We start from the raw sequence: 55,642 nt of genomic DNA, 5'->3' as shown, positions 1-55,642 counted from the left end.
CCCAAGGTGCGCGAGCATGCCGACCTGCTGCGCCATACCGATGGCATCGTGGTGATCCACCCCAACTGGTGGGCGCAGGCACCGGCCATCCTCAAGGGCTGGCTGGACCGCGTGCTGCGCCCGGGTGAAGCCTACCGCTTTGGCACCAACGACAAGGGCGAGGGGGTCATCATCGGCCTGCTCAAGGCGCAGGCCGCGCTGGTGCTGACCACCTCCAACACGCCACGCGAAGCCGAGCTGGCGCTTTACGGTGACCCGCTGGACAACTTCTGGAAGCGCTGTGTGTGGGGCTTCTGCGGCGTGCCGCGCGTGGAGCGCCGCAACTTCGAACCCGTCATCGCCAGCACGCCGGAACAGCGTGCGCAGTGGTTGCAGGAGGCGGCGCAACTCGCGCGCAGCCTGTTCGCCTGAACGCCATCATCGGAATCCCTCGACATGTGTAACGGAACCCCCAGCGCCAAGGACCAGCCGCCCGCCACCCTACATGAGAAAGTCTGCCATGCGACGCACGGCATCCCCTGCCGCGTGGCCCACACCGTCGGTGACTTCATCAAACGATTGCTGGGTCGTCAGCGTGCGGCCGGCAGTTGTGGCTGCGCAGGCCACGCGGAAAGCGCGCCGCAGGCTGCGCCGGCGAGGCTGAAGCCGGTGTCGGGCTGCGGCGGCCACGGCGCTAACGGAAAAAGTACCTGCGGCTGCGGGGGCAAGACGCAATAGCCTGCCCACGCTTGCCGGGCTCAGTGCCCGGCGGGCCGGGGCGCGTCATCCAGATGCGCGCGCGCCCAGGTCAGGGCCTCGTCCAAGGTCTCGAATATCTCGAAGGGCATCACCCCGGCGTAGATGCTGCGCCAGACGCCATCGGTCACTCCGGCGCCTTCCACCTCGGGCGCGATGACATAGGCGGTACACACGCGCCCTCTCGCGGCATGCGACAGCACGCCTTGGCGAATGGCTTCGACCGCCTCCGGGGGGCACAGGCTGGCGCCGCGGATTTCCACGATCACCGCCCAGGGGCCACGCGCGCTGAGGGTGTCGACTGAAGGCGCGAGTTGCGCGACGTATTGCTGGATCAGTTCAATGTTCCAGGGCCCGTCAACCACCGCATGGATGAGGCTTCCCAGCAACTCGTGGCGTATCGTGCCGTGCGGCCGAAACATGTGTACTCCAGTCAAGCTACGCGGAAGCACTGGATTCTAGCCGCGAAGGCAGACACCCGGCGCGCCGCATCAAACAGCAGCGCGCCGGGCGACACACTCAGGTGGCGGTGCTGCCACCCTCTCGCGTCTTCCAGAGCGAGACAAGAATGCCACCGAGGATCAGGCCGAAGGTCACCGTCAGGCTCACCGCGGCGGGAATCTTGCCGATGAAGCCCACCAGGAAGATCTTCGTTCCGATGAACACCAGGACCAGCGCGAGCGCGTACTTCAGGTAAATGAAGCGATGCACCATCGCTGCGAGTGCGAAGTAGAGCGCACGCAGACCCAGTATCGCGAAGATGTTGCTGGTGTAGACGATGAACGGGTCCTGGGTGATGGCGAACACGGCCGGCACGCTATCCACGGCGAAGATCAGATCTACGCATTCAACCATGATCAGCGCCAGGAACAGCGGGGTCACCCACTGCACGGGCTTGCCCGAGGGATCTTCAGGCGAAGGCAGGCGCACGAAGAAGCGCTCGCCGTGCAGATTCGGCGTGACGCGCAGCCGCCCACGCAGGAACCGCAGCACGGGGTTGTTCGCGATGTCCGGCACGTGGTCGATCATCATCCACATCTTGACCCCCGAGGCGACCAGGAAGGCACCGAAGAGGTAGAGCACCCAACTGAACTCGCTGACCAGGGCCGCACCGAGACCGATCATGATCGCGCGCAGCACGATCACCCCGAGGATGCCCCAGAACAACACACGGTGCTGGTAAATGCGCGGCACGGCAAAGAAGGTGAAGATCATCGAGATGACAAACACATTGTCGAGCGACAGGCTCTTCTCCACCAGGAATGCGGTGTAGTAAGCCACCCCGGACTCGGCACCGATCTGCCACCAGACCCCGGCGCCGAACAGCATGGCGATGGCGAAGTAGCCGGCGGAGAGCCACAGGCTCTCCCCGACGCCGATCTCGCGCTGCTCCTTGTGGAGCACACCAAGGTCGAAGGCCAGCAGGGCGACCACGATGACGGCAAAGCTCAGCCAAAGCCAGAGAGCGTGCCCCAGGAAGGGGCTGTTCAGTGAAACGGGCAGGATGTCCATGATTTCAGTTTGTGGATAGGTGTGAGGCGCGGATTCAAGTGAGCGCGGTCTGAGTGGGCAAGGGTCGTACCGGCATGGCCGCGGGGATGCTCATGCAGTCGGCCAGGGTCAGGTCCCAGGCGTCCAGAACCGCCCACAACAGCACCGACTCGCCGCGCAGCACGCGGCGGTCGGCGCCGATGATGTCCAGCGCCAGGCGGCACAGGCGGCGCTGCAGGGCCGGATCGTCGATGTCGGCGAGCAGTTGGGTCACCAGTTCGTGACGCAACTGGCACTGCCCCTCCGCATCGACCGGTGCAAAGCGCAGCAGATCGCGGCAGAAGTCCTGCATCACCTGCGCCAGGCGATCCGAGTCGAGCCCCAGCTCGGCGAGGTCGGGCATGCGATCCAGCCGGCGCAACTCAACCACCTCCAGCAGCCCGTCCGACAGCAGGGTCATGGCAACGAAGCGGGCGATCGCTTCGGGGCTGTTCTTCGCATAGGTACGCATGATGGTGTTCCTTATCCTTGAGGGTGCGCGTTACTCGTCATTGCCGCCGATGCCGAACAAGGCCAGCAGACTGGTGAAGAGGTTGTAGATCGACACATAGAGACCGACCGTGGCCATGATGTAATTCGTCTCACCGCCATGGACGATGTTGCTCGTCTCATAGAGGATCAGGCCGGCGGCCAGCAGGGCGACCGCCGCCGACACCGCCAGGGCGAGCCCGGGCATCGCCAGGAAGTACGCCGCCAGGCCGGCCAGGATGGCGACGATCATGCCGGCGAAGAGGAAGCCCCCCAGGAACCGGAAATCCTTGCGGGTCGTCAGCACCCAGGCGGACAGCGCGAGAAACACCGCTGCCGTACTGCCCAGCGCCATGGCCACGATCATGCCGCCGCCTTCCATGGCCAGCGTGCGGTTGAGGACCGGCCCCAGGGTGTAGCCCATGAAGCCGGTCAGCGCGAACACCGACAGGAGGCCCCAGGCGCTGTTGGCCAGGCGGGCGGTCAGGAAGAACAGACCGAAGAAGCCCGCCAGCGTGAGCAGCAGGCCAGGCGCGGGCCAGTTCATCAGCGTGCTCAGTGTCGCCACGCCGGCACTGAACAGCAGGGTCATGCCGAGCAGGGCATAGGTATTGCGCAGCACGCGCTGGGTATTGCCGGCCAGGCCCAGGCCAACCGGCACACGGCTGAGGTCACGGGTTTGCAACGAGTTTTCCATGATGCGATCTCCTGTTGGATGCGCCCCGGGCGCTCAGGCCTGGGGGTCGAGACGGGCGATGTAGATGATGCGGCGCGACAGGTGACGCGGGCGGGCCAGCCGCGACAGCCGACGCAACACGCTGCGGCTGGCACGCGCCAGGCAGCGGTCGAGCAGACTGCGTACATCCTGCCCGCGGTCCTCGACCACCACCAAGCCCCCGCTCTGCGCGAGGAGCACCTGGACCATGCAGCGCTTGTCTTCGCCACCGCGCGGGCCGTTGATGTCGTCGAGACTGATTGCGACCCGGCTGATGCGATAGCCGTGCCGGCCGAGGTTCATGCGGACACGCGTGTCCGCGAGCAATCTGAAGTCGGGGCCGGGATCGAATCCACGGCATTGAACGTCGATGTGCATGCATGCCTCCAGAAGAGTTGTCGCCAACTGCGACAGTTCCAATGTAGTGGCCGCACTCAATCTTGAAAATTCGAATTATCTAAGTCTATATTTCGAAAAAACCGAAGTGTCAGGCAGATGAACTACAAGCACCTCCACTACTTCTGGATCGTGGCCAAAGCGGGTGGGATACAGCGCGCGGCCGATCAGCTCCACACCACGCCACAGACCCTTAGCGGCCAGATCAAGCTGCTTGAATCGCGCCTGGGCAAGCCCCTGTTCGCCAAGCGCGGGCGCAATCTTGAACTCACCGAGCTGGGACACATGGCACTGGCCTACGCCGACGAGATCTTCTCCCTCGGCGCAGAGCTGGAGCAGGCCATCCGCGCCGACAACCCGGCCGGGCGCGGTATCGAATTCCGCATTGGAGTGTCGGACGCGCTGCCGAAGTCGATTGCCTACAAGCTGGTCGAACCCGCGCTGCACCTTAGCGAGCCTGTGCGCCTGGTGTGCCGTGAGGGCAAGCTGGACCCCCTGCTCACCGAGCTGGCAGCCCACCGACTCGATCTGGTGCTGGCCGACACCACCGTTCCGCCTCACTTGTCGATCAAAGCGTTCAGCCACAAGCTCGGCCGCTCGGGCCAAAGCTTCTTCGCCAGCCCAGCGCTTGCCCGGCGGATCAGCAAACCGGGGACGGGCTTCCCGGCCAGCCTGGATGGCGTCCCTCTCCTGCTGCAAGGCGAGGACTCCGGCGTCAAGCTACGCATGGAAAACTGGCTGATCAATGAGGGGGTCACGCCACGGATCGTCGGCGTATTCGATGACAGTGCCTTGATGAAAGCTTTCGGCCGCGAGGGCACAGGGGTCTTCCCGTCCCCCACGGTGATCGAAACAGAGGTCGCCGCACAGTTCGGCGTCGAACCCATCGGACGCACGGAAGCGGTATGGCAAGACTTCTACGCCATCTCGGTCGAGCGCCGCATCACCCACCCCTGCGTCCGCGCCATCAGCGACTCCGCGCGCGGCGAGCTGTTCGCCCCGGCGGCGCCCACGCGCAGCGATTCGCGCAAACCCGCCCGCAAACGGCCCTGACCTGCCCTCTGCGTCCCCCTGGGCGGGAGGCCCTAACGCGGCATCTGCTCCGCGAAGGTGAAGAAGGCCCGCGACGCGCTGCAGTCCTCGCCCTTGAAGACCTGGCGCAACACCAGCCAGCGGCCGTCGAAGAGGCGCCAGGCAATCAGGTGCTCGCTGTAGACCGGGACGACCTGCCAGTTGTCGTCCTCGTCACTGCGCAGCTCGGTGATCACGGCGCGCACATTGCAGTAGCAGGGCTCGTCTTCCACCTCGTAGCCGATCAGGCGCTCGGCCTCGATCTCATACTCCTTGTGGCGCACGAAGAACACCGGGCGCACGACCTCCGAGCGCCAGGCCTCCGGCAGGCCTTCCTTCCACAGGGATTCGTCGGCGCGGTCCGCGCGCCAGGCGGCGGTCTTCTGCGTGCGCTCGCGTGCAGCGAGATGCGGTATGTCCATGGCGTACTCCTTCGGGCGCATTGATATGCCCGGCATTCGCCAGTTCCGTGCCAGCCGCACCTGTCTCGTCAATCGAGCCACTGGAATGCCGCTCGCTGACGGCGCGCCGCACTTTCGTGCCCGGTCGCGCCAGCCGCTGGCGTGCCGCAGCGAAAGCTGTGTCCTTGATGACATTTTGTCGGGTTCATCACAGCCAGCCGCGCTGCCTGCGCACATGAAATCAAGGACTTCGCGTCCATTCGCTGGTCGGCACATGGCTTGCGACCTGCAGCCCTGAGCATGTTGTCGCATGCATCACGAGAGCAGCCACGATGAGAGCGTCCGAGATTGCCGCCCTGCAGAACGAACCGGCCTGCGCCCACAACAAGTCGGCGGAGAAGACGGGCTGCGCGCGCCCCAAGCCGGGCGCGACCGCCGGCGGCTGCCCCTTCGACGGCGCGCAGATCGCGCTGCTGCCGATCGCCGACGTCGCGCATATCGTGCACGGTCCGATCGGCTGCTCCGGCAACTCCTGGGACAACCGCGGCACCCGCTCCTCCGGCCCACGTCTCTACCGCACGGGGCTCACGACTGACCTGTCGGAGCAGGACGTGATCATGGGGCGCGGCGAGAAGAAGCTGTTCCATGCAATCAAGCAGGCCATCGAGGATCTCTCGCCGGCCGCCGTGTTCGTCTATGCCACCTGCGTGACGGCGGTGATCGGCGATGACCTCGACGCGGTGTGCCAGGCCGCCCAGGCACGCTGGGGCGTGCCGGTGGTGCCGGTCGACTGCGCCGGCTTCTACGGCAACAAGAACATCGGCAACCGCATCGCCGGCGAAGCCATGCTCAAGCATGTGATCGGCACGCGCGAGCCCGCGCCCGCACCGGCCCTGCCGGGCATCGCGCGGGTGCATGACATCAGCCTGATCGGCGAGTACAACATCGCCGGCGAATTCTGGAACGTCGCACCGCTGTTCGACGAGCTGGGTCTGCGCATCCTCGGCAGCCTGTCGGGCGACGCGCGCTTCCATGAAGTGCAGACCCTGCATCGCGCCGAGGCGAGCATGGTGGTGTGCGCCCGCGCCCTGGTGAACGTCGCGCGCAAGCTGCAGGAGCGCTACGCCATCCCGTACTTCGAGGGCAGCTTCTACGGAGTGGAGGACACCTCCGCCGCGCTGCGCGAGTTCGCCCGCCTGCTCGGCGACGCCGATCTCAGCGCGCGCACCGAGGCACTGATCGCGCGCGAGGAGGCCGCCGCCCATGCCACGCTGACGCCCTGGCGGCAGCGCCTCAAGGGGCGCCGTGTGCTGCTCTACACCGGCGGCGTGAAGTCCTGGTCCATCATCTCCGCGCTGCGCGACCTGGGCATGGAGGTCGTCGCCACTGGAACGCGCAAATCCACCGCCGAGGACAAGGCGCGCATCCGCGAGCTAATGGGGGATGACGCGATCATGCTCGACGAGGGCAGCCCCAAGACCCTGCTCGGCGTATTCAAGGAGCAGCGCGCAGACATCCTGATCGCGGGTGGCCGCAACCTCTACACCGCGCTGAAGGCACGCATTCCCTTCCTCGACATCAACCAGGAACGCGAGTTCGGCTACGCCGGCTATCGCGGCATGCCGGAGCTGGCGCGCCAGCTCGCGCTGTCGATGGAGAGCCCGGTGTGGGAGGCGGTACGCAAGCCGGCGCCGTGGAACCCCTCCCCATCCCTCCCCTTGTCAGGGGAGGGCGTCACGCCCGCCAGCGCGATGTTCTCCTCCCCTGACAAGGGGAGGTCAGGAGGGGGTCACGGCGACACGCACACCGACACAGCAGTCCCATCCGTTCTGGAGCGCCGCCATGGCTGAGATCATCAAGCGTGCCAAGCCGCTGGCGGTCAATCCGCTCAAGAGCAGTGCCCCGCTGGGTGCCGCGCTGGCCTTCCTGGGGCTGCGCCGGACCATCCCGATGCTGCACGGCGCGCAAGGCTGCACCGCCTTCGGCAAGGTCTTCTTTGTGCGCCACTTCCGCGAACCCATCCCGCTGCAGAGCAGTGGCATGGACCATGTGACGACCGTGATGGGGGCCGACGAGAACGTGCTGGAAGGCCTGCGCACGCTGTGCGAGAAGAACGACCCGGAGCTCATCGGCTTGCCCACCACCGGGCTGTCGGAAACGCAGGGCGCCGACATCCATCGCCTGGTGCGCGACTTCCGCGCGCGCTACCCGCAGTTCGCCCATGTCGCCGTGGTGGCGGTCAATGCACCGGACTTCAACGGCAGCCTCGAATCCGGCTTCGCGCTGGCGGTCGAGGCCATCATCCGCGAGCTGGTGCCGCCGACGCAGTGCGCCGGGCGTCGTTGCCAACAGGTCAATGTGCTCGCCAATGCCTCGCTGACGCCGGGCGATCTGGAGGCGATCCGCGAGTGGTGCGAGGCCTTCGGGCTGCAGCCGGTGATCCTGCCCGACCTCGGCGACTCGCTCGACGGCCATCTGGTCGAGGCCCAGCACAGCGCACTGACCCTGGGCGGCACGCCGCGCGCCGAGATCGCCGCGATGGGCGAATCCATCGCCACCCTGGTGATCGGCCACTCCATGCTGAACGCCGCCCAACTGCTGTACGCCCGCAGCGGCGTGCCGCTGATCCACCTCCCGCATCTGCAAGGCCTGGACGCCTGCGACAGCTTCACCGCCATGCTCGCCGAGCTGTCGGGCCAGCCAGTGCCGGCGCGCCTGGAACGCCAGCGCGCGCAACTGCAGGACGCCATGGTGGACAGCCATTTCCACACCGGTTTCCTGCGCGTAGCCCTGGCCGGCGAGCCGGACCTGCTGGCCGGCATGGCTGCACTGTTCGCCGGCATGGGTGCGCAGATCGTCAGCGCCGTGTCCCCCATCAAGCAACCGGCCTTGGCCGCCCTGCCCTGCGCCGAGGTGCGCATCGGCGACCTGCAGGATCTGGAGCAAGCCGCACGCGCGGCCGACGCACAACTCCTGGTCGGCAGCTCACATGCGCAGCAAGCCGCCGAGCGCCTGGGCCTCCCGCTGCTGCGCGCAGGCTTTCCGCAATACGACCGGGCCGGCGCGCAAGCCCGCGCCTGGGTGGGCTACCGCGGCACGCGGCAGGCCCTGTTCGACATCGCCAACCTTGTCCTGGAGCATCACCATGACATTGCAGCTTACCGATCCGTCTTCTGGGCTGGCGGCCCACGCGACGCCGAACGCGCCGCAGAAACCCGGCCTGCGCCGGGTGAGCCTGCCCTGGTCCGCCACTGAGGCGGCGGCCGGCACGCTGCGCCTGGCTTTCGCCAGTCGCGGGCGCAGCCATATCGACCAGCACTTCGGCGCGGCCGAGGGCTTCGTGCTCTACACGCTGGACGCCGAGCGCGCACGCCTGGCCGGCGTGCTGTCCTTCCCGCCGGAGAACATGGACGGCAACGAGAACAAGCTGGCCGAGCGCATCGCCGCGCTGGCCGGTGCCGACGCGGTCTATTGCCTGGCCGCCGGCGGCTCGGCGATCCGCCAGTTGCTGGCCATGGGCATCCAGCCGATGCGGGTGGACGAGCCCAAGCAGATCGACGAAGTGCTGCACTCCCTGCGCAACGCGATCCGCCATGGCGGGCTGTCCTGGGTGGACCGCTGCCTGCGTCGTGCCGACCACACGCGTTTCGATCGCATGATCGAGGAAGGCTGGCAGGACTGATGGACTGCCAGGCCCGCATCCTCGCGCTGCATGCTCATCGCATGGACGTGGCCGTCCAGCCGGCAGCGGCCTGCTGCGCCTGCGGCGCGCGCCGCGCATGCCAGGGCGACGACGACAAGCAAGGTGGCCGCGTGTTCTCACTGGCACTGGAACCAGGCCTGCCGGTGGGCAGTACGGTCACCCTGCGCCTGCCCGATGAACGCGTGGCACAGGGTGCGCTGCTGGCCTACCTGTTGCCGGTGCTGTGCCTGCTCGCCGGCGCGCTGCTGGGTGAGGCCCTGGGTGGCGACGGCGCCGCGCTGGGTGGCTGCGGCGCGGGCCTGCTGCTGGGTCTGGCCGCCTCGCGCGGCATCCTGCGGCGGCGTGGCGAGAGCTGGTTCGCACCGCAACTGCTGCCCACGCCGGCCCTGCAGAGTCCTGCCCATTTTCACCCACACCCCACCTCTTCCATAGACCGGAGCACGGCATGAGTACCCCCACGTCCGAACTCAAACCCGCCCTCGACCCACTGTTCGAGACCGACTTCATGCGCGAGATGCTGCGTCAGATGCGCGCGCTGGACACCTACGGCGTCAACGACGGCAAGCAACCCGAACAACTGCTGGCGCCTTTTGTGCTGACGCGCGAAGCGCGCGCCGCGATCCCGCTGACCGGCGACCCGGATGCGCGTGTCATTGCGCGCGTCAAGGCCTTCTACAACGCGATCGCCATCCTGATCGAACAGGAATGCGGACAGATGGCCTCGCCCTTGGTGCACCTGTCGCACGAAGGCTTCGGCCGCGTGCTGATCACGGTCGGCAAGCTGGTGGTGCTGGACCGCACGCTGCGCGATGCGCACCGCTTCGGCTTCGAGAGCTTCTCGAAGATGAAGACCGAGGCCGACAAGCAACTCTCCGTTGCCGTCGGCCTGGCCGGGCGCTACCCCGAAGTGGCCGGCCTGTGAATGCAATCCACATAACGAGCCGCCACGACGAGGGCGGGCCCCTGGTGAGAGAACCCTTGTCCAACCTTCACACCTGGAGTCAGAAATGGCAGACATGATTACCGGCGTCACCCGTGGCGGGGATGCCTGGACCCCCGAGTTCGCGGTGGCGCTCGACGCCAAGAAATGCATCGGCTGCGGCCGCTGCTACAAGGTCTGCACGCGCGACGTGCTGGAACTGATCGACCGCAGCGAGGAAGACATCTCCGAGGACGATGACGACGACAGCGACAGCATCTCGTCCGTGATGTCACTCGCCGACCCGATGGATTGCACCGGCTGCGCCGCCTGCAGCCGCGTGTGCCCGAAGGCCTGCTTCACCCACCAGGCTTTGCCGCTGGGCGCCTGAGCGGGGGGCGGCTGCCCCCTTCCAAAGTCTCCTCGTGACGGGCACGACACGCATCGTGCCCGCCTCCCCCGACGCCGTCCGCGACCCAGATTGCCGACGGCGTCACCTCTTTGAGGGCATGCTCACGCGGGCCTGTCGTAAACCTCACAAGCGTGCGCTCAGCCCGCGCGAAAAGTCCCGGCTGGCAAGGGCTCTCGTCCCTTCCGCCGGGATGGCACGGCCTTTGCGAAACCTCCGCATGCGCCATGCGCGCGACCCTCACCCCGAAGGAGCATCGCCATGTGGGACTACACGGACAAGGTCAAGGACCACTTCTTCAATCCGCGCAACGCCGGACCGCTGCCCGATGCCAATGCCATCGGCGACGTCGGCTCGATCCAGTGCGGCGACGCGCTGCGTCTGATGCTCAAGGTGGAGGCGGAGAGCGAGCGAATTATCGACGCGCGCTTCCAGACCTTCGGCTGCGGCTCGGCCATCGCCTCCAGCTCGGCGCTAACCGAACTGGTCAAGGGCAAGACGCTGGACGAAGCGCTGGCGATCAGCAACCAGGACATCGCGGCCTACCTCGACGGCCTGCCGCCGGAGAAGATGCACTGCTCGGTCATGGGCCGCGAAGCGCTGCAGGCCGCCATCGCCCACTATCGCGGCGAGGAGTGGAAGGATGAGCACGAGGAAGGCGAGCTGATCTGCAAGTGCTACGCGGTGGATGCCGCGCTGATCGAGCGCGTGGTGCGCGAGAACCAGTTGTCGACGCTGGAGCAGGTCACGCACTACACCAAGGCCGGCGGCGCCTGCGCCTCGTGCCACGAGAAGATCGAGGACGTGCTTCATCAGGTGCTGGTCGCCGAAGGACGCGCGCCGGCCGTGAGCGCGGAAACACGCGCCCACCCCGCCACGCCAGCGGTCGCGGCAGAGCCCGATGCCGCCTCCGCCCGTCCCCGCCTGACCAATCTGCAACGCATGCGCAGGATCGAAGAGATCATCGAATCGGTGCGCCCGATGCTGCAGCGTGATCGCGGTGACATCGAGATCGTCGATATCGTGGGCAAGAACGTCTACGTCAATCTCAAGGGTGCCTGCATGGGCTGCACGATGGAGGCTGCGACCCTCGGCGGCATCCAGCAGAAGCTGTTCGAGGACCTCGGTGAATACGTACGCCTGCTGCCGGCAAGCCAGATGGAGGAAGTGCGATGAGCCAGCGCCCCGTCATGCCTGCGCAGGCAGGCATCCAGCGTCTTTGACGCTCGACGCCCCACGCCCGCCCACGCGGGCCCGCCACTGAACGCCACTTGCCCGAACCGACGGAGTTGCCCCCCATGAATCCGATCTACTTCGACAACAACGCCACCACTGCCTGCGACCCGGAAGTGGTGGCCGCCATGCTGCCCTTCTTCACCGAGCAGTTCGGCAACGCCTCCTCGATCCACAGCTTCGGCGACCGCGTGGGCCGCGCGATCCACCAGGCGCGCGGCCAGGTGCAGGCACTGCTCGGCGCTGCGCTGGACTCCGAGATCATCTTCACCTCGGGTGGTACCGAGTCGGACAACACCGCGATCCTGTCCGCGCTGAAGGCCTTTCCCGAGCGCAACCAGATCATCACCACGGTGGTCGAGCATCCGGCCGTGCTGGCGCTGTGCGAGCGCCTGGAGAAGGAGGGCTACGTGGTGCATCGCCTGCGCGTGGACAAGCGTGGCCGGCTCGACATCGACGAGTACCGCAGCCTGCTCAACGAGCGCGTGGCCCTGGTCTCGGTGATGTGGGCCAACAACGAGACCGGCACGATCTTCCCGGTCGAGGAGATGGCCGAGTACGCGCATGCCATGGGCATCCAGTTCCACACCGACGCGGTGCAGGCCGTGGGCAAGATCCCCATCGACCTCAAGCGCACGCAGATCGACATGCTGTCGCTGTCCGGCCACAAGCTGCACGCACCCAAGGGCATCGGCGTGCTGTACCTGCAGCGTGGCGCGCGCTTCCGCCCGCTGCTGCGCGGCGGCCAGCAGGAACGCGGACGCCGCCCCGGCACCGAGAACGCACCGGCCATCGTCGGCCTGGGCAAGGCGGCCGAGCTGTGCCTGGCCAACATGCGGGTCGAGAACGAAGAGGTGCGCGACCTGCGCGACAGGCTGGAGCGCGGCATCCTCGCCAAGGTGCCGCGCGCCTTCCCGACCGGCGACCTCAACAACCGCCTGCCCAACACCAGCAACATCGCCTTCGAGTTCGTCGAGGGCGAAGCCATCCTGCTGCTGCTCAACAAGCTGGGCATCGCGGCTTCCAGCGGCTCGGCCTGCACCTCGGGCTCGCTGGAGCCCTCGCATGTGATGCGCGCGATGGGCCTGCCCTATACCGCCGCGCACGGCTCGATCCGCTTCTCGCTGTCGCGCTACAACACGCGCGAAGAGGTGGAGCACGCGATCGAGGTGGTGCCGGGCATCATCGCGCAACTGCGCAGCATCTCGCCCTACTGGGCCGAGCAGACAGAGCGCGCAAACACCAGCTTTCAGCCTGCCTACTCCTGAGCCCGCACGCCCGGCAAGCACGAGACGGCTGCCGGGAAGCGCTGAAGATGCCGTCACGCAAAAGCGGGCAGCAATCGCCTTTTGTTCCAAATTCGGAACAGTCATTGACGCCCATCCATCTTTTGTTGCACCAGCGCCGCTCATAAACTGCAACTCATGCACTGGCGCCCCCGCCAGCCCCCAGACAGGAGAGCAGATCATGATCGAACGCCGCCCCTTCGCCACCCTTGGTGCCGCCGACCACGGCTGGCTCAAGGCCCGCCACCACTTCTCCTTTGCCGACTACTACGACCCGCAACGCCGCGGCTTTGGCGACCTGCTGGTGTGGAACGACGACGAGATCGCACCGGGCACCGGCTTCCCGCCGCACGGCCATGCGAGCATGGAGATCATCACCTACGTGCGGGATGGCGCGATCACCCACCGCGACAGCCTGGGCAACGAAGGTCGCACCGAGGCCGGTGACGTGCAGGTCATGAGCGCGGGCAGCGGCATCCGCCATTCCGAGTACAACCTGGAGGCCACGCCCACGCGCATCTTCCAGATCTGGATCGAGCCCACCCAACGCGGCGGCGAGCCCACCTGGGGCAGCCAGCCCTTCCCGCGCGGCGAGCGCAGCGGCCGCTTCGCCGTGCTGGCCAGCGGCCTGCCGGAGGATGGGGACGCCTTGCGCATCCGGGCCGATGCACGCGTGCTGGGCGCCACGCTGAAGGCGGGCGAGAGCGTCGAATACACGCTGGCCGAGGGGCGCCACGCCTACCTCGTGCCGGCCGTGGGCGAGGTGGAGGTCAACGGCGTGGCGGTCGAGGCGCGCGATGGCCTCGCCATCTCGCAGGAGAGCGTGCTGCGCATCACCGCGCGCAGCGAGGCCGAAGTGGTGATGGTCGACGTGCCTTGATCGTGGGCACATCGCCCTCACCTATGACGACTGGAACGGAAAGGACAGGTAAGATCATGGACAGGATCACTCTCTACGGCACCACCTGGTGCCCCTGGTGTGACCGCGCCGAAAAGCTGTTGCAGGCCAAGGGCGTGGCCGACCGCCTCGACAAGATCAACATCGAGCAGGACGCGGAGGCCGGGGCGCGCATGATGGCGCAGACCGGTCGCCGCACCGTGCCGCAGATCTTCATCGGCGAGCGCCACATCGGCGGCTTCGACGATCTCGCCGCGCTCGACCGTAAGGGAGAACTGGACACACTGCTGGGCCGCTGAGGCGGTCCGGTGGCGCAGCACGACACATGAGCACGCACATCACCAAGATCGGGCAGGCCCGCCTGCCCACCCGCCACGGCGAGTTTGACTCGCACGCTTTCCGCAACGAGGAAACCGGCATCGAGCACCTGGCGCTGACCCTCGGCGACTTCGGCGGCGAAGACGTGCTGATGCGCGTGCATTCCGAATGCCTGACCGGCGACGTCTTCGGCTCCCTGCGCTGCGACTGTGGCGAACAGCTCGATCTCGCCCTGCAGCGCATCGCCACCGCCGGTCGCGGCGCCCTGGTCTACCTGCGCGGGCAGGAAGGACGCGGCATCGGCCTGGCCAACAAGATCCGCGCCTACGAACTGCAGGACGATGGCCTGGACACGGTGGACGCCAACCTCGCGCTGTCGCTGCCGGTGGATGCGCGCCGCTACGAGGACGCGGTAGCCATCCTCCACGCCCTGGGCATCGCCAGCGTGCGCCTCATGAGCAACAACCCGCTCAAGCAGCAGGCCTTGGAGGCGGGGGGCATCACCGTCAGCGAATGCGTCCCCCACTACGTGCCCGCGACGCAGGAAAACCGCCGCTACATCGAGACCAAGCGCACCCGCATGGGCCACGCCATCGCGCCGGGCGGCATCAAACAAACGGTATGAAACGCCGGGGAACTTCTCCCGCCCTGCGCGTCCAAACGCAGGCCTGATTGTTTCGTACTACACTGCCCGCATGCGCGCCCTGTTCCGCCTGATCCTGGTCAGCCTGTTGAGCCTGAGCATCCCGCTCCAGGGCGTGACGGCGCTCGCCATGAGCATGCAGCCGGCCATGCCGGAGCATGCAGGCACCCAGTTGGATGCGGACATGAGCACCTGCCACGGCCAGGCGGTGGGCGCGGGCGATTCGCAAGACCACGCCCAGAGCCGCCCAACCCAACCCTTGCCGGCCAAAGCCAAGGCCTGCGGCGGCTGTTGCGGCGCCATGCTGGACACCCTCGCCTTACCCGTTCTGCCCATGCCACCGGGCCAGCCGCCGTACCTGGCCCGCGACCTGCAGACCCCGGCCGACCACATCCCGCCCGGGCTGGAGCGCCCCCCTCGAAGCCTTTCCTGATCCGTCCGCCCGACCGGTGCACGCGCGCCGGCGCTTTCAACGACATTTCAGGAATGCCTCCCATGAAGACCCGTTTCGCACTTGCGAGCCTCGCGCTCGCCACCTCGACCCTCGTCCTGCCGATCCACGCCGCCCTGGCACAGACCAGCCACAACCACGCCAGCATGAACCACGGCGAGGCCATGACGCCGGCCGAAATCCGCGCCCTGGACCTCAAGGCCGGCAAGCTCACCCTCAAGCATGGTGAGCTGAAAGACCTCGGCATGCCGCCGATGACCATGGTGTTCACGATCAAGAAGGGGCTCACCCTGCCGACCGACCTCAAGGTCGGCGACAAGGTGCAGGTGCGCGTCGAAGACCTCGGCGGCACGCTGACGGTCACCCAGCTCAAGCGCTGAGGAGACGCCCATGTTCCGCAGACCATGTCTCATGGTCTGGCTGGCGGCCGCCCTGTTCGGGGCGACCGGGGCTGCGCTCGCCCATGGCGACGCTACCCATGCCACGCCCGACCTCCCGCCCGAGCAAACCGCCTGGGGCATCGCCGGCACGCCCGGCAAGCCCGCCCGCCGCATCGAAATCCGCATGACGGACGACATGCGTTTCACACCCTCGCACATCGTTGTGCGTCAGGGCGAAACCATCCAGTTCGTGATCCGCAATGCGGGCAAGGTGCTGCACGAGATGGTGATCGGCACCCCGCAGACCATCACCGAGCACGCCGCCCTGATGAAGAAGTTTCCCAATATGGAACACGCCGACCCGTGGATGGCGCATGTGAAGCCTGCCCAGCAGGGGCGCCTCCTGTGGCATTTCAATCGCCGTGGCCGCTTCGAATTCGCCTGCCTCGTCGGCGGCCACTTCGAAGCCGGCATGCGCGGAACCATCGAGGTCACGCCATGAACGCCCGCCCTCTCCTCTGTTTCCTATTGTTCGGCGCGGGTCTCGCCAGCGCCACCGAGCCCCTGCAACTGAGCGAAGCACAGCGCGTGGCGGAGCAGCGCGCGCCCCAGCTCGCCGCCGCGCAGGCGCAGGAAAGCGCCGCGCGCGACATGGCGATTGCCGCCGGCCAGCTCCCCGACCCGGTGCTCAAGCTGGGCGTGGCCAACGTGCCGATCAGCGGCGAGATGGCCTGGAGCCTGGTGCAGGACAGCATGACCATGCGCCAGCTCGCCCTGATGCAGGAGTTCACCCGCGGCGACAAACGCCAGGCCCGTGCCGAGCGCGCCTTGAGCGAAGCCGGCCTGGCCGTCGCTGCGCGCCGCCAGGCGCTGGCCTCCACCCGGCGCGACACCGCGCTGGCCTGGCTGGACCTCGCTTACCAGGACAGCATGCGCCAGCTCATCGAAGCCCAGCTTGGCGAGCTGCGTCTGCAGCAGCAGGCCGCCGAGGCCGCCTTCCGCGCCGGGCGCGGCCCGCAGGCCGACATCCTGGCCAACGGGCTGGCCATCGCCCGCACCCAGGACCAGCTCGCCCAGATGCAGCGCGACATCGCGATGGCACGCGCGCGGCTGGCACGCTGGGTCGGCGAAGACGCCCAGCGCCCGCTCGGTACCCTGCCCGATCACGACCACCTGAGCTGGCAGGCCGACCCAGGAGACGCGGCACTGGCCAGTCACCCGACCCTGGCCGCCCAGCAAGGCATGGTCAGCGTGGCGGAAGCCGAGGCAAGGCTGGCACGCGAGAACCGCACACCGGACATCGCGGTGGAGCTGATGTACAGCCAGCGCGGACCGTCCTACCCCAACATGGTGTCGCTGAACTTCTCCATGCCCCTGCCCTGGGACCGTGGCAACCGCCAGGATCGCGAGCTCTCCGCCAGCCTCGCGCGTGCCGACGCCGCCCGCGCCGCGCAGGAAGACATGCAGCGCGCCTACCGCACCGAGCTGGCCGAGCGCCTCGCCGCCTGGCAGGCCGACCGTGCGCGCCTGATCCGCTATGACAAGGAGTTGCTGCCACTCGCGGCGGGCCAGGTCGACGCCGCGCTGGCCGCCTACCGCGCCGGCAGCGGCATGCTCGACCGCGTGCTGGAAGCGCGCCGCATGCTGCTCGACACCCGCATGGAGCGCCAGCGCGTGGCCCTGGAAGCCGCGCGCAGCTGGGCCCAGCTCAATTTCCTGAATCCACAGGACGGTGAGGACCGCACCGTTCAGGGAGCACAACCATGAACCACAAACCCCTGATTCTCAGCGTCGCACTGGCGCTGGCCTTTGCCACCGTCGGCTTCGGCGCCTATCAACTCGGCAACCGTCAGGCCGGATCGCATGCCAGCGCCGCCGATAGCGGAGACAGCAAGATCGACCCGGCCACCGGCCGCCGCGTACTCTATTGGCACGACCCGATGGTGCCGGGGCAGAAGTTCGACAAACCCGGCAAATCGCCCTTCATGGACATGCAACTGGTGCCGGTGTACGCCGACGAGGCTGCCGATGCCGGTGGCATCAGCGTGAGCCCGCGCCAGACGCAGAACCTCGGCCTGCGCACTGCCGCTGCCGCCATGGGGCGCCTCGCGCCGCAGGTGGAAGCCGGCGGCAACGTGGCCTGGAACGAGCGCGGGCTGGCCGTGGTGCAGGCCCGCAACACCGGCTTCGTCGAGAAGCTCTACGTGCGCGCCACGCTGGATCGCGTCGCCAAGGGCCAGGCCCTGGCCGACATCTATGTGCCGGACTGGGTCGCGGCACAGGAGGAGTTTCTCGCCGTCAAACGCATGCAGGGCGACAACACCGCCGCACTGGTCGATGCCGCGCGTGCGCGCATGCGTCAGGCCGGCATGTCGGACGCCTTGATCGCCGAAGTGGAACGGGAGGGCAAGGTGCGTGCGCGCACCACCCTCACCGCGCCGCAGGCCGGCAGCGTGGTCGAACTGGCGGTGCGCGAGGGCATGACGGTGATGGCCGGCGCCACGCTGTTCCGCCTCAATGCGCTGGACAGCGTGTGGGTCATCGCCGAACTGCCCGAAACGCAGGCCGCGCGGCTAAGCCCCGGCACTCCGGTGGAGGCACAGGCAGCCGGCTTCCCGGGTGAAGTGTTCAAAGGCCGCGTGCAGGCCATGCTGCCCGAGGTGGAAGCCGCCACGCGCACCCTGCGCGTGCGCATCGAACTGGCCAATCCCGGCGCGCGGCTCGCACCGGGCATGTATGTACGGCTCGCCTTCGCCAGCGCGGCGCGCGAAGCGCTGCTGATCCCGCAGGAAGCGCTGATCCGCACCGGCCAGCGCAGCGTGGTGATGCTCGCCGAGGGCGAAGGCAAGTATCGCCCGGTAGACGTGCAGACCGGGCAGGAGGCGAATGGCCAGGTGGAGATCACCGCCGGCCTCACCGCCGGCCAGCAGGTGGTGGTGTCGGGCCAGTTCCTGCTCGATTCGGAAGCCAGCCTGCGCGCAGTGACGCCGCGCTTGGCCGACGCACAGGCTGCGGCAAGCAAGGAATACCAGGTCGAAGCGGTGTTCGAGTCGGTGGTCGATGACATGGCCATGCTGTCGCACCCGCCCATCCCCGAGCTGAAATGGGGCGCGATGACCATGGGCTTCAAGCTGCCCAAGGAAGGCATGCCGAAAGACCTCAAGCCCGGGCAGAAGCTGCATATCGCCTTCACCGTACCGGAGAGCGGCGAACCGCAGCTCACGCATGTGATGACGATGGGGGGAAAAAAATGACTACGACACTCCTCAAGCGTAGCCCGGATGCAGGCCAGCGGCCGGAATCCGGGGCATGCGAGCCCCTGCAACGCTCCCCCGGATTCCGCTACGCTGCATCCGGGCTACAAGTGAGGGTCACGCCATGATCGCCGCCCTCATCCGCTGGTCCATCAGCAACCGCTTTCTGGTGCTGCTGGCGACTGTCGCGCTGACCGTGTGGGGCGTGATCGCCACGCTGCGCACGCCACTCGACGCACTGCCCGATCTCTCGGACGTGCAGGTGATCATCCGCACCAGTTACCCGGGGCAGGCGCCTCAGATCGTCGAGAACCAGGTCACCTATCCGCTCACCACCACCATGCTGTCGGTGCCGGGCGCGAAGACGGTGCGCGGCTTCTCCTTCTTCGGCGACTCCTTCGTCTACATCCTGTTCGAGGACGGCACCGACCTCTACTGGGCACGTTCGCGCGTGCTGGAGTACCTCAACCAGGTGCAGTCGCGCCTGCCGGCGGCAGCCAAGCCGGCGCTGGGGCCGGACGCCACCGGCGTAGGCTGGATCTACAGCTACGCGCTGGTCGACAAGAGCGGCAAGCACGACCTGTCGCAACTGCGCAGCCTGCAAGACTGGTTCCTCCGCTTCGAGCTGAAGACCGTGCCTGCGGTGGCCGAGGTCGCCTCCATCGGCGGCATGGTACGCCAGTACCAGGTGCAGCTGAATCCGGAACGCCTGCGCGCCTACAACCTGAACCAGGACATGGTCATGGAGGCCATCGGCCGCGCCAACCAGGAAACCGGCGGCTCGGTGCTCGAGCTGGGCGAAGCCGAGTACATGGTGCGCGCCTCAGGCTACCTGAAGACCCTGGACGACTTCCGCAAGATCCCCTTGATGACCCAGGCTTCGGGCATCGCGGTGCGCCTGGGCGACGTCGCCACGGTGCAGGTCGGCCCCGAGATGCGACGCGGCATCTACGAGCTGGATGGCGAAGGCGAGGTGGCCGGCGGCGTGATCGTGATGCGCTCGGGCAAGAACGCGCTGGAGACCATCGATGCGGTGAAAGCCAAGCTCACGGAACTTCAGCGCAGCCTGCCCGAGGGCGTGGAGATCGTCCCCACCTACGACCGTAGCGGGCTCATCGAGCGCGCGGTGGAGAACCTGGGCTGGAAGCTGGTCGAGGAGTTCATCGTAGTGGCACTGGTGTGCTTCGCCTTCCTGTTCCATCTGCGCTCCTCGCTGGTCGCCATCATCTCGCTGCCACTGGGCATCCTGATGGCCTTCATCGTGATGCACTGGCAGGGCGTCAATGCGAACATCATGTCGCTGGGCGGCATCGCGATCGCCATCGGCGCGATGGTGGATGCGGCCGTGGTGATGATCGAGAACGCGCACAAGCATCTGGAGAAGTGGAGGCATGCGCACACCGACTCGTCCCTCACGGCAACGCATGCCCCCTTGCTTCGTCATCCCCGCGAAAGCGGGGATCCACTTGCAAGCAAAGCAGCTTCGTCCGGGGACGTGGATTCCCGCTTTCGCGGGAATGACGACATCCAGCCCAGCCCCGCCGAACACTGGCAGATCATCGCCAACGCCGCTGCCGAAGTCGGCCCGGCGCTGTTCTTCTCGCTGCTGATCATCACGCTCTCCTTCATCCCGGTGTTCACGCTGGAAGCGCAGGAAGGTCGGCTGTTCTCGCCGCTGGCCTTCACCAAGACCTACGCGATGGCGGCAGCCGCCGCGCTGGCGGTGACGCTGATCCCGGTGCTGATGGGCTACCTGATCCGTGGCCGCATCCCGGACGAGCAGAAGAACCCGCTCAACCGTGTGCTGATCCGCCTCTACCGGCCGCTGCTGGACCGCGTGCTGGCCTGGCCCAAGACCACGCTGGGGGCGGCCTTCGTCTTGCTGCTGGTGAGTCTGTGGCCGCTGCAGCACATCGGCGGCGAGTTCCTGCCGCCGCTGGACGAGGGTGACCTGCTCTACATGCCCACGGCATTGCCGATGCTGTCGGCCGGCAAGGCCAGCGAGCTGCTGCAGCAGACAGACCGCCTGATCAAGTCAGTCCCCGAAGTCGCGCGCGTGTCCGGCAAGGCTGGGCGTGCCGAAAGTGCCACCGACCCGGCGCCGCTGGAGATGTTCGAGACCACCATCCAGTTCAAGCCGAGGAGCGAGTGGCGCCCTGGCATGACGCCGGAAAAGCTGGTCGAGGAGCTGGACCGCGTGGTCAAGGTGCCGGGCCTGGCCAACATCTGGGTACCGCCGATCCGCAACCGCATCGACATGCTGGCCACCGGCATCAAGAGCCCGGTGGGCATCAAGGTCAATGGCACGGATCTCAAGCAGATCGAACAGCTCACCACCCAGATCGAGCGCATCGTGAAGGATGTACCCGGGGTCAGCTCTGCGCTCGCCGAGCGCCTCACCGGCGGTCGCTACATCGACGTGGACATCGACCGCGATGCGGCCGCGCGCTATGGCATGAACATCGCGGACGTGCAGAGCGTGGTGGCCTCCGCCATCGGCGGCATGAACATCGGCGAGACGGTGGAAGGCCTCGCGCGCTACCCGATCAATGTGCGCTACCCGCGCGAGCTGCGCGACTCGGTGCAGAAGCTGCGCGAACTGCCCATCGTCGGCCCCAGCGGGCAGCGCCTGAACCTCGGCGACGTGGCGCAACTGCGCATCAGCGATGGCCCGCCGATGCTGCGCAGCGAGAACGCGCGGCTCTCCGGCTGGATCTACGTGGACATCCGCGGGCGCGATCTGGCCGGCACGGTGCATGACATGCAGGCCGCCGTGCGCGAGCAGTTGAAGCTGCCCTCCGGTTACTCGCTCGCCTGGTCCGGCCAGTTCGAATACCTGGAACGCGCCAGCGCGAAGATGAAGATCGTGGTGCCAGCCACGCTGCTGATCATCTTCGTGCTGCTCTATCTCACCTTCCGCCGCGTGGACGAAGCCGTGCTGATCATGGCCACCCTGCCCTTCGCGCTGGTCGGCGGCATCTGGCTGCTGTGGCTCTTGGGCTACAACCTGTCGGTGGCCGGCGCGGTGGGCTTCATCGCGCTCGCCGGCGTGGCTGCCGAGTTCGGCGTGATCATGCTGCTCTACCTCAAGCACGCTTGGGAGGAGCGGCTGGAAAAGGGCATGTCAGATCGCGAAGCCCTGCTCGACGCGATCCGCGAGGGCGCGGTGCTGCGCGTGCGGCCCAAGGCGATGACGGTGGCGGTGATCCTGGCCGGCCTGTTCCCCATCATGTGGGGCAGCGGCACGGGGTCGGAAGTGATGCAGCGCATCGCCGCGCCGATGGTGGGCGGCATGATCACCGCACCGCTGCTGTCGATGTTCCTGATCCCGGCCGCCTGGCTGCTGATGCGCCGGCGAGCCGCCGCGCAGGCCCCTGTCGTCGCCCCGAATACCCAAGGAGAAATCGCATGAAGACACTCAGCCTCGTCCTGGCACTCCAGCTCACCGCGCTGGGCGCTGCACACGCCGCCCAGCCGGTGGTGGAGGTCTGGAAGACGCCCACTTGCGGCTGCTGCGGCAAATGGGTCGAGCACATGAAGCAGGCCGGCTTCGCCCTGAAAGTGCACGACGTGCCGGAGACCGCCAGCTACCGCAAGGCCGCCGGCATCCCGGAGGCGCTCGGCTCCTGCCACACCGCGCGCGTCGGGGGCTACGCGCTGGAAGGCCATGTGCCGGCCAGCGACGTCAAGCGCCTGCTGCGCGAGAAACCGAAGGCGGTCGGTCTGGCCGTACCGGGCATGCCCCCCAACTCACCGGGCATGGACCTGCCGTCGAACACGCCCTACGAGACGCGCCTGGTGGGCGCGGAGGGCAAGTCCAGCGTGTACGCCACGCACGGCAAACCATGAAGGGCTAGGGCCTGCCGCGCGTTCAGGTCGATGCGCGCGGCAGGCTCAGCACGGCGCTCACGCCCTCACCCGGCGCCGAGTGCAGGACCAGGCTGCCGCCATGCTGCTCGGCAATTGCACGGGCGATCGGCAGCCCCAGCCCCACCCCGCCGGTATGACGGGCGCGTGAGCCTTCCAGCCTGAAATAGGGTTCGAACACCTTGTCGAGATCGGCGGCAGGAATGCCGGGGCCATGGTCGCGGATCGTGATGCGCAAGACCCTGCCCTCCTCGGCCACCGTCAGCGCGATCTCGCCCCCACCGTAGCAGCGCGCGTTGTCGAGCAGGTTGGCCAGGCAACGCCGCAAGGCATGCGGCCGGGCCTGGATCGGGCCGCTGCTGCGCCCACTGCGCGTGATGTGCGCGCCCAGATCCTCCATGTCCTCCACCACGCTGTCGAGCAGTGCATCGAGGTTCACCGCGACTGCCGGCTCGGCATTGCTGCCGGCGCGCAGGAAATCCAGCGTGTCACCGATCATCGCGTCCATCTCGCCCAGATCCCTATCCACCGCGTCGCGCAGGTCGGGTGGCAGTTTTCCTTCGAGGCGCAGACGCAGGCGGGTGATGGGCAGACGCAGATCGTGCGACACCGCCGACAAGGCCTGGGCGCGCGTATCGACAAGGCGGCGGATGTCACGCTGCATGGCGTTGAAGGCGGCGGCGGCAAGCTGTACCTCCTGCGGCCCCGACTCGGGCAAGGGCGGCTGCGCGAGATCGCGGGCGAAGCCGTTGGCGGCCTGCGCGAAGCTGGCCAGGGGGCGCGTCAGGCGCCGCACGGCCCACACCGAGAGCAAGGTGGTGGACAGGCCCAGTAAGGCCAGCAGGGCGATCAGCCGGTAGGGCAGGCCGGTCGAGGGCACCGGCAGCATGTGGCGGAAACTCACCACCGCGCCGTCGTGCAGGCGCACCTGCGCGACATAGGTCTGCACGAAGAGCGGTGCGCGCCCTTCGCGCCCGGAGTCCGCCCGGCGCGAACCCGGCGGCCCGGGCAGGCCGGCCAGTTGCGGGTCGATGCTGGCCAGCGACAGCACCTGCACCTCCAGCGGGCGCGCCAGGCGGCGCCTCGCCTCGGCGACGAAGGCCCGCGCCTGCTCGGAATCGTCGGGCGGGGTGGTGGCCCAGGGCTCGTCCAGCGACAAGGTGGTCGGCTGCACGCTCAGGGCGCGCACCAGGGCCGGACGCTCATCGGCGTCTTCCTCGTCCAGCACGCTGGCAATGCCCGCCATGCGCTGCGCAGCGTATTCGGCCAGCAGCTTGTAGTGGAGACGGCCCCGGTCATCGACCAGCAACCACAGGCCGGCAAGCTGCACCACCAGCAAGACGACGAAGGAGGCCAGGGCGATCTGGCCGAACAAGGTGCGAGGCAGCAGTCTCACTGGCGATGCTCCACCTTGGCGGACAGCATGTAGCCCTCGCTGCGTACCGTCTTGATGAGCTGCGGATCGCGCGCATCGTCGTTGAGGCGGCGGCGCAGGCGCGAGATCATCACGTCGATGGTGCGGTCGTAGGGGCCGGCCTCGCGCCCGGCCAGCACATCGGTGAGCTGGTCACGACTGAACACGCAGTTGGGAGTGTCGGCCAGCAGGTGCAGGATCTTGAACTCGCCGGTGGACAAGGGGATCACGACACCTTGTGCGTCGACCAGGTGACGTGCCGCGATGTCCAGCGTCCACCCGGCGAAGCACAGCGCCTGTGCTGCCGGACGCGCAGGCGCCCCCTTCTCCGAACGGCGCAGCACGCTGCGCACGCGGGCCAGCAGCTCGCGTGGGTTGAAGGGCTTGGGCAGGTAGTCGTCGGCCCCCATCTCCAGGCCGATGATGCGGTCCATGTCGTCGCCGCGCGCGGTCAGCATCAGGATCGGCAGGCGGCTCGCGGCACGCAGGCTGCGACACAGGCTCAGGCCGTCTTCCCCAGGTAGCATGAGGTCCAGGATCAACAGGTCGGGCAGCCCGGAAGCCAGTTTCTCCTTCATGCCAATGCCATCCCCGGCGGTGTCCACGGCATAGCCGTTCTCGCCCAGATATGCGCTCAACAGGCTGGTCAGTTCTGGGTCGTCATCGACCACCAGGATCTTCTCGTTCATGCGGACTCGTGATGAAAGCCGGTGCCTCCAGCATAGCCCGGCTGGGCGACGGCCTCGCTGACGGAACACGCCGTTACCGCCATTTACATCCCATTCACAAAACGACCGTCGCGCTCCATACCTGATTCACTTGGCGGCGTTTCAATGCTGCCATGTCACGGCCCCTCCCTTTCGGCCCGGATGAGCGCACCATGAATGCCGCCAAGGAAATCGACCACCTGCCCGCCACGACCAGCGCGCCCCCCATCGATCTGGCCGCCACGGCGCAACGCCGCGCGGACTGGATGCGCCTGATCACCCGCTGGCACTGGATCAGCTCCGCGCTGTGCCTGGTCGGCATGCTGTTCTTCGCGCTGACCGGCATCACGCTGGTCCATGCCGAGCGCCTGGAAAGCCGCGCCGCCACGACCACCACCCGCGAGGCTGCGGTGCCGGGCGACGTGATGCAGGCGCTGAACCTGCCGAGCCCGCCGACGGACAGCACCGTGCCGCCTGCCCTCGTCCGCTGGCTGGACCAGACCTGGCATATCCCGGTCGTACCGAAGGCGGTGGAATGGGGCCAGGACGAGCTGTTCATCGACCTCAAGCGGCCCGGCGTGGATGCCGCCGTCACCATCGACCTGCGTCAGGCCGTCGCTCGCTACGAGGCGGTGGATCGTGGCTGGGTCGCGTATTTCAACGAGCTGCACCGCGGCCGCAATGCCGGGCCGGTGTGGGCCGGCTTCCTTACTGTTTTTGGTCTGGTCTGCGTGATCTTCAGCCTGACCGGCCTGCTCCTGCTGCAGATGCATGCACGGGCGCGCTGGTCGGTGTGGCCGGTCACCGGCTTGGGCCTGCTGGCGCCGCTGCTGCTGATCCTCCTCTTCATCCACTGATTTCCGTACTCAACACGAGGCCATCATGAAAACGACTGCGCTCTCCACCACCACCCTCTCCCTGCTCGGCCTGGGGCTGGCGCTCCCGGCCTGGGCTGTCGATGCCCAGCTCAGCTTCACCCTGCCGGACCAGGGCGCCCGCGCCCGCCGACCCTACGTCGCGGTGTGGGTCGAGAAGGCCGGCAGCCAGGACTTCGTCGGCAACATCGCCGTCTGGTATGACATGCGCAAGCCCAACAACGTGGGCGCAACCAAGTGGCTGCCCGATCTGCGCACCTGGTGGCGCGTCAGCGGCAGCAAGGCGAGCTTCCCCATCGACGGCGTCTCGGGCGCCACACGTGCCGCCGGCGATCAGGTCATCGACCTCGACGCCAGCGAGCTCATGAAGAAGTTGCCCGCCGGCAACTACGAAGTCGTGATGGAAGTCGCCCGCGAGCATGGCGGCCACGACCTCGTACGCCTGCCCATGGCTTGGCCACCGCGCAGCGCCGCTCAGGCCGAGGCAAGCGGCAAGGAAGAACTGGGCGCGGTGCGCCTCAACCTGAAACCCTGAGTCCCGCGATGACGCCTCAGTCCTGCCAGACGGCCGCCCCGGTGCGCGTGCTCGTCCCGCCCACGCTGCAGCCCGCCCCGCTGGCAGCAGACAGCCGCGTGTTCCGCTTCGGCGGACGCTGCATGGGCACCCGTTGGGAGGTGCGCGTGCTCGGCTCCAGCCAGCAGGCCGTGCGTGCGCTGCCCGCCACGGCCGCCGCCCTGCTGGAAGAGATTGAAGCGCAGATGAGTCACTTCCGCGCCAACTCGCCGCTACGCCGGTTCGCCCGGCTCGCCGCGGGAGAGTCGCTGGCGCTGCCCACGCATTTCGCCACGGTCATGCGCTGCGCGCTGGAGGTGGCCCAGGCCAGCGACGGCGCCTTCGATCCCTGCCTGGCCCAGGCCATCGAAGCCTGGGGTTTTGCCGCCGGCCCCCGCTATGACGCGCCCGGCTTCGTGCCGCCCGCGACGAGTGCCGCGCACCGTTCGGGCGCTGCCCACGATTGGCGGACGCTCCGCCTCGATGCGGAAGATCGCCTCCATCAGCCCGGCGGCGTGGCCCTGAACCTGTCGGCCATCGCCAAGGGCTACGCGGTGGATGCGCTGAGCCAGTGGCTGGGCGAGCAGGGCTTCGCGCATCACCTGGTCGAGGTCGGTGGCGAGCTGCGCGGCTGCGGCATCAAGCCCGATCTGCAGCCCTGGTGGGTGGCGCTGGAGTCTCCGCCCGCGGCGCAGGCCAGCCCGCTCCCGCCCACCCGCATCGCGCTGCACGGCCTCGCCGTAGCCACCTCCGGCGATTACCGGCGTGCCTACACCCATGCCGGCCGCCGCCTGCAACACACGCTGGACCCGCACACCGGCGCCCCCGTCGCGCACAGCCTGTCGGCGGTCAGCGTGATCCACCCGGCCTGCATGCAGGCCGACGCCTGGGCCACCGCGATCATGGTGCGCGGCCCGCAGGCGGGCTTGGCCCTGGCCGAGCAGCAAGGGCTCGCCGCGCTGCTGCGCTGGCGCGATGGCGCCGGCCATTGGCAGGAAGCCTGCAGCCGGGCTTTCGCCGTACTCATCGGATAGGAATGCAGATGGAATACTTCTACGCCGACCTCTGGCAGGCGATGGTCGCCCTCGGCGGCACCACCGCCTACCTGCTCTACAGCGGCCTCAAGTACCGCCAGGCACATGCGGCACCGGCAGGCCAGCCCGCGCCGGGCTCCGGCCGCACGCATCCGGCCGGCCGCGCGCCACACCGCAACTGGGTCATCTACGCCAGCCAGACCGGGCAGGCCGAGGCCATCGCGCAGCAGACGGCGCAGCGCCTCGAAACTGCCGGGCTGCCGGTGCGCCTGTGCCGCATCGATCAACCCTGGCTCAGCGAGCTGGCCGCCGGCGACCGCGCCCTGTTCGTGGTCAGCACCTTTGGCGAGGGCAGCGCGCCGGATCACGCCGGCCGCTTCCTGCCGCAGTTGCTGGGCACCGCCCCCGCTTTGCGCGGCCTGCGTTACGGCCTGCTGGCCCTGGGCGACCGCAGCTACGCGAGCTTCTGCGCCTTCGGCCGCCGCCTCGATCAATGGCTGCACGAGGCCGGGGCGCAGGCCGCCTTTCCGCGCATCGAGCTGGACCGGCTGGACCCACCGGGGCTGGCCGCGTGGCAGGCCGCGCTCACCGCGTTCGATACCGCCCCCTCACTGGTGACACCCGCGACGCAAGCCGTCTTTGCCGACTGGCGCTTCGTATCGCGCCGCTGCCTCAACGCCGGCAGCCCCGGCCCCGCCATGCACCTCATCACGCTGACGCCCCCCGACGGGCTGGCAGGCGAGTGGCAGGCCGGCGATCTGGTCGAGCTGCTACCCCCCGGCGCCCAGGGCCAGGCGCGCTGTTACTCGATCGCCAACCTGCCGGGCAGCAGACGGCTGGAGCTGATCGTACGCACGGCCATCCGCGCCGACGGCCAAGCCGGCCTCGCCTCTGGCTGGCTCAATACCCAGGCGATGGCCGACGAACCGGTGCGTCTGCGCATCCGCCGCAATGCCGGCTTCCATCCGCAGCACGGCGCGGATACGCCCGTGATCCTGATCGGCGCGGGCAGCGGCCTGGCCGGTCTGCGCGCCCACCTGCAGCACAAGCGGCGCAGCCTCGCCGGACAGCGCCCACCCAAGCACTGCGCCTGGCTGCTGTATGGCGAGCGCAGTGAGGCCTTCGACCGCCCCTGCGGCGAAGAACTCGCGCGGCTGCATGCGGATGGCATCCTGAGTCGCCTTGACCTGCGCTTCTCCCGCAGCACCCCCGAGGCACCCTATGTACAACACGCACTCATGGAACAGGCAGCGGAGTTGCGCCGCTGGATCGATGCCGGCGCCCACATCCTCGTCTGCGGTGGCGCACAGACCATGGCGCGCGGCGTCGACCACGCCCTGCGTGCCATCCTGGGTGACCTGCGCGTGGAAGGCTTGATCGAATCGCGCCGCCTGCTGCGCGACATCTACTGAACACGACAGCAATGGTGCAGGCACCCGACGACACACAAATCACTAGACGACCGGTCTAATCGTGTGGCAGGATGCGTCCCATGCAAACTGATCGCCCCCACACCGAGCGCCCCGACACCCGCCAGCACATCCTCGAATGTGGCCAGCAACTGGTCGCGGCCAAGGGCTTCGTCGGCGTCGGTCTGGCGGAGATCCTGGCCACGGCCGGCGTGCCCAAGGGCTCGTTCTATCACTACTTCGCCTCGAAGGAAGCCTTCGGTGTGGCGCTGCTGGAACAGTACGAGGCCGACTACCACGCCCGGCTGGCCGAGCTGGATGCCCTGCCCGGGCTGAGCGGCGGCGCACGGCTGATGCAGTATTTCGAGCGCTGGATTGAAACCCAGCAAGGCGAGGACGCCGCCCTGTACTGCCTGATCGTGAAGCTGAGCGCGGAAGTGGCCGACCTGTCGGACGCCATGCGCAGCCGCATGCGGATCGCCAGTGACAGCGTGCTGGCACGCCTGGCCGGCTACATCGCGACCGGGCAGAGCGACGGCTCGATTGCCAACCGCGAGGATGCCAGCACCCTGGCCCTGTGGCTGTACGAAGCCTGGCTGGGCGCCTCGCTGCTGGCCAAGCTGCGGCGCGACTCCAGCCCCTTCCACGGTGCTTTGATCAAGACACGTCAACTGCTCGAACACGCTTGAACCCACGCGCGATCCAGCGTCATCGCGCTTTTTTTTGGCCACAAACTAGACGACCGGTCTAATAAACAGGAGCTTCACCATGAAAATCTTCTACAAGACCCGCGCCACCGCCAGCGGCGGCCGCACTGGCCGCACTGCCCTGGATGACGGCAGCCTCAGTCTCGAACTCGCCATGCCGGGCAGCGGCAAGGCCGGCGCCAACCCCGAGCAACTCTTCGCGCTGGGCTATGCCGCCTGTTTCGACAATGCGCTCAAGCATCTGGCCGCGCAGCAGAAGCTGCCGCTGAGCCACAGCCAGACCAGTGCGGAAGTCGGCATGGGTCAGACGGCCGAGGGCGGCTACAAGCTCGACGTCGATCTGCACGTCACCCTGGCGGGTCTCGACCAGGCCGGCGCCGAAGCCCTGCTGGCCCAGGCCCATGCCATCTGCCCGTATTCCAATGCGCTACGCGACAACGTCGACGTGCGTCTGCACCTCAACGTGGCTTGACCCCTGGAGAACACGATCATGAAACGTATCCTGATGGTCCTCACTTCGCACGACCGCCTGGGCGACACCGGACTGAAGACCGGTTTCTGGCTCGAGGAGTTCGCGGCGCCCTACTACGTCTTCAAGGATGCCGGCCACGTCATCACCCTGGCCTCGCCGGCCGGCGGCCAGCCGCCGCTGGACCCGAAGAGCGATGAGCCCGATTTCCAGACCGCCGCCACCCATCGCTTCCGCGCCGACCCCGAAGCGGTTGCCCAACTGGCCCACACGCAACGCCTGGACAGCATCAACCCGGCCGATTTCGACGCGGTGTTCTACCCCGGTGGGCATGGCCCGCTGTGGGATCTGGCCGAAGACGCGCACTCCATCGCGCTGATCGAAGCCACCCTGGGCGCCGGCAAGCCCCTGGGCGCGGTCTGCCATGCGCCGGGCGTGCTGCGCCATGCGCGCCAGGCCGACGGCAGCCCGCTGGTGCGTGGCCGCCAGGTGACCGGCTTCACCAATAGCGAGGAAGAGGCCGTGCAGCTCACCCGGATCGTGCCCTTCCTGGTGGAAGACATGCTCAAGGGCCATGGCGGCGTCTACACCCAGGGGCCGGACTGGCACCCCTATGCCGTCGTCGATGGACACCTGATCACCGGCCAGAACCCGGCCTCGTCGGAGCTCGTTGCGCACAAGCTGCTCGACGCCCTCGCCTGAAGCCTCCCCCTCCCCCTTGAAGAATAGAAAGCACCCCATGTCTGATCTGCTGAACACCCTCCAGTGGCGCTATGCCGCCAAGAAGATGGACCCCACCCGCGCCGTGCCGCAGGAAAAGATTGATCGCATTCTCGAAGCGATCCGCCTCACCGCCAGCTCCAGTGGCCTGCAACCGTATGAGGTGATCGTGCTGACCAATCCCGAGCTGCGCGCGCAGATCGTGCCGCATGCCTGGAACCAGGCACAGATCACCGACGCCTCGCACCTGCTGGTCTTCGCGGCCTGGGACAACTACACCGCCGAGCGCATCAACCACATGTTCGACCTGGTGAACGAGGAACGCGGGTTCAAGAACGAAGGCTGGGAGGCCTACCGCCAGAAGCTGCTCGCCAGCTACGTGCCGCGCGACGCCGAGACGAACTACCAGCACGCCGCCCGCCAGGCCTACATCGGCCTGGGTACCGCCTTGATCGCCGCCGCGGAGGAAGGCGTGGACAGCACGCCGATGGAGGGTTTCGACCCTGCCAAGGTGGATGAGATCCTCGGCCTGCGCGCCCGTGGCCTGCGCTCGGTGCTGCTGCTGCCCCTGGGCTATCGCGCCGCCGAAGGCGACTGGCTGGTGAACCTGAAGAAGGTGCGTCGCAGCCGCGCTGACTTCATCACCGAAATGCAGTAAGGGCAGCAGGGCGACCACCAACCTCCGTCGCCCTGCGCCAGCCCCGGTTGCACCGTCGACTGCACTATCATCTGTCATGGCCACGCACCCCGTGGCGGACTCGATGGAGCATCCACCATGCAGACACGCGAACTCGGCCGCAGCGGCCTCAAGGTCTCCGCCATCGGCCTCGGTTGCATGGGCCTGAGCCATGGCTACGGCCCACCCCTCGCCCGCAGTGAAGCCATCCAGTTGATCCGGCGCGCCTACGCGCTTGGCGTCAGCTTCTTCGACACCGCCGAGGTGTACGGCCCCTTCACCAATGAAGACGTGGTCGGCGAGGCGCTCGCCCCCTTCCGCAGCAAAGTCGTGATCGCCACCAAGTTCGGCTTCCGGATCGGCGTACCCGGCGCCATGGACAGCCGCCCGGAACACATCCGCGAGGTCGTCGAGGCCTCGCTCAAGCGCCTGCGCACCGACGTGATCGACCTGCTGTACCAGCACCGCGTCGACCCGGAAGTGCCCATCGAAGACGTCGCCGGCACCGTGCGCGAGCTGATCGCCGAAGGCAAGGTGCGCCACTTCGGCATGTCGGAAGCCGCCGCACAGACCATCCGCCGCGCCCACGCCGTGCAGCCGGTGAGCGCCCTGCAGAACGAGTACTCGATGTGGTGGCGCGAGCCGGAGCACAGCGTCATGCCCACGCTGGAAGAACTGGGCATCGGCCTCGTCCCTTTCAGCCCGCTGGGCCGGGGCTTCCTGACCGGCGCCATCGACGAGCACACGACATTCGCGGACAAGGACATCCGCGCCGGCATCCCCCGCTTCAGCCCGGAGGCCCGCCGCGCCAACCAGCGCCTGGTCGAAGCCCTGGGCGACCTGGCCGCCAGCAAGCAGGCCACGCGCGCACAGATCGCGCTCGCCTGGCTGCTCGCCCAGAAACCCTGGATCGTGCCGATCCCCGGCACCACGCGGCTGGACCGTCTGGAAGAGAACCTTGGCGCAGCGCAGCTCACGCTGAGCCCCGCCGACTTGCAGACCCTCGCCGCGCTGCTCGCGGCCATCCCCGTCGAAGGCGCCCGCTACTCGGCGGCGATGCAGGCGATGGTGGGCAAGTGAGACAGCGCCGGGGAAACGGAGGGGTGAAGGCTACAAGCCGATCCCCATCGCAGCGGCGATGTGATGAACAGCGCGGCGCTTCGACCATCCTGCAGACCACTACCGCACCCGACGAGGCCACACCATGACTCTCAGCACCGCCCTCCTCAGCATCATCCTCGCGCTCACGCTGGGCGCGATCAGCCCCGGCCCCAGCTTCGTGATGGTGGCGCGCACCGCGCTGGCGGTATCGCGGCGCGATGGCCTCGCTGCCTCGCTGGGCATGGGGGTTGGCGGCGCACTCTTCTCGGTGATTGCAGTGCTGGGCCTGCTGGCGGTGCTGGCGACAGTGCCCTTGCTGTACCTGGCATTGAAACTCTTGGGCGGGGCCTACCTGGTGTATCTGGGCATCCGCATCTGGCGCGGTGCGCCGCAGCCCCTGGTCCTGAGCGCGGCCACGCAGACCGCGCAGTCAGGCACGCTGGTGCGCTCCTTCGTGCTAGGTCTGGCCACGCAAGTCAGCAATCCGAAGACCGCCATCGTGTACGCCGGCGTCTTCGCCTCGCTGCTGCCGGCCGATGCGCCGCGCGGGGTGCTGGTCGCGCTGCCATTGATCGTGTTCATGATCGAGACGGGCTGGTACTCGCTGGTCTCCATCGCCCTGTCCTCGCCCGCGCCACGGGCGCACTACCTCGCCACCAAGACCTGGCTGGACCGCAGCGCCGGCGGCATTCTGGGGTTGCTGGGCATCAAGTTGATGCTGGACGCCGTACGCCCCTGAAGCGCGCCGGAGAAGGCCGGCCACGGGTGTCTACTTATTCCGCGGCCACACCGGCTTGTCGACGACGGACTTCGCTCACTATCTCGGCGAAGCGCCGATCCGTGAGCGGATAGAGGCATAACAGGCCAAATGCCATCAGCACGGCGATCGCGGGGACCAAGGCCACGGACTGGACAATGGCATCGATGGCCGACGAGGACTGCGCAGCTTCACCCTTACGATAGCCCCCCAGCGCAAGCAGCATGGCGGGGCAGCCTGCGCCAAGCGCCTGTCCGATTTTGCGCGACAAGGAGAAGGTGGCGTAGGTCAGCCCTTCGATACGCACCCCGGTCCGCCATTCCCCGTATTCCACCGTATCGGCTTCGAGCGCCCAGACCGTGGACATGACGACCCGCACCCCAACGGAAGACAACACGAAGGCACACACAACCAGGGACTCGGTGTGCGCGCGCGACGCGAAGAAGAGCAGCAAGTAGCCGACAAAGCAGAGTAGCAGTCCGGCCAGGGCGACCCACCGCTTGTCAAAGCGCCTCACCAGCGCGGGCACAGAGGCAAATGTCAGGACTGCGGACAGCATGCCTAGCACACCGATGAACAGGAAGAACTGCTTCGGGTCGGGAGAGAGATGGCGCGCAAAATAGACCAGCGACGCGCCCGAGCAGGTGTAACCCAGCAGTGCGAACACCATCGTCCCGCACAGCACCAGAAGGGCCTTGTTCCTGAGCACCGCACGGAGGGCACCACGCAGGCTGGGCTGTGTGGTGGCACGCGGCACGACCTCGGAAGTAGCGAGAAAGCAGGCGGTAAACAGAAGCGTGCCGAGCACCGCCTCTGCCACGGTCAGGATGGTGAGCCGGTCTTGCAGCACCCCGCCCTGCAGCTCGGCCAGAGACGGGCCGATCAGGATGGTCAGCAGGCTGCCAGTCATGACCGACATGACCGTACGTGCCGCCCCCAGGCGTGCGCGGTCTACCGGATCTTGCGTCATCACGCAGGCCAGCGATCCATAAGACATGTTGACGAAAGCGTAGGCAGTCACCAGCAGTGCGTAGCTGAGATAGGCATAGAGGAGCTTGCCGGACGGGCTCAGGGTCGCGGGGACCGAGAATACGGCCACATTCAGCATCAGGAGCGGCGCGGCGCCCCATAGGATGAAGGGCCGAAACCTGCCCCAGCGCGTCGAATACTGATCAATGATCCTGCCCGCAAGCAGATCGGCGCCTGCTCCGTAAATCTTGACGATCATCAGCAAGCTACCCGTCGCAACGAGTGGCAGACCGACCACGTCGGTGTAGTAGCTGAGGAGGAAGAACGTACCCATCGCAAATACGAAGTTGTTGGCGACGTCGCCAACCCCGTATCCCAGGACACTCCACCAGCGCAGGGGAGGAAGACCGGCCGGGCTCATTCCTCGATGACCGCGTCGTCCCGATGCGCCCGCACAACATGCAGCAAGGCGCGTAGCAAGGGCGAGTCATCGTCCTGCCGATAGACGCAATGGATATCGCAGGGCAGGCGGGTGTCCGTGCGCAAAGGGCGGAACTCAACGCGGGCGATGTGCAGCCTTTGCACCGAGGCTGCCATGAAGGCCAGGCCCAGACCACAGCCCACCATGGTGGCGGAGGTCACCATGTCCTGGACGCGCTGGACGATCTTCAACTGGAAGCCGAGGCCGTCGAGCAGCCTGCGCAGCTCGGGCGGGTGGTTGCGCTCATCCTGGCGCCCGATCATCGGTTCGTCGCGCAGATCTTCCAGCGCGATCTCCTGCTTGGCACACAGCGGGTGTCCCTCGGGCAGGGCCACGACGATGGTGTCGCGGAACGCCAGCTCGATTGCGCATCCCTCGGGTGCGCGGTGGACCCGATCGAAGTAGGCACAGATCTTTCCCTGCCTGAGCGACTCGACCTGCAATGTGGCGGGGCCGGTATGCACCGCGCCCTCCACATCCGGATGGCTGGCCTTGAAGGCCTTGAGCAGTTGCGGCAGATAGATCAGCGAGACGGCGCCGAAACCGCCGACGTCCAGACGCCCCAGAACCTGTGTCCCCGCACGCTGGACTTCTCTGCGCGTGATCTCGAACTGGCTGCGCAGCAGCTTGGCCCGGGCGAGCAAGGCCTCACCAGCCGGAGTCAGGTCCAGGCCGGCGCCTGTCCGGTTGAACAGCACCGTTCCCAACTCCTCCTCAAGGGCCTGCATCTGCCGGGACAGGGCCGACATGGACAAAGGCAGATGTGCTGCTGCGCGGCCGAGGTTCTTCTCCTCGGCAATCACGATGAAGTAACTCAACTGCCTTTCGTTCATGACCGCATGCCTGCTCCTCAAGGGGCGAGACCCTGAAGCGAATCAGGGTAAGCGTCAATAAGCGTAAACCGCTTGCCTTCCCAAACCATTAGGAACAAAGCGCTTCCCGCGAAACGCAAGGCGGCTTGCGAAATATGCGATGGACCCGGCTTATCGCTCCACAAAGAATCTGGATCGGGTTTCCGGTGTGAGTCAATGCGATTGGCATGTCCTGTCCGCCGGATTTTCTGTGTTTTCCGGAGGAGTAAATGAACAAGAATTCGATCAGTTTCAACAAGAAGACCATCGTCCTCTTTGTCGGGCTTGCGTGCGGCGTGGGGCTTGGCGTATCTGGCTGCGGCGGAGGCGGCGGCGACAGTGCGCAGGTCAGCGAGGCGTCGAGCGCGCCCGCAGTCACCACACAGGAGGTGCGCAGCGTCACGTCTTTGTCTGGAAACTGGAAGTTCACCCAGGACGACCTGATGGTCGACAGCCAGGCCCTGCTGGATTCAGGCGCCAACTGGGCCGAGGTGAAACTGCCGCATACCTGGAATGCCATCGATGCGGCTTCGACGGCCCAGTCCTACCCGACCACGCCCAACTACAAGCGTGGCCTAGGCTGGTATCGACTGGAGATTGATGGCGCCACGAACGCGGGCACGCAGTGGCTCCAGTTCGATGGCGCCAGCATCGTCGCGGATGTGTGGTTGAACGGCGAGAAGCTGGGCCAGCACCGCGGTGCGTTCACCGCGTTTCGCTTCGATGTGACGGGCAAGCTCAAGGCCGGCAAGAACGTGCTGCTGGTCAAGACTGACAACCGTGCGGCGACGGGCGATTCATCGCCGACCGCGATCGCTCCGCTCGGCGGGGACTTCAACATGTCCGGCGGGCTCTACCGCAGCGTGTCCTTGATCTCGACCCCGGCCCAGGCGCACCTCGCACTGGACGACTTCGGCAGTGCCGGCATCTACGCCAAAACCGTCTCCTTGTCCGGCGCGAACGCCGCGGTCAACGTCGTCGCCAAACTCAAGAACGCTGCTGCAGACGGTCGCTACGTCGTGCAGGCCTCCCTCCTTGAGAAAGACGGCAAGACACTCAAGACCAGCGCCAGCCAGAACGTCGTCCTCAAGCAGGGCGCGGCCGGCGAGGCCTCCATTGATCTGGCTGTCAGCCAGGCGCACCTGTGGCAGGGCCTCAGCGATCCCTACCTCTACAAGCTGGTGGTGGAACTCAAGGACAGCCAGGGCGTGGTCATCGACAAGGTGGTGCGCGACTTCGGCATCCGCGAAATGCGCTTCGACGTCGACAAGGGCTTCTTCCTGAACGGGAAATCGGTGCCCCTGCACGGTGTGAACCTGCACCAGGACAAGCTCGGCAAGGCCTGGGCAATGACCGAAGCCGACATTGACGAATCCTTTGCGTTCATCAAGGAGATCGGCGCCAACACCGTCCGCCTCGCGCACTACCCTCACTCGGAGTACACGCTGCAACAAGCAGACAAACTCGGTGTCGTCGTGTGGGCAGAGCTCGCCCTGGTCAACTCGACCTCGGTCACGCGACTGGTCGACCCGGAAACCACCGGCTTTGCGGCAAACGCCCGCCAGCAGCTCACCGAGATGATCCGCCAGCAGTTCAACCACGCCTCGGTCGGCATGTGGTCTATCGCGAACGAAGTGACGGGGGGTACCGATGCCAGCAACAACGTTCAAGCCCTGTTCAGGAGCCTGAACCAGTTGGCGAAGAGCGAAGACCCGACCCGCATCACCACCCTGGCCAACCAGGTGACCCGCAGCGGCGACACCGTACTGCCCGATGCCCTGACGCAGACCGGCTATACCGACAGCTACAGCGTCAATCGCTACTTCCAGTGGTACTACGGCACCTCGGAAACGCAACTGGGCGACAACCTCGACGACCTGCACACCAAGAACCCCACCCAGCCCATCGGCCTCAGCGAATATGGAGCGGGCTCGGCCATCACGCACCACACCGACAATGTGTCCGGCGGCCGGGTGTGCTCACGCGATGGCAGTGGCTCCACCCGCATCTGCTACCAACCCGAGGGGTATGCCAACTACGTCCATGAGAAGGCTTACGCGCAGATCGTCGCGCGCCCCTACCTCATGGCCTCGTGGATCTGGAACATGTTCGACTTCGGCTCTGGCATCCGGCACGAGGGCGATGTCGGCAAGACCAACACAAAGGGTCTGGTGACCTTCGGCCGCGAGACCAAAAAGGACGTGTTCTATTTCTACAAAGCAAACTGGACGGCCAGTCCGGTGACCTACATCGCCAGCCGTCGTTACGTCCAGCGTGCCTACCCGGTGACCGACATCAAGGTCTACAGCAACGCGGACTCGGTGAGCTTGAAGGTCAACGGTCAGACGGTCGGCAGCAAGACGGCCGCAGAGTGCCCGTTGCGGGTATGCGAGTTCAAGTCGGTCAGTCTGCAGGCGGGTAGCAACCTGGTGTCCGCCGTGGGCAGCCACGGCAACACGAGTGTGGCGGATGCGGTGACCTGGACGCTCTCCAACGATAACGCCCAGAACATCTACATCGCCGCAGGGCAACTGACGACCGGCCTCCAGTCCAGCGATGCGCTACTCGGCTCTCATCGGTATGGCTCGGACAACTTCTTCGTCGGCGGCGAGTTGCCACCTGTGCCGACCGGCTTTGGCGGCGCCATCGGGCTCAGTGGCAATGTCGTCATCAACGGGCTGGGCAGCAGCAGCGTTCCGGAAACCGGCCGCGTCTGGGACATGTGGCGTGAGGGCAGCAGCTTCAGTTACCAGATCCCGCTGGCGAACGGTAACTACCAGGTCACGCTGGGCTTCCTGGAGCCCACGGCCACGGCAGCCGGTGCGCGGGTCTTCAGCGTGGATGCGAATGGCATCAGCCAGATCGCGAACCTGGATGTCTTTGCCTCGGCGGGAGCCAGGAACACGGCCATCGCCAGGAGCTTCCCGGTCACCGTCAGCAACGGCAGCTTGAAGCTTGACTTCAAAGGCATCACGGGCAAGGCGATCGTCTCCAACATCGCCGTCGTGAAGCAGTAAGCCAAAGGCTCCTCGCAGTAGATTTCCACCCGGCGCTCGCGCCGGGTTTTTTTTGGCCCGGCGTTCCGCATCAGGCGCAAGGGGGTGCTCACTGCAGCCTCGCGTCTCGACACAGTCGGGCCGGTGGCATTCGCCTGCGATCTGCGGCTGCCCCGTCCTGGGCGCTGGGAGCCGGGCAAGGCGCGCTTTCCGGCGGGTTCATCACGCTTGTCAACCGCGCCCGGCACCGACACACTGCCAGCGCGTCCCGCTCACCGAGGAGTTCTCCATGCGCGCCTGGATCTGGCTCGTGCCGCTTGCATCGCTGTGCCTGCTGGTCCTTGCCATCGCGATGGGCGAGGTCGGCCCGCTCCTTGGCTTACTGTGCGCGGCCGCCCTCGGCGCCGCAGTCATGGCGGCGGTGCACCACGCCGAGGTGATCGCACACCGCGTCGGCGAACCCTTCGGCACCCTGGTGCTGGCACTGGCCGTGACCATCATCGAGGCCTCGCTGATCCTGTCGATGATGGTGGCGGGCGGACCCGAGATGGCCGAGCTGCCGCGCGACACGATCTATGCTGCGGTGATGATCATCTGCAACGGCGTGGTAGGCCTGTGCCTGCTGCTGGGCGGGCTGGCACACCGCGAGCAGAGCTTTCGCGTGGAAGGCAGCGGCGCCGGCCTGGCGGCGCTGATCGTGATGGCCTCCTTGACCCTGGTGCTGCCGGCCTTCACGACCAGTAGCAGCAGCGGCACCTACACCGCATCGCAACTATGGTTCGTCGCCGTCGCCTCGGTTGCGCTGTGGGCGATCTTCGTCTTCATCCAGACGGTGCGCCACCGCGACTACTTCCTGCCCGCGCACGACGCCTCCAACCCCGACAAGCACGCCCCGCCGCCGAGCAAAACCACCGCTTGGCTGAGCCTCGCGCTGCTGTTCGTCTCGCTGGTCGCGGTGGTCGGGCTGGCCAAGATGCTCTCGCCCACCATCGAGCGCCTGGTCAACGAGGCCGGCGCGCCGCGCGCCGTGGTAGGCATCGCGATTGCGCTGCTGGTGCTGCTGCCCGAGACCGTCGCCGCGGCGCGTGCCGCCCGCGCCGACCGCCTGCAGACGAGCATGAATCTGGCCATCGGCTCAGCCCTGGCGAGCATTGGCCTGACCGTACCGGTGGTCGTCATCGCCGCCATCGCCTTCGACCTGCCCCTGATGCTGGGCGTGAATCCCACCGAGATGGCGCTGCTCGTGATGAGCTTCATCGTCAGCGCGGTCACACTGGGCAGCGGCCGCACGCACATGATGCAGGGTGCGGTACACCTGGTCATCTTCGCGGCCTTCCTGTTCCTCTCCATCGTGCCCTGAGCGGCGCCAGCCGCCGCCCCCTCGCCCTCAGGGAAAGCCCCTAGTCCCGCCGGCTTGACCTGTGGACGATTGCACGTATTATTCAAACGAACGTTTGATTCACAACAAACAGGCCTACGACCTGCGTGCCCCTGATCACGACATGAGAGACCCGGCAACCCGCGCCACCGATAGCCGCCAGGCCACGATAGACACGTCCGAACGCATCCTCGACGTGGCCGAGCGCCTGTTTGCCGAACACGGCTTCGACGGCACCTCGATGCGCATGATCACCGGCCAGGCCGCGGTGAACCTGGCCGCGGTGAACTACCATTTCGGCAGCAAGGAAGCGCTGTTCGAGGCGATCTTCCATCGCCGCCTGACCGCGCTGAACCTGGAACGTCTGGCCGAACTGGACCGCCTGGAAGCCGCAGCCAAGGGCAAGCCGATCAAGCCCAGCCTGATCCTCGAAGGCTTCTTCGGCCCGGCGCTGAGCATGGCGGCTGACACCCAGGGTGGCGGTCACACCTTCATGAATCTGCTGGGTCGCACCTACACCGAGCCGGCACAGTTCATCCGCCAGTTCATGGCCGAAGAGTATGCGGAAGTCATGGAGCGCTACCTCGCCGCGCTGTACCGCGCGCTGCCCGACGTGCCCAAGGACGAGATCGTGTGGCGCCTGCATTTCATGATGGGCGCCGTGTCGTATGCCATCTCGGGCATCGATGCGCTGGCGCTCGTCACCGGCCGCGTTGATACCGACCCGGCTCAACTCAAACCACGCCTGACCGCCTTCCTGCTGGGCGGCCTGCGCGCGCCGCTGCCCGACGATGGCAACGGCATTCCGAACAAGCCTGCAACGGAGACAAAGAAATGACTGTGCTGTTACTGATCCTGGCCCTGCCGGTCGGCGCGCTGGCGCTGGCGGCCCTGCGTGCGCCGCTGCTGTTCTGGGCGGCCGGCGTGATCCTGTGGGCAGGCAATCTGCTCGCCGTGCTGGGCGCACCGCAAGCCCTGCAGATCGGCGTGCTGGCCGTGCTGCTGGCTGCCTTCGCGGTGTTCCTGCTGCCCCCGCTGCGCCGTGCGTTGATCACCCGCCCGGTGTTCAAGATCTATCGCAGCATCCTGCCGCCGATGTCGGAAACCGAGAAGACCGCGCTGGAAGCCGGCACGGTCTGGTGGGAGGGCCAGCTCTTCTCCGGCCGCCCGCAATGGAAGGACCTGCTGGCCTACCCCTGGCCCAAGCTCACGCCCGAGGAGCAGAGCTTCCTCGACAACGAGACGAATGAGCTGTGCCGCCTGATGGTGGACTGGGACACCACCCACATCCATCAGGACATGTCGCCCGAAGCCTGGCAGTACGTGAAGGACAAGGGCTTCCTCGGCATGATCATCCCCAAGGAATACGGCGGCAAGGGCTTCTCGGCCTTTGGCCATGCCCAGGTCATCACCAAACTGGCCACGCGCAGCTCCGCCTCTGCGATCAGCGTGATGGTGCCGAACTCGCTGGGCCCGGCTGAGCTGCTGCTGCATTACGGCACCGACGAGCAGAAGAACTACTACCTGCCGCGCCTGGCCAAGGGAGAGGAAATCCCCGCCTTCGCGCTGACCAGCCCGCAGGCCGGCTCGGATGCCGCCTCGATCCCGGACTACGGCGTGGTCTGCAAGGGCATGTACCAGGGCCGCGAAGTGCTGGGCATGCGCGTCACCTGGGACAAGCGCTACATCACCCTGGGCCCGATCTGCACGGTGCTGGGCCTGGCCTTCCGCCTGTACGACCCGGACAAGCTGCTGGGCGACACCGAAGACCTGGGCATCACCTGCGCGCTGGTGCCACACAACCACCCCGGGGTGAACATCGGTCGCCGCCACTTCCCGCTCAACGCGGTGTTCCAGAACGGCCCGAACTGGGGCACCGATGTGTTCATGCCGCTGGACTTCATCATCGGCGGCCCCAAGATGGCCGGCCAGGGCTGGCGCATGCTGATGGAATGCCTGGCCGCCGGCCGCGCGATCTCGCTGCCCGGCTGCAACACCGGCATGATGAAGCTGACCGCGCGCGCCGTCGGTGCCTATGCCCGCGTGCGCAGCCAGTTCAAGATGGCCATCGGCAAGTTCGAGGGCGTCGAGGAGCCGCTGGCCCGCATCGGCGGCAACCTGTACATGGCCGACGCCGCGCGGGTAATGAGTGCCGGCGCGCTGGACATGGGCGAGAAACCCTCGGTGGTGTCCGCCATCATCAAGTACCACGTCACCGAACGTGGCCGCCAATCGGTCAATGACGGCATGGACATCCTGGGCGGCAAGGGCATCTGCCTGGGCCCGCAGAACTTCCTCGGCCGCGCTTACCAGCAACTGCCGATCGGCATCACGGTGGAAGGCGCCAACATCCTGACGCGCTGCCTGATCATCTTCGGCCAGGGCGCGATCCGCTGCCATCCCTTCGTGCTGCGCGAGATGCGTGCCGCGCAGGACGAGAACAGCGAGCGCGGACTCAAGGCCTTCGATGAAGCCCTGTTCAGCCACATCGGCTTCACCGTCAACAATGCCGCACGGGCCTTCATCACCGGCATCACGGGTTCGCACTGGGTCGGCACGCCGGACGATATCGCCCCCGAGACGCGACGCTACTACCAGCAGCTCACCCGCTTCTCGGCCGCCTTCGCCTTCATCGCCGACGTCTCCATGCTGACCATGGGCGGCGACCTCAAGCGCAAGGAGAAGCTGTCCGCACGCCTGGGCGACATCCTGTCCTACCTGTACCTGTGCTCGGCCACGCTCAAGCGCTTCGAGGCCGAAGGCCGCCAGGCCGAGGATGCGCCGCTGATGCACTGGTCGATGTGGGATGCCATGTTCAAGACGCAGAGCGCGCTCGAGGGCGTGATCTCGAACTTCCCGAACCGCCTGATCTCGATCCTGCTGCGCCGTGTGATCTTCCCCATAGGCCGCCCCTACGTAGTGCCCTCCGACAAGCTTGGCCACGAAGTCGCCCGCCTGCTGATCACGCCGTCCGCCGCCCGCGAACGCCTGATCGCCGACAGCTACTGCGAGTACGGTAACGAAGAAGACCCGGTGGCCGTGCTGGAACTGGCGCTTGAGGCCACGGTCAAGGCCGAGGCTATCGAGACCAAGATCCGCGCCGCGCAGAAAGCCAAGCAGCTCAGCGCACGCGGCTTCGAGGCCCTGGTACGCGAAGCGGTGGCCAAGGGCATCGTCAGCCGCGAGGAGGAAGCCCTGCTCACCCGCCGCGAGGCGCTGCGCCAGAAGGCGATCCGCGTCGACGATTTCCCGCAGGACTTCGGCCTGGGCGACGCCAACGCGCATGTGCGACCCAGCTCCGTCATCACCACGGAAGCGCGGGAGGCAGCGTGAGCCACCAACACCACGTAGCCCGGATGCAGCGAAGCGGAATCCGGGATCGGCACGCGGATTCGCACCACCCCGGATTCCCGCCTGCGGCCTGCATCCGGGCTACACACCTCCGCCTCGTCATCCCTGCGAAGGCAGGAATGACGGTGTCTGACGGTGGGAGTCAATCGTCATGAGCTTCAAACCCGTCTACATCATCGACGGCGCGCGCACGCCCTTCCTCAAGGCCAAGAACGCCCCCGGTCCCTTCGCCGCGTCGGACCTCGCGACCATCGCCGGCCGCGCGCTGCTGGCCCGCCAGCCCTTCGCAGCGGAGCAGCTCGATGAGGTGATCCTGGGTTGCGCCTCGCCCTCGCCGGACGAGGTCAACATCGGCCGCGTGGTGGCGCTGCGCATGGGCTGCGGCCAGAAGGTGCCGGGCTGGACTGTGATGCGCAACTGCGCTTCCGGCATGCAGGCGCTGGACTCGGCCATCACCAACATCCAGGCCGGCCGTTCGCAACTGGTGCTGGCCGGCGGCGTCGATGCGCTGTCGCGTGCCCCGCTGCTGTTCAGCGACGCGATGGTGCGCTGGCTGTCCGGCTGGTACGCCGCGAAGAGCTTCGGCCAGCGCGCGGCCGCGCTGCAGAAGTTCAAGCTGGGCTACCTCGCGCCGGTGATCGGCATCGTCAAGGGTCTCACCGATCCGGTGGTGGGCCTGCTGATGGGCCAGACGGCCGAGAACCTCGCCTGGCGCTTCGGCATCACGCGCGAAGACATGGACGCCTTCTCGGTCCGCAGCCACCAGCGCACCATGGCCGCACACGACGCCGGCCACTTCACGGACGAACTGGTGCCCCTGGTCGACGACAAGGGCAATGTCTACGCGCATGACGACGGCCTGCGCCGCGACTCGTCCATGCCCAACCTGGCCAAGCTCAAGCCCTTCTTCGACAAGAAGTACGGCCGGGTGACACCCGGCAACAGCTCACAGGTGACCGATGGCGCCACTTGGCTGGTGCTGGCCTCGGAAGAGGCTGTGCAAGAACATGGCCTGACGCCGATCGGCAAGATCAGCGACAGCCAATGGGCAGGTCTCGCGCCGGAGCAGATGGGCCTGGGCCCGGTACATGCCGCCACCCCCATCCTGCAGCGCCACGGGCTGGGCCTCAACGATCTCGATGCCTGGGAGATCAACGAAGCCTTCGCCGCCCAGGTGATCGGTTGCCTGCGCGCCTGGAACGACGATGCCTACTGCCGCGAGCAGCTTGGGCTGGACCGGGTGATGGGCACGCTCGACGAGAACAAGCTCAACATCGACGGCGGCGCGGTGGCCATGGGCCACCCAGTCGGCGCCAGCGGCGCACGCATCGTGCTGCACCTGCTGCAGATCTTGCGCCGGATGGACGCAAAAGCGGGCGGCAAGCGCGGCATCGCCAGCATCTGCATCGGCGGCGGCCAGGGCGGCGCCATGTTGGTGGAGACGCCGTAATGACAATCGCATACTTTACATTCGTCATTCCCGCGAACGCGGGAATCCACTTCGACCTCTTTGCTGACATCCCCCGGAAAGTGGATTCCCGCGTTCGCGGGAATGACGGACTTGACTCGCTGCGCCTTGCCGTCGGGGCACACCAATGATCATGCACGAAATGATGTGGCAACACTGGCGCCTGGAGCGCGATGCGCAAAAGCTCGCCTGGCTCACGCTGGACTGCGCCGGTGCCAGCACCAACACGCTGGGCAGTGCGGTCATCGCCGAGTTGGCACAGGCCATCGCGTTGCTGGAACGCGAGCAACCGGCAGGGCTGGTCATCCGCTCCGGCAAGGAAGCCGGCTTCATCGCCGGTGCCGATGTCGAGGAATTCACGCGGCTCGCCGATGGCGCCGCCGCGCGTGCGCTGGTGCAACGTAGCTGGGATCTGTTCAATCGCATCGAGGCCCTGCCCTTCCCCACGCTGGCCCTGATCCGTGGCCACTGCATGGGGGGCGGGCTGGAGCTGGCCCTGGCTTGCCGCTACCGCATCGCAGTGGATGAGCCGGGCACGCGCATGGCATTGCCCGAGGTGATGCTGGGCATCGTGCCGGGCTGGGGTGGCATGCTGCGTCTGCCGCGCCTGATCGGCCCGGCCGCCGCGATGGACATGATGCTCACCGGCAAGCAGATCGACGCCAAGCGCGGCAAGCGCATGGGCCTGGTGGACGATACGGTGCCACCGCGTGTGATGGACAATGCCGCGCGCATGCTGGTGCTGTCGGGCCAGCCGGCGCGCCAGCCCGGCCTGGTGCAACGCCTGCTCAACGGCCCGCTGAAGGCGGTCGTGGCGAGTGGCGCGCGCAAGCAGGTGGCGAAGAAAGCGCGTGCCGAACACTACCCGGCACCCTACGCGATCATCGACATCTGGCAGCATTTCGACGGCAATGCGCTGGCCGTGCCGGCGGGGCACCCCGCGTCCTTCGAGCACCTGCTGTCGCAGGGCACGGCGAAGAACCTGGTGCGCGTGTTCTTCCTGCAGCAACGCCTCAAGGCGCTGGGCAAGGACGATGCGAACGATTTCGCACCACGCCATGCGCACGTGGTCGGCGCCGGCGTGATGGGCGGCGACATCGCGGCCTGGTGCGCGTTGCGCGGCATGACCGTGACGCTGCAGGACCAGGACATCGAGCGCATCGCGCCGGCCATCAAGCGTGCCGCTGACAGTTTCAGCAAAAAGTTCCGTGGCGACCGCAAGCAGGTGCGCTTCGCGCTAGACCGCCTGATCGCCGACCCGCGTGGTGATGGCGTGCGTCAGGCGGATGTCATCATCGAGGCGATCTTCGAGAACCTGGTCGCCAAGCATGCGCTGTTCCGCGACATCGAGGCCCGCGCCAAGCCCGAGGCGGTGCTGGCGACCAATACCTCCAGTCTGCGCCTGGAAGACATCGCCCAGGCGCTGAAGCAGCCGGAGCGCCTGGTCGGCATCCACTTCTTCAATCCGGTGGCGATGATGCCGCTGGTCGAGGTGGTGGCCGGCGAGCGCAGCGACCCGGTACAGGTGCAGCGTGCGATGCGCTTCGTGCACAAGCTGGACAAGCTGCCGCTGCCGGTGAAGAGCGCACCGGGCTTCCTCGTCAACGCGGTGCTCGGCCCCTACCTGCTGGAAGCCATGCGCTGCGTGGAGGAAGGCATCGCACCCGAGGCGGTGGATCGTGCAGCGACCGACTTCGGCATGCCCATGGGGCCGATCGAGCTGGCCGACACGGTGGGGCTGGACATCGCACTCGCCACTGGCAAGGCACTGACCGGCAGCAGCGACGCGCCAGGACGCCTGCAGACGCTGGTTGCAGCGGGCAAACTGGGGCGCAAGAGCGGCGAAGGCTACTACCGCTGGCAGGACGGCAAGGCGATCAAGGCTGGCGGCGCGCAGCCACCCATCGGCCTGGCCGACAGGCTCGTCAAACCCCTGCTTGCGGCAACGCAAACATGTGTTTCAAACGGGGTTGTCGCCGACGCGGACCTGGCCGATGCCGGCGTAATCTTCGGCACCGGTTTTTCGCCCTGGACGGGCGGCCCCATGAACTACACCGCGAGCCAGCCAAGAACATGACCGAACTGCCCCAGCGCGAGCCAGTGCTGCGCGTCCTCCCCCTGCCCAAGGATCTCAACGCCGCCGGCGACGTGTTCGGCGGCTGGATCATGGCGCATGTGGACATCGCCGGCTCCATTCCGGCCGCGCGCCGCGCCAAGGGGCGCATCGTGACCGTCGCCGTCAACTCCTTCGTGTTCAAGGAGCCGGTCTTCAAGAGCGATCTCGTCAGCTTCTATGCCCACATCATCCGCGAGGGTACGACCTCAATGACGGTGGAAGTCGAGGTCTATTCCGAACGCGACCCCGCCAACCCGAAAGTCGTCAAGGTGACCGAAGCCACCCTGACCTATGTAGCCATCGACGCCAGGGGGCAGAAGCGACCCCTGCCGCCCGTTTGACCACGCTTCATTCCTTCACCACGGATCACGACCTAGCAGGAGACAAACCGATGAACAGAACCACGATCGCCCGCAGCATCGCCGTCATGGCCGCCCTGCTGGCAGCACAGGGCGCCAGTGCCTCGGGCTTCCAGCTCCTCGAACAGAACGCCAGCGGCCTGGGCAACGCCTACGCGGGTTCCGCCGCCGTGGCCGACAACGCCAGCACGATCTACTTCAACCCGGCCGGCATGACGCAGTTGCAGGCGCGCGAGGTGTCGGTCGGCCTGTCCCTGATCAAGCCCAGCTACAAGTTCAGCAACAACGGCTCCACCGCCGCCCCCGGCGTGCCGTTGTCGGGCAGCAACGGTGGCGACGCGGGCGACATCGCCGCGCTGCCCAACGGCTACATGTCCTTCGCCCTCAGCAAGGACTGGTACCTGGGCCTTGGTTTCGGCGCTCCCTTCGGCCTGAAGACCGAGTATGACGAAGACTGGGTCGGCCGCTTCCAGTCGCTGACCTTCGACATCAAGACCTACAACATCAACCCCTCGGTGGCCTGGAAGATCAACGAGGCCGTGTCGCTGGGCGCCGGCCTGAACTGGCAGCGCATGGAGGCCACCTATGAGCGCATGGCCGCCGTCAGCAGCGTCGCGCTACAGAACACCAAGGTGACGCTGGACGCCGACAACGACGCTTGGGGTTGGAACATCGGCGCGCTGTTTACGCCGTCCGCCAGCACCAAGATCGGCGTGTCCTACCGCTCGGCGATCAAGCATGAACTGGAAGGCGGTCTGTCCTTCAGCGGCACGGCGGCCGGCCTGTCTCCGCTGACCACCAACATCGACGCCAAGGCCGATCTGAAACTGCCCGACACCGCGATCATCAGCGTGGCGCAGCAACTCAACCAGACCTGGGAGATGCTGGGCGACCTATCCTGGACCGGCTGGGGCAAGATCAACACGGTCGACATCGTGCGTACTAGCGGCGCATTGTCCGGCACTACCGCGCAGACCCTGGACGCCCACTTCAAGAACACCTGGCGCGTTGCGCTGGGCGCCAACCAGAAGCTCAACGAGCAATGGAAGATGCGCTACGGCATCGCCTGGGACCAGGCACCGGTCAAGGGCGCCGACTCGCGCCTGGTGTCGCTGCCCGACCACGACCGCCTGTGGCTGTCGATCGGCGCTGGCTACGCTATGTCCAAGGCCTCGCGCCTGGACTTCGGCGCCGCCTACCTGATCATCAAGGACACTGAGATCGACAACAACCAGATCTCGTCCGGACGTGGTCGCGTGACCGGCACCTATGAAGGCAGCGTCCTGATCATGGGTCTGCAGTACTCGCAGGCCTTCTAAGCCCTGTCCAGGGCCACCCCGCTCGGGGTGGCCCCCGCTCCACAACAACAAGAATGTCCGGGGTGCCAGAAATGGCATGCCGAGGAGCGGCTCATCCCTCAACCGGAGAAACCCATGTCCAACTTCATCATCCGCAAGGTCGGCGTACTCGGGGCCGGCGTGATGGGCGCGCAGATTGCCGCCCACTGTGCCAATGCCGACGTGCCGGTCATCCTGTTCGACCTGCCGGCCAAGGAAGGTCATCCCAGCGGCATCGTCACCAAAGCGCTCGACGGGCTCAAGAAGCTCGAACCCAGCCCGCTCGCCACCGCCGATCGCGTGCAGTGCATCGAGGCCGCCAACTACGACCAGCACCTCGCACGGCTCGCCGAATGCGACCTGATCATCGAGGCCATCGCGGAGAAGATGGAGTGGAAGCAGGACCTGTATCACAAGGTCGCGGCGCACATCCGGCCCGACGCGATCTTCGCCACCAATACCTCCGGCCTGTCGATCAATCGCCTGGCCGAAGCCTGCCCGGCCAGCCTGCGCCCGCGTTTCTGCGGCGTGCACTTCTTCAACCCGCCGCGCTACATGTCGCTGGTGGAGCTGATCCCCTGCCACGGCACCGAGGCCGCACTGCTGGACGACCTGGAGAGCTTCCTCACCACAACGCTGGGTAAGAGCGTGGTGCGCGCGCTGGACACGCCCAACTTCGTCGCCAATCGCGTCGGCGTGTTCTCCATCCTCGCCGTCATGCACCATACGCAGCGCCTGGGCCTGGGCTTCGACGAGGTCGATGCGCTGACCGGCCCGCTGATCGGCCGCCCCAAGAGCGCGACCTATCGCACCGCCGACGTGGTGGGCCTGGATACCCTGGCGCACGTCGTGAAGACCATGACAGACAACCTGCCGGACGATCCCTGGGCCAAGTACTACGCGACGCCGGAGTGGCTCGCGGCGCTGATCGCCAAGGGCGCGCTGGGCCAGAAAACCCGCGCCGGCATCTATCGCAAGGACGGCAAGCAGATCAAGGTCGTCGACCTCAGGCTGCAGGACTACCGCGACAGCGGCGCCGAGGTGGACGAAGAGGTCATCAGCATCCTCAAGCAGAAGAATCCGGCCGAACGCTTCGCACAACTACGTGCCAGCACGCATCCGCAAGCGCAGTTCCTGTGGGCCATCTTCCGCGACGTGTTCCACTACGTGGCAGTGCACCTGACCCACATCGCGCATAACGCCCGTGATGTGGACCTCGCCATGCGCTGGGGCTTCGGCTGGGCACAAGGCCCATTCGAGACCTGGCAGGCGGCCGGCTGGAAGCAGATTGCCGAGGCCATCCGCGACGACATCGCGGGCGCCCGCACGATGAGCGACGCGCCACTCCCCGCCTGGGTGTTCGAGGTGGAGGGCGTGCATGGCCCTGCAGGCTCATATGACGCCGTCAGTGGCACCCTCAAGGGTCGCTCCACGCTGCCGGTGTATCGCCGCCAGTTGTTCCCCGAGCGTGTGTTCGGCGAAGTGCAAGACGCCGGCCGCACCCTGTGGGAAAACGACGAGGTGCGCATGTGGACGCTCGACGACGAAGACGGCGCGCAGGTGCCGGTTCTGTCGTTCAAAAGCAAGATGTGCGCGGTCGGTCCGGTGGTGCTGGACGGCATCATCGAAGCGGTGCGACGCGCCGAGCGCGACCACGCCGGCCTGGTGATCTGGCAACCGACAGCACCCTTCTCTGTCGGCGCCAACCTTAAGCAGATCCGCCCGGTGCTGGAGGCCGGCGACTTCGTCACGCTGGAAGGCATCGTCGCCAAATTCCAGCAGATGTCGCAGACCCTCAAGTACGCGCAGGTGCCCGTCATCGCCGCCGTCAATGGCATGGCCCTGGGCGGCGGCTGCGAGATCGTCATGCACAGCACGCGCGCAGTGTGCGCGCTGGAGAGCTACATCGGCCTGGTCGAAGTCGGCGTGGGCCTGATTCCGGCCGGCGGCGGCTGCAAGGAGTTCGCCATCCGCAGTAGCGAGATGGCAGCCCGCACCGCGATCAACGACCCGATGATCTGGCTGCAGAACGTGTTCCAGACCCTCGCCATGGGCAACGTGGCCAAGAGCGCCCGCCACGCCAAGGAACTGGGCCTGCTGCGCGAGTACGACATCGTGATCACCAACCCCAATGAACTGCTGCATGTGGCGCGCAAGACCGCGCTGGGCATCGCCGCCGCAGGCCACCGTCCGCGCCTGCAGCCGGGCCTCGTCCCGGTGGCCGGTCGCGGTGGCATCGCCACGCTGGAGATGATGCTGGTGAACATGCATGCCGGCAGCATGATCTCGGACCACGACTACCGTGTCTCCAAGGCCGTCGCCACCGCACTGTGCGGCGGCGACGTGGAGAACGGCAGCCTGGTCACCGAGCAATGGCTGCTCGACGTGGAGCGCTACCAGTTCGTCGAACTGCTCAAGGCGCCCGAGACGCAGGCGCGGCTGGTGCACATGCTGGAAACCGGCAAGCCGCTGAGGAACTAACCTGGCGAAAAAGACGTAGGGTGGGTTCGGCGCGGAGCGACAACCCACCATCTGCAACGGCAAGACGGTGGGTTGCTTCGCGAACCCACCCTACCCCCTCGACTCCCGCCTGCGGGAGTAACGGAACAGAGAGGAAACAAGCATGAACAAACAGATCCAGGACGCCTACATCGTCGCCGCCACCCGCACTCCGGTGGCCAAGCGCCGCGGCGCCTTCAAGAACGTCCGCCCCGACGACATGCTGGCCCACGTGCTGCGCGCCGTGGTGGCCAAGGCGCCGGGCCTCGACCTCAAGGAGATCGGTGACGTCATCGTCGGCTGCGCCATGCCGGAAGCCGAGCAAGGCATGAACGTCGCCCGCATCGGCCTGCTGCTGGCGGGCCTGCCGGATACCGTGCCCGGCATCACCATCAACCGCTTCTGCTCATCCGGCGTGAACGCGGTGGCGGATGCAGCCAAGCGCATCCAGCTTGGCGAGGCGGATGTGATGATCGGTGCCGGCACCGAATCCATGACCATCATGCCGCAGATGATGGGCAACAAGGTCGCGATGAACCCCGCCTTCTTCGAGCACGATGAGAATGTGGCCATCGCCTATGGCATGGGCATCACCGCCGAGAAGGTCGCGCAGCAGTACAAGGTCACCCGCGACGAGCAGGATGCCTTTGCCATGGCCTCGCACCAGAAGGCCTGCGCGGCCATCGCGGCCGGCCACTTCCGCGACGAGATCACGCCTTACCTGGTGCAGGAGCATCAGCCGGACTTCAAGACCAGCGCCGTGCGCGTGGTCGAGCGCCTGGTCGAGAACGATGAGGGCCCGCGCCCCGACAGCTCGCTCGAAGGCCTGGCCAAGCTGCGCCCGGTGTTCGCCGCGAAGGGCAGCGTCACCGCCGGCAACAGCTCGCAGATGTCCGACGGCGCCGGCGCGGTGCTGCTGATGAGCGAGGCCGCGCTGAAGCGCTACCAGCTCACGCCGATTGCCAGGTACAGCGGCTTCGAGGTCGCCGGAGTACCGCCTGAAGTCATGGGCATCGGCCCGATTGCGGCGATCCCCAAAGTGCTTCAGCGTGCCGGCGTGGCCCAGGATGCGCTGGACTGGATCGAACTCAACGAGGCCTTTGCGGCGCAGGCGCTGGCCGTCATCAAGACGCTGGGGCTGGATGCGGCCAAGGTGAACCCGCAGGGCGGCGCCATTGCACTGGGCCACCCGTTGGGCGCCACCGGCGCGATTCGCGTGGCGACCTTGATGTCCGCCATGCAGCGCAACCCGGCGCTGAAGTACGGCATGGTCACCATGTGCATCGGCACCGGCATGGGCGCGGCTGGTCTGTTCGAGCGCTGCTGAGCACCCGCGACCGCCCATCCTCTGAGAGGAGGACGGGCGGTCGACTCCCGACTCCCTACATCCTCACCCGCAGCCACTGCGCCGCCAGCCCCAGCCACTCATGCGTGGCGTACCAACCAGCATAGGCACTGGTCATACTGGGCAGAAAGTCGACGAAGAACTCCTCGCCTGCGCTGTCGCCGGTGAAGAAGGCGGTCGGCGCGGGGATCACCTCAAAGCCTTGCAGGCGGAATTCATTGCTCGCCCGCCACATGTGGGCCGCATGCGTCACCAGCACGATGCGCTGGATTCCCGCCGCACGCAGGATCGGCGCGGACAGGCGTGCATTGTCGGCGGTGTCGAGCGAGCGATCCTCAATCCACTGCGCGCGCAGATTGAAGTCCAGTTGCAGCGCTTCGTCCATGACGCGTGCCTCCGAGCTGTCACAGGTCGGGTTGCCACCCGTCAGCAGCACCGGCAACTTGCTCAGGCGCGCCAGGCGCGCGCCATAGCGCAGGCGCTCCAGGGTCAGACGGCTGGGCGCCGGCCCCTGGTACTCCTGCGTGAAGGCGCGCTGCCCACCGGCCAGGATGACGATGGCCTGGGCCCGCTCCATTTGTGCGGGCTGGATGGCGGGGAAGCGCTCCAGCGGACGCGTCATCAGCGCCACCGTGAAGGGCGTGCTGAGGAACAACGCCAGGCCCAGCCCGGCCCAGGCCATGCCGCGCCCCACACGCGGCCGCCAGCGCATCAGCAGCAGGCCCATGGTAATCAGCAGCAAGGGCAGCAAGGGCGGCTTGAGCAAGGCGCCCACAATCTTCTTGAGTATCAGTCCGAGCGGCAGGTCCATCGCAGGCAGCGCCGCAATCGCGGCTTCTAATCCAGGGGGCTTGGCCGTATTATCGCAGGCAAAACCGGCGGGGCACTGCATGCACCCGCCCACAAAGGAGAGTGTGAGGCGTGCGCGAACTGGTCCTGGCGATGATCGCCGTCCTGCTGGTGTACCTGCTATGGCTGGTTCTGCGCTGGTGGCGACTGTCCCGAAAACCAGCCAGCCCTGCATCTTCGTTGCAGTTTCGCGAACCGGTGCTCAACAGCAGCATCCTGCCCGCGGACTCCAATCGCGCCAGCGGCACCGCCTCGCATTCCGCGCACATCGACACACTCGCCGACGAATCGGATGAAGAGGACGGGGAAGTCGCCCCCGCCACCTACACCAAACCCCGCCCGCCGGCCGAACCCGACGCCTCGGCCTTCGGCTTCGATGCCTTGCTGGAGGTGCGCCAGCAGCGTCATCTGGTCGACGAACTGCGCAGTGAGGTCGACGCGCTCAAACAGGACATTCAGCAGTTGCGCCAGGATCTGGCCGACCAGCGCGCCGCCTCGCGCGTGTCGCCACAGTACGGTGAGGCCGTCTCGCTGGCGCGCCGCGGCCTCGATGCCAGTGCCATCGCCGAGCGCTGCGGTATCTCGGTGGCCGAAGCCGAGTTGGTGCGCTCGCTGCTGGCCATGTCACCCTCAGGAGAATGAAGATGCAGGAACAGCTTGCCACCCGCCCGGATGACGCCCAGCGCACCCGTCGCCAGTTGCTGGTACGCGGCGGTACGGTGGCCGCGCTGGTCGTGGCCTTGCTGGCCGTGCTGGTGATTCTCGACAAGCCACAGTCACCCGAAGAGCTGGAGGCCCCGGTAGTGGCCCGCACCGTGACGCCACAGAGCCCGCTCTCGCCGCCGGAGGTGTCCGCCCCCAGTCTCGCCGACAGCGCGAAGGACATGGTGGCCCAATCGGCCGATGCCCCCAGCGTGGAGCAGGCCTCGCTGGCCGCCTCCCCCGAGGTGGCCGCCAGCATGCCGCAAGGCGTACCCGAGGAAACGATGGACCCTACCGCACCGGTGCTGGGGGTACCCGCCAAGGTGCCGCCCACGGCGGTGGTGCGCGAGCCGGTGACCAAGCCGGCTGGTGTGCCTGTCACGCCACGCCTGACCGTGGGTGCCGAGCCCGTGAAGCCTGTGGTCACCAAGCAGGACGCCAAGACACCGCCGGCAATCAAGGACGGCTACGTGGTTCAGCTCGGGGTGTTCACCGACTACGACAATGCCGAGCAGCTCTACAAGCGCCTGCAGGCCGCCGGCGTCAGCGCACGCCTCGAAACGCGGGTGCAGGTGGGTCCGTTCAAGTCGCGCAACGAGGCGGTCGCCGCGCAGGCCCAGTTGAAGAAACTGGGCATGGAGTCCGGCATGGTGGTCGCCGGGCACCCGCGCTGAGCGCTACAACAACTGCTCCATCTGTGCCGGCAGCTCCTGGCATAGCTCGATGCGCCACAGCGCGTCCTCGCGCTCCAGCATGAGCTTGGCCAGCAGCCCAGGGTCGAGGCTGGCCGCGATCTCGGTCGGGGCATGCCCGGCGTCCAGCCCGTCGGCCACCGCCGAGGCCAGGGCCACGATGGAGGCCAACATGCCGGCCTCCGCCACCAGCGGTTTCTCATACCAGCGCAGCGCATTCTGGATCTCCGGCGGAAAGCTCCAGCGCGCCGCCAGCTCGGCCCCGACCTCGCAATGATCGGTCTCGATCAGCGAATGTTCGATCTTTAATAACTGCTCGCCTTTGGGCCCACCCTCGCGCGACAGTTGCCGCGCCGCCGCCGGGTAGGCCAGGTGGATCAGCAGGCTGCCCAGGCGGTGCATCAGGCCCGCCGTGTAGGCGAACTCCTGGTTCACGCCCTCACGCTTGCCGAAGGTACGCGCCACCCCGGCACTGACCATCGAATGGCGCCAGAAGCGGCGCATGTCCAGGCCCTCGATCGGCTTGAACGAACGCGACATGCCAGACGCGATGGTCACCGAGCGCAGGGCCGACAGCCCGATCATGGTGACCGCACCGTCGATCGCACCTATCTTGCGGCTGGCGCCGTACAGGCTGGAGTTGGCCATGCGCAGCACCTGGGCGGACAGGGCCTGGTCCTGTTTGATCTGGCCGACCAGCGAAGCGATGTCGACATCGTCCTTGCACAGGGACGCGATCAACTCCTGCACGACCTTGGGAATACTGGGCAGGCGGGGGATGTTGGCGAACAGCTTGTCGACGGCGGCGCTCATGGGGAACAGACTCCAGAGGGACTGATCCCCTGGATTACGGCCGCGGCGGCGCCGGACTGAATAGGCAGTAACCGCAGGCTCAAACCGCGATCTTGAACACCACTTTGAACACGGGCTCCGCCGCCTCACCCACACGCAGGCCGGGCATGTGCGCATCCTCCGGCCACAGCAGCATGAAGCCGCCGGCGTTCACGGTCAGCAGCTCGCCCTGGCCGTCAAGGAACAGCAGGTCGCGCGCCTCGTCATGCTCGCGCAGGCGCATCGAGGACTGTGGCGCCCAGCCGATCTGCTCGCGCCCGGCATGGATGTACTGCAG

General features: G+C 67.0%; 55 protein-coding genes (2 of these 55 cut by a window edge). 42 read left to right on the top strand and 13 right to left on the bottom strand.

All coding sequences use genetic code 11. The features are described 5' to 3' along the window. On the top strand, positions 1–411 hold the 3' portion of the coding sequence (locus tag NMB43_RS03345; RefSeq protein WP_494350746.1) for an NAD(P)H-dependent oxidoreductase. Its footprint begins 180 nt before the window's first position; only the last 411 of its 591 coding nucleotides appear in the window; its start codon lies beyond the left edge, outside the window; its stop codon occupies positions 409–411. A 326-nt stretch (positions 412–737) separates the two neighbouring features. On the opposite strand, the gene NMB43_RS03340 is transcribed toward NMB43_RS03345, so the two are convergent. From NMB43_RS03340 to NMB43_RS03320, 5 genes are all read right to left on the bottom strand, one after another. Next, complete coding sequence (locus NMB43_RS03340; protein ID WP_494350745.1) at positions 738–1,157, bottom strand: hypothetical protein; 420 nt, start codon at positions 1,155–1,157, stop codon at positions 738–740. A 97-nt stretch (positions 1,158–1,254) separates the two neighbouring features. Next, entirely contained in the window at positions 1,255–2,247 is a 993-nt protein-coding gene (locus tag NMB43_RS03335; protein WP_494350744.1) for a TerC family protein, read from the bottom strand. A 34-nt stretch (positions 2,248–2,281) separates the two neighbouring features. After that, positions 2,282–2,737 (bottom strand): hypothetical protein, encoded by a 456-nt coding sequence (locus NMB43_RS03330; protein ID WP_494350743.1) that lies wholly within the window; start codon positions 2,735–2,737, stop codon positions 2,282–2,284. A 30-nt stretch (positions 2,738–2,767) separates the two neighbouring features. Further along, positions 2,768–3,451, bottom strand: coding sequence for a Bax inhibitor-1/YccA family protein (locus tag NMB43_RS03325; protein ID WP_494350742.1), 684 nt, complete (start codon positions 3,449–3,451; stop codon positions 2,768–2,770). Positions 3,452–3,484: 33 nt separating this feature from the next. After that, entirely contained in the window at positions 3,485–3,847 is a 363-nt protein-coding gene (locus tag NMB43_RS03320; protein ID WP_494350741.1) for an HPF/RaiA family ribosome-associated protein, read from the bottom strand. Positions 3,848–3,964: 117 nt separating this feature from the next. Between NMB43_RS03320 and nhaR the strand changes: the two genes are divergently transcribed. Continuing rightward, positions 3,965–4,918: a transcriptional activator NhaR gene (gene nhaR / locus NMB43_RS03315; RefSeq protein WP_494350740.1), complete on the top strand. Its 954-nt coding sequence runs from the start codon at positions 3,965–3,967 to the stop codon at positions 4,916–4,918. Positions 4,919–4,950: 32 nt separating this feature from the next. On the opposite strand, the gene NMB43_RS03310 is transcribed toward nhaR, so the two are convergent. Then, positions 4,951–5,358 carry a hypothetical protein gene (locus tag NMB43_RS03310; protein ID WP_494350739.1) on the bottom strand — a complete coding sequence of 136 codons (408 nt, stop codon included), beginning with the start codon at positions 5,356–5,358 and terminating at the stop codon, positions 4,951–4,953. Positions 5,359–5,669: 311 nt separating this feature from the next. Between NMB43_RS03310 and nifE the strand changes: the two genes are divergently transcribed. From nifE to NMB43_RS03220, 18 genes are all read left to right on the top strand, one after another. After that, positions 5,670–7,187 (top strand): nitrogenase iron-molybdenum cofactor biosynthesis protein NifE, encoded by a 1,518-nt coding sequence (nifE, locus tag NMB43_RS03305; RefSeq protein ID WP_494350738.1) that lies wholly within the window; start codon positions 5,670–5,672, stop codon positions 7,185–7,187. Then, positions 7,180–8,592, top strand: a complete 1,413-nt coding sequence (nifN, locus tag NMB43_RS03300) for a nitrogenase iron-molybdenum cofactor biosynthesis protein NifN (RefSeq protein WP_494350737.1) — start codon at positions 7,180–7,182, stop codon at positions 8,590–8,592. The genes nifE and nifN overlap by 8 nt, the downstream gene beginning before the upstream one ends. Next, the gene (locus tag NMB43_RS03295; RefSeq protein WP_494350736.1) at positions 8,483–9,019 is read left to right on the top strand and encodes a NifB/NifX family molybdenum-iron cluster-binding protein; all 537 of its coding nucleotides are present in this window, start codon (positions 8,483–8,485) and stop codon (positions 9,017–9,019) included. Before nifN ends, NMB43_RS03295 begins: the two co-directional genes overlap by 110 nt. Continuing rightward, the gene (locus tag NMB43_RS03290) at positions 9,019–9,489 is read left to right on the top strand and encodes a SoxR reducing system RseC family protein (protein ID WP_494350735.1); all 471 of its coding nucleotides are present in this window, start codon (positions 9,019–9,021) and stop codon (positions 9,487–9,489) included. The genes NMB43_RS03295 and NMB43_RS03290 overlap by 1 nt, the downstream gene beginning before the upstream one ends. Next, positions 9,486–9,962 carry a NifX-associated nitrogen fixation protein gene (locus NMB43_RS03285; RefSeq protein WP_494350734.1) on the top strand — a complete coding sequence of 159 codons (477 nt, stop codon included), beginning with the start codon at positions 9,486–9,488 and terminating at the stop codon, positions 9,960–9,962. Before NMB43_RS03290 ends, NMB43_RS03285 begins: the two co-directional genes overlap by 4 nt. An 85-nt stretch (positions 9,963–10,047) precedes the next feature. Then, positions 10,048–10,350, top strand: a complete 303-nt coding sequence (gene fdxB, locus NMB43_RS03280; RefSeq protein WP_494350733.1) for a ferredoxin III, nif-specific — start codon at positions 10,048–10,050, stop codon at positions 10,348–10,350. A 279-nt stretch (positions 10,351–10,629) separates the two neighbouring features. Then, a complete protein-coding gene (nifU, locus tag NMB43_RS03275; RefSeq protein ID WP_494350732.1) occupies positions 10,630–11,544 on the top strand; it encodes a Fe-S cluster assembly protein NifU in 915 nt (304 codons plus the stop codon). 122 nt (positions 11,545–11,666) lie between these two features. Continuing rightward, on the top strand, positions 11,667–12,869 hold the full coding sequence (nifS, locus tag NMB43_RS03270) for a cysteine desulfurase NifS (RefSeq protein ID WP_494350731.1): 1,203 nt from the start codon (positions 11,667–11,669) through the stop codon (positions 12,867–12,869). Between the two features lie 199 nt (positions 12,870–13,068). After that, a complete protein-coding gene (locus tag NMB43_RS03265) occupies positions 13,069–13,767 on the top strand; it encodes a pirin family protein (protein WP_494350730.1) in 699 nt (232 codons plus the stop codon). A gap of 56 nt (positions 13,768–13,823) precedes the next feature. Further along, positions 13,824–14,084: a glutaredoxin 3 gene (gene grxC / locus NMB43_RS03260; protein ID WP_494350729.1), complete on the top strand. Its 261-nt coding sequence runs from the start codon at positions 13,824–13,826 to the stop codon at positions 14,082–14,084. A 26-nt stretch (positions 14,085–14,110) separates the two neighbouring features. Further along, positions 14,111–14,728, top strand: coding sequence for a GTP cyclohydrolase II (ribA, locus tag NMB43_RS03255; protein WP_494350728.1), 618 nt, complete (start codon positions 14,111–14,113; stop codon positions 14,726–14,728). Between the two features lie 70 nt (positions 14,729–14,798). Continuing rightward, on the top strand, positions 14,799–15,179 hold the full coding sequence (locus NMB43_RS03250; protein ID WP_494350727.1) for a hypothetical protein: 381 nt from the start codon (positions 14,799–14,801) through the stop codon (positions 15,177–15,179). Positions 15,180–15,241: 62 nt separating this feature from the next. Then, positions 15,242–15,577, top strand: coding sequence for a copper-binding protein (locus tag NMB43_RS03245; protein ID WP_494350726.1), 336 nt, complete (start codon positions 15,242–15,244; stop codon positions 15,575–15,577). Between the two features lie 10 nt (positions 15,578–15,587). Further along, complete coding sequence (locus NMB43_RS03240; RefSeq protein WP_494350725.1) at positions 15,588–16,079, top strand: cupredoxin domain-containing protein; 492 nt, start codon at positions 15,588–15,590, stop codon at positions 16,077–16,079. After that, positions 16,076–17,344: a TolC family protein gene (locus tag NMB43_RS03235; protein WP_494350724.1), complete on the top strand. Its 1,269-nt coding sequence runs from the start codon at positions 16,076–16,078 to the stop codon at positions 17,342–17,344. Before NMB43_RS03240 ends, NMB43_RS03235 begins: the two co-directional genes overlap by 4 nt. Beyond that, on the top strand, positions 17,341–18,831 hold the full coding sequence (locus NMB43_RS03230; protein ID WP_494350723.1) for an efflux RND transporter periplasmic adaptor subunit: 1,491 nt from the start codon (positions 17,341–17,343) through the stop codon (positions 18,829–18,831). Before NMB43_RS03235 ends, NMB43_RS03230 begins: the two co-directional genes overlap by 4 nt. 124 nt (positions 18,832–18,955) lie before the next feature. Beyond that, positions 18,956–22,243 carry an efflux RND transporter permease subunit gene (locus NMB43_RS03225; RefSeq protein ID WP_494350722.1) on the top strand — a complete coding sequence of 1,096 codons (3,288 nt, stop codon included), beginning with the start codon at positions 18,956–18,958 and terminating at the stop codon, positions 22,241–22,243. Continuing rightward, complete coding sequence (locus NMB43_RS03220) at positions 22,240–22,680, top strand: DUF411 domain-containing protein (RefSeq protein ID WP_494350721.1); 441 nt, start codon at positions 22,240–22,242, stop codon at positions 22,678–22,680. Before NMB43_RS03225 ends, NMB43_RS03220 begins: the two co-directional genes overlap by 4 nt. Before the next feature lie 22 nt (positions 22,681–22,702). Here the strand turns inward: NMB43_RS03220 and NMB43_RS03215 are convergent, their stop codons facing one another. Together NMB43_RS03215 and NMB43_RS03210 are read right to left on the bottom strand one after the other, a co-directional pair. After that, on the bottom strand, positions 22,703–24,094 hold the full coding sequence (locus tag NMB43_RS03215) for an ATP-binding protein (protein ID WP_494350720.1): 1,392 nt from the start codon (positions 24,092–24,094) through the stop codon (positions 22,703–22,705). Next, on the bottom strand, positions 24,091–24,801 hold the full coding sequence (locus NMB43_RS03210) for a response regulator (protein WP_494350719.1): 711 nt from the start codon (positions 24,799–24,801) through the stop codon (positions 24,091–24,093). Before NMB43_RS03210 ends, NMB43_RS03215 begins: the two co-directional genes overlap by 4 nt. 191 nt (positions 24,802–24,992) lie before the next feature. On the opposite strand from NMB43_RS03210, the gene NMB43_RS03205 reads away from it, so the two are divergent. The 10 genes from NMB43_RS03205 (at position 24,993) to NMB43_RS03160 (ending at position 33,102) form a co-directional block, all read left to right on the top strand. Then, positions 24,993–25,676, top strand: coding sequence for a PepSY-associated TM helix domain-containing protein (locus tag NMB43_RS03205; protein WP_494350718.1), 684 nt, complete (start codon positions 24,993–24,995; stop codon positions 25,674–25,676). 25 nt (positions 25,677–25,701) lie between these two features. Next, positions 25,702–26,229: a DUF2271 domain-containing protein gene (locus tag NMB43_RS03200; protein WP_494350717.1), complete on the top strand. Its 528-nt coding sequence runs from the start codon at positions 25,702–25,704 to the stop codon at positions 26,227–26,229. A gap of 8 nt (positions 26,230–26,237) precedes the next feature. Continuing rightward, positions 26,238–27,281: an FAD:protein FMN transferase gene (locus NMB43_RS03195; RefSeq protein WP_494350716.1), complete on the top strand. Its 1,044-nt coding sequence runs from the start codon at positions 26,238–26,240 to the stop codon at positions 27,279–27,281. Positions 27,282–27,289: 8 nt separating this feature from the next. Beyond that, positions 27,290–28,693 carry an NADPH cytochrome P450 oxidoreductase family protein gene (locus NMB43_RS03190; RefSeq protein WP_494350715.1) on the top strand — a complete coding sequence of 468 codons (1,404 nt, stop codon included), beginning with the start codon at positions 27,290–27,292 and terminating at the stop codon, positions 28,691–28,693. A gap of 80 nt (positions 28,694–28,773) precedes the next feature. Next, entirely contained in the window at positions 28,774–29,379 is a 606-nt protein-coding gene (locus NMB43_RS03185; RefSeq protein WP_494350714.1) for a TetR/AcrR family transcriptional regulator, read from the top strand. A 79-nt stretch (positions 29,380–29,458) separates the two neighbouring features. Next, the gene (locus NMB43_RS03180; RefSeq protein WP_494350713.1) at positions 29,459–29,869 is read left to right on the top strand and encodes an organic hydroperoxide resistance protein; all 411 of its coding nucleotides are present in this window, start codon (positions 29,459–29,461) and stop codon (positions 29,867–29,869) included. Between the two features lie 18 nt (positions 29,870–29,887). Continuing rightward, positions 29,888–30,568 carry a type 1 glutamine amidotransferase domain-containing protein gene (locus tag NMB43_RS03175; protein ID WP_494350712.1) on the top strand — a complete coding sequence of 227 codons (681 nt, stop codon included), beginning with the start codon at positions 29,888–29,890 and terminating at the stop codon, positions 30,566–30,568. Between the two features lie 37 nt (positions 30,569–30,605). Next, positions 30,606–31,244 carry an NAD(P)H-dependent oxidoreductase gene (locus NMB43_RS03170; protein WP_494350711.1) on the top strand — a complete coding sequence of 213 codons (639 nt, stop codon included), beginning with the start codon at positions 30,606–30,608 and terminating at the stop codon, positions 31,242–31,244. 117 nt (positions 31,245–31,361) lie between these two features. After that, on the top strand, positions 31,362–32,342 hold the full coding sequence (locus NMB43_RS03165; protein WP_494350710.1) for an aldo/keto reductase: 981 nt from the start codon (positions 31,362–31,364) through the stop codon (positions 32,340–32,342). A 124-nt stretch (positions 32,343–32,466) separates the two neighbouring features. After that, positions 32,467–33,102: a LysE family translocator gene (locus tag NMB43_RS03160; protein ID WP_494350709.1), complete on the top strand. Its 636-nt coding sequence runs from the start codon at positions 32,467–32,469 to the stop codon at positions 33,100–33,102. 34 nt (positions 33,103–33,136) lie between these two features. Here NMB43_RS03160 and NMB43_RS03155 read toward each other — a convergent pair whose 3' ends face one another. Continuing rightward, a complete protein-coding gene (locus tag NMB43_RS03155; RefSeq protein ID WP_494350708.1) occupies positions 33,137–34,510 on the bottom strand; it encodes a glycoside-pentoside-hexuronide (GPH):cation symporter in 1,374 nt (457 codons plus the stop codon). Further along, the gene (locus NMB43_RS03150; protein WP_494350707.1) at positions 34,507–35,403 is read right to left on the bottom strand and encodes a LysR family transcriptional regulator; all 897 of its coding nucleotides are present in this window, start codon (positions 35,401–35,403) and stop codon (positions 34,507–34,509) included. Before NMB43_RS03150 ends, NMB43_RS03155 begins: the two co-directional genes overlap by 4 nt. 248 nt (positions 35,404–35,651) lie before the next feature. Between NMB43_RS03150 and NMB43_RS03145 the strand changes: the two genes are divergently transcribed. From NMB43_RS03145 to NMB43_RS03100, 10 genes are all read left to right on the top strand, one after another. Next, positions 35,652–38,438, top strand: coding sequence for a glycoside hydrolase family 2 TIM barrel-domain containing protein (locus tag NMB43_RS03145; RefSeq protein ID WP_494350706.1), 2,787 nt, complete (start codon positions 35,652–35,654; stop codon positions 38,436–38,438). Between the two features lie 268 nt (positions 38,439–38,706). Then, positions 38,707–39,777 (top strand): calcium:cation antiporter, encoded by a 1,071-nt coding sequence (locus NMB43_RS03140; protein ID WP_494350705.1) that lies wholly within the window; start codon positions 38,707–38,709, stop codon positions 39,775–39,777. Positions 39,778–39,919: 142 nt separating this feature from the next. Then, positions 39,920–40,633 carry a TetR/AcrR family transcriptional regulator gene (locus tag NMB43_RS03135; RefSeq protein ID WP_494350704.1) on the top strand — a complete coding sequence of 238 codons (714 nt, stop codon included), beginning with the start codon at positions 39,920–39,922 and terminating at the stop codon, positions 40,631–40,633. Then, positions 40,630–43,128 carry an acyl-CoA dehydrogenase gene (locus NMB43_RS03130; protein ID WP_494350703.1) on the top strand — a complete coding sequence of 833 codons (2,499 nt, stop codon included), beginning with the start codon at positions 40,630–40,632 and terminating at the stop codon, positions 43,126–43,128. Before NMB43_RS03135 ends, NMB43_RS03130 begins: the two co-directional genes overlap by 4 nt. A 169-nt stretch (positions 43,129–43,297) precedes the next feature. Next, positions 43,298–44,596, top strand: coding sequence for an acetyl-CoA C-acetyltransferase (locus NMB43_RS03125; RefSeq protein ID WP_494350702.1), 1,299 nt, complete (start codon positions 43,298–43,300; stop codon positions 44,594–44,596). Between the two features lie 145 nt (positions 44,597–44,741). Further along, positions 44,742–46,691, top strand: a complete 1,950-nt coding sequence (locus NMB43_RS03120; protein ID WP_494350701.1) for a 3-hydroxyacyl-CoA dehydrogenase NAD-binding domain-containing protein — start codon at positions 44,742–44,744, stop codon at positions 46,689–46,691. Next, positions 46,688–47,071: an acyl-CoA thioesterase gene (locus tag NMB43_RS03115; RefSeq protein WP_494350700.1), complete on the top strand. Its 384-nt coding sequence runs from the start codon at positions 46,688–46,690 to the stop codon at positions 47,069–47,071. Before NMB43_RS03120 ends, NMB43_RS03115 begins: the two co-directional genes overlap by 4 nt. Before the next feature lie 50 nt (positions 47,072–47,121). Then, on the top strand, positions 47,122–48,408 hold the full coding sequence (locus tag NMB43_RS03110; protein ID WP_494350699.1) for an OmpP1/FadL family transporter: 1,287 nt from the start codon (positions 47,122–47,124) through the stop codon (positions 48,406–48,408). 114 nt (positions 48,409–48,522) lie between these two features. Further along, positions 48,523–50,907 (top strand): 3-hydroxyacyl-CoA dehydrogenase/enoyl-CoA hydratase family protein, encoded by a 2,385-nt coding sequence (locus NMB43_RS03105; protein WP_494350698.1) that lies wholly within the window; start codon positions 48,523–48,525, stop codon positions 50,905–50,907. 142 nt (positions 50,908–51,049) lie between these two features. Next, entirely contained in the window at positions 51,050–52,252 is a 1,203-nt protein-coding gene (locus tag NMB43_RS03100) for an acetyl-CoA C-acyltransferase (RefSeq protein WP_494350697.1), read from the top strand. 55 nt (positions 52,253–52,307) lie between these two features. Here NMB43_RS03100 and NMB43_RS03095 read toward each other — a convergent pair whose 3' ends face one another. Then, a complete protein-coding gene (locus NMB43_RS03095; protein ID WP_494350696.1) occupies positions 52,308–53,081 on the bottom strand; it encodes a YdcF family protein in 774 nt (257 codons plus the stop codon). Positions 53,082–53,191: 110 nt separating this feature from the next. On the opposite strand from NMB43_RS03095, the gene NMB43_RS03090 reads away from it, so the two are divergent. Then, on the top strand, positions 53,192–53,761 hold the full coding sequence (locus tag NMB43_RS03090) for a DUF2802 domain-containing protein (RefSeq protein ID WP_494350695.1): 570 nt from the start codon (positions 53,192–53,194) through the stop codon (positions 53,759–53,761). A 2-nt stretch (positions 53,762–53,763) separates the two neighbouring features. Beyond that, positions 53,764–54,495: an SPOR domain-containing protein gene (locus NMB43_RS03085; protein WP_494350694.1), complete on the top strand. Its 732-nt coding sequence runs from the start codon at positions 53,764–53,766 to the stop codon at positions 54,493–54,495. Between the two features lie 3 nt (positions 54,496–54,498). On the opposite strand, the gene NMB43_RS03080 is transcribed toward NMB43_RS03085, so the two are convergent. Then, positions 54,499–55,326 (bottom strand): HDOD domain-containing protein, encoded by an 828-nt coding sequence (locus NMB43_RS03080; RefSeq protein WP_494350693.1) that lies wholly within the window; start codon positions 55,324–55,326, stop codon positions 54,499–54,501. 79 nt (positions 55,327–55,405) lie between these two features. Continuing rightward, a protein-coding gene (locus NMB43_RS03075) for a NanQ anomerase/TabA/YiaL family protein (protein ID WP_494350692.1) crosses the window boundary here: on the bottom strand, positions 55,406–55,642 show its 3' portion. 213 nt of this gene lie beyond the right edge of the window; only the last 237 of its 450 coding nucleotides appear in the window; its start codon lies beyond the right edge, outside the window — the gene reads right to left on this strand; its stop codon occupies positions 55,406–55,408.

This window comes from Uliginosibacterium sangjuense (assembly GCF_059132465.1).
Note: the sequence above shows the minus strand (reverse complement) of the source record. Positions and strands in the feature narration are given on the sequence as shown.

What these genes read in the sequence shown, in the direction of transcription:
- NMB43_RS03340 (WP_494350745.1), bottom strand. Translation starts at nt 1,157, where the DNA reads ATGTTTCGGCCGCACGGCACGATACGCCACGAGTTGCTGGGAAGCCTC.
- NMB43_RS03335 (WP_494350744.1), bottom strand. Translation starts at nt 2,247, where the DNA reads ATGGACATCCTGCCCGTTTCACTGAACAGCCCCTTCCTGGGGCACGCT.
- NMB43_RS03330 (WP_494350743.1), bottom strand. Translation starts at nt 2,737, where the DNA reads ATGCGTACCTATGCGAAGAACAGCCCCGAAGCGATCGCCCGCTTCGTT.
- NMB43_RS03325 (WP_494350742.1), bottom strand. Translation starts at nt 3,451, where the DNA reads ATGGAAAACTCGTTGCAAACCCGTGACCTCAGCCGTGTGCCGGTTGGC.
- NMB43_RS03320 (WP_494350741.1), bottom strand. Translation starts at nt 3,847, where the DNA reads ATGCACATCGACGTTCAATGCCGTGGATTCGATCCCGGCCCCGACTTC.
- nhaR (WP_494350740.1), top strand. Translation starts at nt 3,965, where the DNA reads ATGAACTACAAGCACCTCCACTACTTCTGGATCGTGGCCAAAGCGGGT.
- NMB43_RS03310 (WP_494350739.1), bottom strand. Translation starts at nt 5,358, where the DNA reads ATGGACATACCGCATCTCGCTGCACGCGAGCGCACGCAGAAGACCGCC.
- nifE (WP_494350738.1), top strand. Translation starts at nt 5,670, where the DNA reads ATGAGAGCGTCCGAGATTGCCGCCCTGCAGAACGAACCGGCCTGCGCC.
- nifN (WP_494350737.1), top strand. Translation starts at nt 7,180, where the DNA reads ATGGCTGAGATCATCAAGCGTGCCAAGCCGCTGGCGGTCAATCCGCTC.
- NMB43_RS03295 (WP_494350736.1), top strand. Translation starts at nt 8,483, where the DNA reads ATGACATTGCAGCTTACCGATCCGTCTTCTGGGCTGGCGGCCCACGCG.
- NMB43_RS03290 (WP_494350735.1), top strand. Translation starts at nt 9,019, where the DNA reads ATGGACTGCCAGGCCCGCATCCTCGCGCTGCATGCTCATCGCATGGAC.
- NMB43_RS03285 (WP_494350734.1), top strand. Translation starts at nt 9,486, where the DNA reads ATGAGTACCCCCACGTCCGAACTCAAACCCGCCCTCGACCCACTGTTC.
- fdxB (WP_494350733.1), top strand. Translation starts at nt 10,048, where the DNA reads ATGGCAGACATGATTACCGGCGTCACCCGTGGCGGGGATGCCTGGACC.
- nifU (WP_494350732.1), top strand. Translation starts at nt 10,630, where the DNA reads ATGTGGGACTACACGGACAAGGTCAAGGACCACTTCTTCAATCCGCGC.
- nifS (WP_494350731.1), top strand. Translation starts at nt 11,667, where the DNA reads ATGAATCCGATCTACTTCGACAACAACGCCACCACTGCCTGCGACCCG.
- NMB43_RS03265 (WP_494350730.1), top strand. Translation starts at nt 13,069, where the DNA reads ATGATCGAACGCCGCCCCTTCGCCACCCTTGGTGCCGCCGACCACGGC.
- grxC (WP_494350729.1), top strand. Translation starts at nt 13,824, where the DNA reads ATGGACAGGATCACTCTCTACGGCACCACCTGGTGCCCCTGGTGTGAC.
- ribA (WP_494350728.1), top strand. Translation starts at nt 14,111, where the DNA reads ATGAGCACGCACATCACCAAGATCGGGCAGGCCCGCCTGCCCACCCGC.
- NMB43_RS03250 (WP_494350727.1), top strand. Translation starts at nt 14,799, where the DNA reads ATGCGCGCCCTGTTCCGCCTGATCCTGGTCAGCCTGTTGAGCCTGAGC.
- NMB43_RS03245 (WP_494350726.1), top strand. Translation starts at nt 15,242, where the DNA reads ATGAAGACCCGTTTCGCACTTGCGAGCCTCGCGCTCGCCACCTCGACC.
- NMB43_RS03240 (WP_494350725.1), top strand. Translation starts at nt 15,588, where the DNA reads ATGTTCCGCAGACCATGTCTCATGGTCTGGCTGGCGGCCGCCCTGTTC.
- NMB43_RS03235 (WP_494350724.1), top strand. Translation starts at nt 16,076, where the DNA reads ATGAACGCCCGCCCTCTCCTCTGTTTCCTATTGTTCGGCGCGGGTCTC.
- NMB43_RS03230 (WP_494350723.1), top strand. Translation starts at nt 17,341, where the DNA reads ATGAACCACAAACCCCTGATTCTCAGCGTCGCACTGGCGCTGGCCTTT.
- NMB43_RS03225 (WP_494350722.1), top strand. Translation starts at nt 18,956, where the DNA reads ATGATCGCCGCCCTCATCCGCTGGTCCATCAGCAACCGCTTTCTGGTG.
- NMB43_RS03220 (WP_494350721.1), top strand. Translation starts at nt 22,240, where the DNA reads ATGAAGACACTCAGCCTCGTCCTGGCACTCCAGCTCACCGCGCTGGGC.
- NMB43_RS03210 (WP_494350719.1), bottom strand. Translation starts at nt 24,801, where the DNA reads ATGAACGAGAAGATCCTGGTGGTCGATGACGACCCAGAACTGACCAGC.
- NMB43_RS03205 (WP_494350718.1), top strand. Translation starts at nt 24,993, where the DNA reads ATGAATGCCGCCAAGGAAATCGACCACCTGCCCGCCACGACCAGCGCG.
- NMB43_RS03200 (WP_494350717.1), top strand. Translation starts at nt 25,702, where the DNA reads ATGAAAACGACTGCGCTCTCCACCACCACCCTCTCCCTGCTCGGCCTG.
- NMB43_RS03195 (WP_494350716.1), top strand. Translation starts at nt 26,238, where the DNA reads ATGACGCCTCAGTCCTGCCAGACGGCCGCCCCGGTGCGCGTGCTCGTC.
- NMB43_RS03190 (WP_494350715.1), top strand. Translation starts at nt 27,290, where the DNA reads ATGGAATACTTCTACGCCGACCTCTGGCAGGCGATGGTCGCCCTCGGC.
- NMB43_RS03185 (WP_494350714.1), top strand. Translation starts at nt 28,774, where the DNA reads ATGCAAACTGATCGCCCCCACACCGAGCGCCCCGACACCCGCCAGCAC.
- NMB43_RS03180 (WP_494350713.1), top strand. Translation starts at nt 29,459, where the DNA reads ATGAAAATCTTCTACAAGACCCGCGCCACCGCCAGCGGCGGCCGCACT.
- NMB43_RS03175 (WP_494350712.1), top strand. Translation starts at nt 29,888, where the DNA reads ATGAAACGTATCCTGATGGTCCTCACTTCGCACGACCGCCTGGGCGAC.
- NMB43_RS03170 (WP_494350711.1), top strand. Translation starts at nt 30,606, where the DNA reads ATGTCTGATCTGCTGAACACCCTCCAGTGGCGCTATGCCGCCAAGAAG.
- NMB43_RS03165 (WP_494350710.1), top strand. Translation starts at nt 31,362, where the DNA reads ATGCAGACACGCGAACTCGGCCGCAGCGGCCTCAAGGTCTCCGCCATC.
- NMB43_RS03160 (WP_494350709.1), top strand. Translation starts at nt 32,467, where the DNA reads ATGACTCTCAGCACCGCCCTCCTCAGCATCATCCTCGCGCTCACGCTG.
- NMB43_RS03155 (WP_494350708.1), bottom strand. Translation starts at nt 34,510, where the DNA reads ATGAGCCCGGCCGGTCTTCCTCCCCTGCGCTGGTGGAGTGTCCTGGGA.
- NMB43_RS03150 (WP_494350707.1), bottom strand. Translation starts at nt 35,403, where the DNA reads ATGAACGAAAGGCAGTTGAGTTACTTCATCGTGATTGCCGAGGAGAAG.
- NMB43_RS03145 (WP_494350706.1), top strand. Translation starts at nt 35,652, where the DNA reads ATGAACAAGAATTCGATCAGTTTCAACAAGAAGACCATCGTCCTCTTT.
- NMB43_RS03140 (WP_494350705.1), top strand. Translation starts at nt 38,707, where the DNA reads ATGCGCGCCTGGATCTGGCTCGTGCCGCTTGCATCGCTGTGCCTGCTG.
- NMB43_RS03135 (WP_494350704.1), top strand. Translation starts at nt 39,920, where the DNA reads ATGAGAGACCCGGCAACCCGCGCCACCGATAGCCGCCAGGCCACGATA.
- NMB43_RS03130 (WP_494350703.1), top strand. Translation starts at nt 40,630, where the DNA reads ATGACTGTGCTGTTACTGATCCTGGCCCTGCCGGTCGGCGCGCTGGCG.
- NMB43_RS03125 (WP_494350702.1), top strand. Translation starts at nt 43,298, where the DNA reads ATGAGCTTCAAACCCGTCTACATCATCGACGGCGCGCGCACGCCCTTC.
- NMB43_RS03120 (WP_494350701.1), top strand. Translation starts at nt 44,742, where the DNA reads ATGATCATGCACGAAATGATGTGGCAACACTGGCGCCTGGAGCGCGAT.
- NMB43_RS03115 (WP_494350700.1), top strand. Translation starts at nt 46,688, where the DNA reads ATGACCGAACTGCCCCAGCGCGAGCCAGTGCTGCGCGTCCTCCCCCTG.
- NMB43_RS03110 (WP_494350699.1), top strand. Translation starts at nt 47,122, where the DNA reads ATGAACAGAACCACGATCGCCCGCAGCATCGCCGTCATGGCCGCCCTG.
- NMB43_RS03105 (WP_494350698.1), top strand. Translation starts at nt 48,523, where the DNA reads ATGTCCAACTTCATCATCCGCAAGGTCGGCGTACTCGGGGCCGGCGTG.
- NMB43_RS03100 (WP_494350697.1), top strand. Translation starts at nt 51,050, where the DNA reads ATGAACAAACAGATCCAGGACGCCTACATCGTCGCCGCCACCCGCACT.
- NMB43_RS03095 (WP_494350696.1), bottom strand. Translation starts at nt 53,081, where the DNA reads ATGGACCTGCCGCTCGGACTGATACTCAAGAAGATTGTGGGCGCCTTG.
- NMB43_RS03085 (WP_494350694.1), top strand. Translation starts at nt 53,764, where the DNA reads ATGCAGGAACAGCTTGCCACCCGCCCGGATGACGCCCAGCGCACCCGT.
- NMB43_RS03080 (WP_494350693.1), bottom strand. Translation starts at nt 55,326, where the DNA reads ATGAGCGCCGCCGTCGACAAGCTGTTCGCCAACATCCCCCGCCTGCCC.